Below are 56,740 nucleotides of genomic sequence, written 5' to 3' on the forward strand. Positions count from 1 at the left end.
ATCTCTCCTTCATCTTCATCGTCGCCTTCGTTTTCCTGAACATGATGATCGGCATCGTGCTGGAGACCCTGCAACGGGAGCATGAGCAGTTCGCCCGGGATACCGGCGAGGGCGAGGCCGGCGAGGTGCACAACATCGAGACGCGCACCCTGCAGATGGATGAACGGCTACAGCGGATGGAGCAGATGCTGGCACAGATCAGCGCCAGCCAGGACGCCAAAAAGAGCTGATCAGCAGACCGAACGCAGACCCGCCATCACCTCGGAGAAGTCGTGAATGGCTGGGATCTCTCCCGCCTCACGCAGCGGCCCCTTGGAGTCTGGCTTGAGGATCGCCAGCAGCCAGCGGATGCCATAGCCCCGGGCCGATGCAAGCACCGAGGGGCTGTCATCAACAAACAGGGTGCGTTCACGATCAAACGGCTCCAGTGCCTGCAGCTTATCCCAGAACGCAGGATCCTCCTTCGGCAGACCCAGATCATGGGCGGTGACGATGTGATCGAAAAAGCCCGCCAGGCGGGTCCGCTCCATCTTCAACGCCAACGCCTTCTGGTGGGCGTTGGTCACCAACACCCGGCGCTTACCGGCGCACATCAGCTGATCGAGAAAATCGACCACATGCGGATGCACCTGGATCAGATGCTCCACCTCCGCCTTCAACAGCGCAATATCGAGCCCCAGCTCGCGGCTCCAGTGGTCGACACAGTACCACTCCAGAGTCCCCTCGATGCTCTTGTAGCGAGCCATCAGCTGATCCTTGGCCTCCGCATATTCCAGACTACGGGTCTCTGCGTAACGCTGTGGCACGTACTCCAGCCAGAAGTGGTTGTCGAAGTGCAGATCAAGCAGGGTGCCATCCATGTCGAGCAACACGGTATCGATTTGCTGCCAGTCAATCATCGTCAAAAGTCGGCTCCATGTTAGGCTGTGCCACCCCAGCTGGTTGCAACGAAACGAGCTCGATCATGCCACAAAAACCAAAGATCCTCAGCCGCCGCCAAGTAGTCCAGTCCCGCATCTTCCGTGTCGAGGAGATGGAGATCGAATACGCCAACGGTGAGCGCCGCACCCACGAACGGCTGCTTGGCGGCAGCAGCGGCTCGGTGCTGATCGTACCGATGCTCGACGAGGATACGGTGCTGCTGATCCGTGAATACGCCAGCGGCACCGACAACTATCAGCTCGGTCTGCCGAAGGGGCGCATCGAGGCCGGCGAGACGCCGTTGGCGGCGGCTGGGCGGGAGATCCGCGAGGAGACCGGCTACGCGGCGCGAAACCTGGAACTACTGCGCACTGTGACCATCGTACCCTCCTACATCCAGCACAATACCCATGTTATTCTGGCGCGCGATCTCTACCCGGACCGGCTCGAAGGGGATGAACCCGAGCCCATCGAGGTGGTCCCCTGGAGACTCTCAAACTGGCAGCAACTGCTGGCCCAACCCGATTTTACCGAGGCGCGCTCGATCGCCGCGCTCTGCCTGACAAGGGAATATCTGCAATGACCACACCGATCTCCATGGACCAACTCCTCGAACTCGCCAAACAGGCCGGCGACGCAATCATGGAGGTCTACAACTCCGACGACTTTGGCATCGAGCAGAAGGCTGACGACTCCCCCCTAACCAAGGCCGACCTCGCCTCCCACCAGATCATCGTCGAGGCATTGGAACGCCTCACCCCGGAGATCCCGGTGCTCTCGGAGGAGTCCGCCAAGATCCCCTTTAGACCCGCCAGAGCTGGAACCGCTACTGGCTGATCGACCCGCTCGACGGCACCCGCGAGTTCGTCAAACGCAATGGCGAGTTCACCGTCAACATCGCCCTGGTGGAAAATCAGCAGGCGACGCTCGGCGTGATCTATGCGCCGGTGCTGGAGCGCTTCTACTACGGCGTACTTGGCGAGGGGGCGTGGAAAAAACAGGGCCCGGCAGAGGCCGAGGCGATTCAGGTGCAAGCCAAGCTGCGCAGTCCAGCGATCGTCGCCGGCAGCCGCTCCCACGCCGGCAATTCGCTGATCAAATTCCTCGAAAACATCGGCCCTCACCAGCTGACATCCATGGGCAGCTCGCTGAAGTTCTGCCTGGTGGCCGAGGGCAGCGCCGATCTCTACCCACGCCTTGGCCTCACCTCCGAGTGGGACACCGCCGCTGCGCAGGCGGTAGTGGAGGCTGCCGGCGGCAAAATCACCATGCTCGATATGCAGCCGCTGCGCTACAACACCAAAGATTCGCTGCTCAACCCCTTCTTCTTCGTGTTCGGCGACAGCAGCGTCGACTGGTCGCAATACCTCGAACGCGAAAAGGAGTAATCCGAGTCCACTCTGCATATACTTGGACAAAACGTTCCGGCCAGAGTGGTCGGAACAGAACCAGCCGCTACACCAACAACAACTACCGGCGGCAGGCAGACTGATTGTTCCGGGCGCATTGGAAAAACAAACCACCAAGAGCTGTCCGCATGAAACACCATCGATCCCTCCTGCCCCTGCTGCTGTGGGGCAGCCTGCTATTGTCCGCACTCCCGGCTCTTGCTGCCGAAGATACCAAAGATCTCTTCGCCTTCGATGACTTTCCCCTGGAGGAGCCGCTCAGCCACCCCGACTGGTTCAAACACAGCTTCCTCGACCTGCAGGAGGATCTGGCCGATGTCCAACAGAGCGGCAAGCAAGGGCTGATCCTCTACTTCGGCCAGCAGCGCTGCGCCTACTGCAAGATGCTTCTGCAGGTGAACTTCGGTCTCTCTGACATCACCGCCTACACCCGCCGCCACTTCGAGGTGGTCGCAATCAACATCTGGGGCATCGACGAGGTCACCGACCTGGCTGGCGAGCTGCTCACGGAGCGGGAACTGGCCCAGCGCGAGAACACCACTTTCACTCCCTCGCTGATCTTCTACGATGAGGAAGGCCACGAGGCACTGCGGTTGCGCGGCTACTACCCACCCTACCAGTTTCGTGCTGCACTGGAGTATGTGGCCGACCGCCACTACCAGAGAGAGAGCTTTCCCGACTACCTGGCCCGCGCCGACGAGGCGACCCACTTCGAGCCCGGCGAGCTCAACGAGGAGTCCTTCTTCCTGCCGCCACCGCACAACCTCGACCGCTCCCGCTTCCCCGGCGAGCGCCCGCTGGCGGTCTTCTTCGAGCAGGGTGAGTGCCACGCCTGTGATGTGCTGCATGGCCAGCCGCTACGCGAACCCGCCATCAACAGGCTGTTCCAGCGGTTCGACAACGTGCAGCTCGACATCAACGCCGACACCCCTATCGTCATCCCCGACGGCAGACGCTCCACGGCGAAGCAGTGGGCGAAAGAACTTGGCCTCTTCTACACCCCGTCGCTGCTGTTCTTCGACGAACAGGGCAATGAGATCATCCGGGTCGACTCGGTGGTGCGCTTCTACCGGCTGCGCAACGTGGCCAACTACATCAACAGCCGCGGCTATCTCAGCGAGCCCGACTACCAACGCTGGCGGGTCTCCAACGCTCCCTAGTGGCAGAAGCGGCTCAGATAATCCTCATACTCATCCTGGCGCTGGTGCAGACGGGCGCTGTGCGACGCCTTGTAGCCGGCCCGCAACCGGTTCTCGACCCGCTGCAGCTTCTGCTCGGTACGAAAACAGCGCTCCTGTTGGCGTTTGCGCGCCCGCTCAGCCGCCCCGGCATTCGATTTTTTACGTCGCAATTTGCGTTTCTTGGCGGCAGCGGGGCGCTGCGCCGGCGCTTCAAAACCGCGAGTCTGCTCCACCACCCGGGTCTCGCTCTGCACCCCCTGCTGGCAGGGGCGCTGGCGAAACTCCACCGCACCATCCGCCATGGTACAGCGGTAGATCGACTCATCCGCTGCTGCCGTCACCGGCACACCGATCCACCCTACACACAAGCCGACACCCAACACCAAGCCGGCGAAACATCCCTGTCGCATCGCACTCTCCCTGAGTTATCCAATCCCTGACGACCAATCAGATAGTAGTCGCCACTCTTCAAGTATCAAACAGAAGCGCCGCTAACACGCCCAGTCATAGAAAGGACGACGCGCCGACATGCGGGATATGGAACGGGAAAACCGCCACCTCAAACAACGACTCAAGGAGCTGAGCAACGAGGCGCGGCGTAATGAGACGACCCTGAATCGCTTCCATCAGCGAGAGCTGGAACTGCTCTCTGCCGGCTCCCTGGCGGAACTGCTGCAGCATCTGACAGATGGCATGCGACGCTCCATGGAGCTGGCGTCGATCTGTCTGCTGCTGGAGGATCGGAAACACCATCTGCGCGACCTACTCAACAACAACGGCATCCCGGCAGAGAGCTTCCCCGCAGTACGTCTGGTCGATGATCTACAACAGGCACACCCCCATCTCACCAGCCTGCAACGAGTCTGGCTCGGCCCCTTCCTGGTACCTGAACACGCCGGTCTGTTCGACAACCCACAACAGCTGCAGAGTGTCGCACTGCTTCCGATCCCCCGCCGCGGCAAGATTATCGGCTGGATCTGCATGGGCAGCCGGCGCCACGACCGCTTCACCCGCCACCATGCCAGCGACTTCATCGAACACCTCGCCACAGTCAGTGGTGTCTGTCTGGAAAACGCCGCCAATCGCGAGCGTCTGCTGCTGAGCGGTTTTACCGACCCGCTCACCGAACTGTACAACCGCCGATATCTCGACCGACGCCTGCCTCAGGAGCTCTCCCGCTCGCACCGCTATCACCAGCCGCTCAGCTGCCTATTTGTCGATGCCGACCACTTCAAACAGATCAATGACCAACACGGCCATTCGGCGGGGGATCAGGTACTGCAGGAGCTGGCCCGGCGCCTGCGAGAGCAGCTGAGGGCGAGTGATCTGGCGATCCGCTACGGCGGCGAAGAGTTCACCCTACTCCTGCCCCACACCACGCTGGAAGAGGCACTGCGGCTAGCGGAGCGGATTCGCCAGCGTGTGGAGCGCGAACCGGTGCGGTTGGAGAGCGGCCAGACGATCCCGATCAGGGTCTCGGTCGGCGCCGCGCAGAGCCTGCCACCACCACCCGATCTACAGCCCGACCTGGAGAGCATCGCCAAGGCCCTGCTGGAAAACGCGGATCAGGCGCTCTATCTAGCGAAATCGAACGGCCGCAACCGGGTTGAGTGCATAAATCCCCAGGCGCGGGGCTAGTTGTCATAATCAAGAATACTCTCGCCGGCCCTCAGGCCAGCCTCACCCTGCTGCCTTGGTGGCTCACCACTCAGCGCCTCGTCCACTGGACTCAATACCCGCCAGATCGCACCGCCAACCCGATCCATCTGACTCCCCAGCTCGGCCTGCACCCCCTCCAGCAGCTCATTGCTCTCTTCATCCACGCCAACGCGCCGCTCCAGCTTCTGATAGGCGCTGAGGCAGGGGTTCTCATCCCCAACCCCAACATCGCCAAACGCCACCAGCAACAGCGCGGGGTTGGAGATCCCCAGTGCCACGCCGGCGATCGCTTTCAAAACACTCAGCTTGGTCGGGTTGATCTGCGGATCATGCAGCGGTCCGCTCACCGCCACCGGATTAGCGAAGGAGATCAGGGTCAGTTGCTTGGGCCGCGGATCGAGGATCATGTCGATACGATCCCGCCTGAAGTCAATCTTGCCACTCCCGGCGATGGTCAGCTCCTGAGTATCAACCAGCAGCCCCAGACTGCGCGCCACCCCCTGCTTGAGGTACCAGCGGCTCACCAGACAATTCAGATGGGTGTCGTGCTGCTTCTCGTCCTGCAGCTGGGACAGTAGCGTGGTGACCAGATCCTGCAGCTTGTAGGGTAGCTCCTGGTTGCGCAGCTTCGCCTTACCGCCAACTATCACAAGATCCCCGCTCAGGCTCTGCAGCAGCCCCCCCCAGGTGCGTGCGCCCGCATCGAGATCAAGGGTGATGTCGCTCTTGCCATCCAGGTCCCGACTCAGATCGAGGTGGCGCAGCAACTGCCCATAATCCAATGTCTTAGCGTGGGCCAACAGCTTGAACTTTTTCTGCGGCCCACGCGGATCAGCATAGAACTTGGCCCGTAGCGTACCGCCGCCGCTGAATGCCAGCTCGATCGGCACCAAGCGCAATCGCGCTCCTTTGGTCTGCAGCCGCAGCTGCCCCTTGCCGAGGCGACTCTTGCCATAGCGAAGACTCTTGAAGTCGAGATCCAGCTCCAGATCCGCTGCGGAGACCCACTCGAGCCGGATACGACGCTCGGCCATCCGCTGCGACTTTTTTCCCCGCAGGCCCGACTGGGCAGCAAACAGCTGCCTAAGATCGAGTCGCTCCGATGTCAGCGAGCCGCTCAAGGCTGGTCGGCTACCGCCCCGGCGAAGCTCGAGCCTGCCGCCGATCTGGTTGCGCCCCAGGGTGAGCGAAAACGGCTGCAGTCGTAGCCCCCGCTTCTGCAGCAGCAGGCTCATCCTGAGCCGGTGCGGCCAGCCTTTGCCCAGGCCAATTTGCCGACTCGCCCAGGCGGGCAGAGCACGCCCCTTGGCCTCGATCTGCAGCGGCCCCTGCAAACGCCAATCACTAGCCCCCAGATCGAACTTCAGGCTCGCTCCCCCTTTGGGATAGCTCGCATCAAATGCAAACCGCAGCGGCCCAGCCGATTCGACCAGCTGAGCGAGCTGCGGACCCACAGCCTTCAATTTCAGGCTTTCCCCATCGAGCTGCCCCGAGGCGGCAAACTGCAGTGGCTTTCCCGGCGCCCCTTTCAGCTGTGTCTGTTTCAGCTCCCAGCGTAAGGGCTGTTGTTTACCAAAGCCGGCGACTTCGACCACCCCACCTTGCAGGCGCAGTTGCACTCGCCCGCTTTTCGCCACTGCCTCTCGGCTTACACCTTTAGCCGACAGCTCAAGTGACATGCCGGCGAGCTTCCCCTTAAGCCCGGATTTGGGCAACAGGGTTGCGAGAGACAGCTGCGAGCCTGCCAGCTGCAGATCCCATTCACCGCCACTCAGCTGCTGTCGACCCTGGCCGGTAAACCTCTGCTTGCGCCATCGGAAGGCGACATCCTCAAGGGCAACCTGTTCGTCGGAGAGAGTGAGACGCGCCTGCACCGCATGCAACTCGGCTGCAGGCAGCTGCAAAGATTTGGCACGCACAGCCAGGTCGAGCGCAAGCGGCAGGTGCAGCATCTCTTCTGCATCGTCTGATTGCCTGCTGGCGTCGCTCAGCAGCGGGCGCAGGTTGAGTCGCTTGAAGTCCAGCTCACCTGTCAGTGTTCGCCTCCCCTGGCGTGTCTCCAGCCGCAGATCACCGCCGAAGCGGGTTTTCCCGATCCGTCCCTCGATCTGCTGCAACCGCCACTGATCCTGCGCAATCTGCAGCTTCGCAGCAAGCCGGTAGGCCCCGATGGGAACTGACGGGATTCGTGAAGGCAGCAGTGACTCGAACCGCTCCCCCTTCCACAGCAGCGACAATTCAGTCAACCGTGGCCTTGTCTCATGCAGAGCACCATCTGCCTTCAGGCTATTTTTTTTCGAGCTCAACACGATAGTGAGTGGCCGCTTTTCACCCTTCCCTCTCTCTCCAAGGGTGGCATGCAGTGAGACGGGCTGAGCATCGGCCTCTCCCTGCAGATCGATGGTCAGGCTCTGCTCGGCGATCCGGGCACTACCCTGGGTCAGCAGCAGTCTGTTGACGCCGGCAACATTGACCGCACGACCAAAGATCTGCTGCAGCGCCATCCCTTGATCGCTGGCGCGTAGTTCACCCGCAACTTCAACCCGTGCATCAGCAGCCAGGTTGAGACCGCTCAAACGCTCCCACATGGGGCTCTGCCACGCCTCAAGCAGCCACAGCAAGCGCTCCGCCTCGGTATAACCCGCCAACCGCACCCCCTCACCGGCAAAGCTGAATGAGTAGTTGGTCGGCTCATGGGCAGGAAAATCGATAACATAACGTCCGTTCATCGGGATCGAGCGGTAGCGCACATCGCCAAACAGCTCGAAATGGCCCGTCGCCCCGAGCCGACCGCTGACCGATGTGAGCTCTAGTCGATGCAAAACGCCATCTTCCAGATAGGACAGGAGTGAGTCGTCGATCTGAATCCGAGGAATCTCCGGCAACGAAGCACCGCTTGAGCTCCCACCAGACGCCCCAAACTGCCAGTTGTTGGCGTTATCTGTAGCACGTTCGAGCCGCAGATCGGCCCCCAGCAGACGCCCCTCGGCAACCTCAATGCGCCCCGCCAGCAGCGCCATGGGAGAGAGGCTGAGCTGCAACTCGCGGGCGCTGATCATCTCCGCACGAGAGGCCCAGGCGGGGTTCATCAGCGCCACCTGCCGTGCCTGCAGGGCCGGTGGAAAGAGCGATTTGAGGCGCAACTCTCCGCGCAGCTCCAGCTTACGCCCCAAGGCATCTGAAATCAGTGCGGCCAACCGGTCCTTGTGTGGCTCAAGCCAGAGCGGCAAGCTCGCAGCCGCCAGGCCCAGCGTCAGCAACACCACGGCCAGTGCAACAATGCCAAACTTCAATCCTGGGAATCGCATTATCATCCTGATGAATTTTGCACACTATGATTTAAGTAATCAGCTTGGCTGCCGATAGAGGCTAAAGCTTGCCATCCCAATGCAGGCGGAACAACGTCACACCACGCGATTTTAGGGGAGACAACAGCAGTGCTTCAGATGCATTATTCATCCACTGCGGCAGGATGTGATCATCAAGGGACCCCCATGAAAGGGAACAGACGGCAACCAATGCTCCCAAATCAGCGCCACGCAGCGCACCGGATGCTCACGGCAATATTGCTGCTGGTGGTCGCGCTGCCTGCTGCGGCGACACCCCAACTGGATCTGCACGAAAGCCCCAACTTCACCCCCGCACCGCCGATTGGCCCCAGCGATCGCACCACCGGCGCGTTCAGGATCCCGCTCAACGCCTCGATGCGGCTGGGCGACAAAACGGGCTGGGAACTCGAGGTCACCAAGCCGTCCACCATCGGCCTCTACGATTTCAAATTCGACGACATCTCTCTACCCAACCTGCCCGACCAAGTTGAGACGGTTGGCCGCCTGCCCGGGCTGCACCTACACTTGCCCGCATCGGAGCAGTGGATACTGACCCCCTTTGTCGACATCGGCACCGGCAAGGCCCGCGACGGCAAGCAGGTTGCCTGGATCTACTCCACTGGCATGGAGAGCCGCTACGCCTTTGACTGGGGCAATCACGACCTGCTGCTCGGCAACCGGGTACGCTATTCCGGCTACGCCCTGGACGACAACAGTCAGTCCGACCGATTTCTCTCGTTCGAAACCCAGCTCGACATCCATCTCCCCAAACAGAGCAACATCTTTGGCTGGAACGCCGACCTCAACATCTACGGTCTCAACCAGCTCTACATCAACGGCTCAGAGTTCACCTCACTGCAGCAAGAGAAGCAGGAGATCACCGCTCTGTGGGAGACAGGCCTTAGTGTAGACCTCTCCAACGGCGGCAAGAGCGGCTTCTCTGGACTACCGCGTATCGGCCTGGGCTATCGTTTTGGCGAAGGTGTCAGCATGTTCCGTCTGGTGCTCGACAAAGAATTTTAAACCGCCGCGCCGATCTACACCTGCCTATTGCCTGACTCATCACTTCCGTCTAACGTTAGTCCAACTGTTTCCACGCCCCCACGCTTTTGATGTTTACCCGCTGCCCCAACTGCCACACCCTGTTCAGAATCAGCCTCGATCAACTCAAGGCCGCCAACGGCCTTGCTCGTTGTTGCGAGTGTGAGGAGATATTCAATGCACTGCAGAATCTGCAGTCGCTGCCTGGGCTGCATGCAGAGGAACAGCGCCCCCCTGACACATCCGGCCAGCCCCTGGCCGATGAGAAAACCACGCTCGAGGCTAAAACCAGCGAGGCTGATGAGCTGTTTGATGCCGATGCCGAGGGCAACGAGCAGACCAGCTCCTACATGCTGCTCGACAGCGATTCGGTGATCCTCGACAGCATCGACTTCTCACTTCCAGAGAAGGGCGCGGCGGGCGTCCCCCTCGATGATATCGAGGCAAAGCAAGAGGATGAGCTGAGCGTCGACAGGGTCAACCTCAACGACTATGACCTGGACATCGACAGCAACCCCAGCCAGGAGATTGAGAGCAAAACCACCGCCCTACTCGCTGAGGCTGAAGAAGATGTCGCCCTGGTCCCAGCGGAGGATCAGCCACAGCCGAGCGACGCAGAGCCTCCTTCCACCCCGCCAGGGGAACAGAGCCAGCCCTCCTCGGCAGACAAGGAGAAGCCACCAGCCCACACACTAGATGAGGACTCCTTCGACCTGGGAGGGATCTTCATTGAGCCCGGCTACGCCAAGCAGAGCCGCCTGTGGGGCTTCGGCGCACTGCTTCTGCTAATCGTTCTAGGCGGGCAACTGACCTGGCAGTTCCGTGACCAGATCGCCGCCCATCCGCTGGGGCGCGATCTGCTGCAGCAAGCCTGCAACCAGTTCAACTGTACTCTTCCTCAACGGCGCGACCCAAAGCGTATCGTGGTGGTCGAGCGCGACCTGCGCATCCACCCAGAACATGACGACGCCCTCTATCTGCAGCTCGACATGGTCAACCAGGCAAGCTTCGAGCAACCCTTCCCCAAGCTACAGTTGAGCCTCTTCAATGAAGCGGGCAAGGCGGTCGCCCGACGCACTTTCCTGCCTGCCGAATACCTGCCGCTAAGCCTCTCCACCGATAACCTAATGCCAGCCGGACTGCCGATCCGTATCCAGATGGAACTGGTCGACCCGGGTAGCGACGTGATTGGCTTCAAGTTTGAATTCCTCTAATCTGTTCGTGGAAATAGAATCCCGGCACGCAAACACTCTATCCCACTGATATCCATGTAAATTCCACCCCACACCGACAAAACAGGTTTTACTTCATGACCTGATTGAGGGTAAGATTCACAGTCTTTCCCTCAATAAAAACCACGTGCAGCCAGGTGATGGGACTCATGCAGATCGGCCCCTACAAGCTGGAGAACAATCTGATCCTGGCGCCAATGGCTGGCGTGACCGACCACCCGTTTCGGCAACTCTGCCGGCGCTTGGGAGCCGGCATGGCGGTTTCCGAAATGGTCTCGGCAAACTCCGCACTGTGGGGCAACCGCAAGACCATGAAGCGGCTCGACCATGAGGGGGAGAGCGGCCCGATTTCGATACAGATCGTCGGCTCGGATCCGACCATGATGGCGGAGGCGGCGCGCCTCAATGTGGCGCATGGCGCCCAGATCATCGATATCAATATGGGATGCCCGGCCAAGAAGGTCTGCAAGGTCGCGGCAGGATCAGCACTGCTACGGGACAGCGCGCTGGTGGAAAAGATTCTTCAAGCAGTGGTCGACGCGGTGGATATTCCTGTCACCCTGAAGATCCGCACCGGCTGGGATACCAACAACCGTAATGGGGTAGAGATTGCACGCATCGCCGAGAACAGCGGCATCCAAGCGCTGGCGGTGCATGGCCGCACCCGTGAATGCCGTTTTGCAGGAGAGGCCGAATACGAGACGATTCGCCAGATAAAAGAGGCTGTCGCCATCCCGGTCATCGCCAACGGCGATATCGACTCCCCGGAAAAGGCGGCTGAAGTTATAAGAGAGACAAGAGCGGACGGCGTGATGATCGGCCGGGCAGCCCAGGGCAGACCCTGGATCTTCCGCGAGATCGATCACTACCTGAAGACAGGGGAAAAACTGCCAAGCCCATCGCTGAAGTGGACACAAGCAGTACTGATGGAACACCTGCAAAGCCTCTACGCATTCTACGGAGAACACCAGGGCGTACGCATCGCACGCAAGCACATTGCGTGGTACAGCAAGACCCACCCGGGTGGAGCAGGCTTCAGAAGGGAGATCAATCAGACCGACACAATCGCAGCACAACTACAACTCATAGGTCGGTTTTTTTCGATGCAAATGCAACTGGGGGAAATAGCGGCATGAACATTGAGGCAGGACTATACAGCAAGAGTGGCGAGGGGGATCTTAGCGCCACTCCGAGGAAAAAATCAGAGCCTTTGCGACAGTGCGTCCACGACGCAATGCAGCGCTACTTCGAGCACATCGACGGCCATGGTATGAGCAATCTCTACCGACTGGTGATGAACGAAGTGGAGTCACCGCTGCTGGAGAGCGTAATGGACTATACCGGCGGCAACCAGACTCGTGCCGCCGCGGTACTCGGCATCAGCCGCAGCACCCTGCGCAAAAAGCTCGCCCAGTACGGACTGGACTGAACTCCGTCCACCGAGCATAACAACGGCCACTCCGATCGCGCCTCCCTCAGTAGCACCCTGCCCGCAAGAATGAGACGCGATCGAAGCAGTAGCCCCAACTAGAAACCATTTGATAAACAAACGGATAGAGCAACCATGTCTGCAATCACCCGCGCCCTGATCAGCGTCTCTGACAAAACCGGCATCGTCGACTTCGCCCGCACCTTGGCCGACAAGGGCGTCGAGATCCTCTCCACCGGTGGTACCGCCCGCCTACTTACCGAAAACGCGATCCCGGTGATCGAGGTCTCCGAGTACACCGGCTTCCCGGAGATGATGGACGGCCGGGTGAAGACCCTGCACCCGAAGATCCACGGTGGCATCCTCGGCCGACGCGGCACCGATGACAGCGTCATGAAAGAGAACGGCATCGGCCCCATCGACCTGATCGTGGTCAACCTCTACCCCTTTGAACAGACCGTCGCCAACCCCGACTGCGATCTGCCCACCGCCATCGAAAACATCGACATCGGCGGCCCCACCATGCTGCGCGCCGCGGCCAAGAACCACACCGACGTCGCCGTGGTGGTGGATGCTGACGACTACGGCCGGGTGCTCGACGAGATGAGCGCCCGCAACGGCGAGGTCAGTCCAGCCACCCGTTTCGACCTGGCGGTCAAGACCTTCGAACACACTGCTCGCTACGACGCCGCCATCGCCAACTACCTGGGTGCCCGAGTGGGTGACGAGGCGAGCGACTTCCCACGCACCTTCTCGATGCAGTTCAAGCAGGTGCAGACCATGCGCTATGGCGAGAACCCGCACCAAAAGGCCGCCTTCTTCGTCGAACACCAGATCGACGAGGCGAGTGTCGCCACTGCCCGCCAGATCCAGGGCAAAGAGCTCTCCTACAACAACATCGCCGACACCGATGCGGCGCTGGAGTGCGTGAAGAACTTCGACGAGGGCCCGGCCTGCGTCATCGTCAAACACGCCAACCCCTGCGGCGTCGCCCTCGGCGATAATCTGCTCGACGCCTACAACCGCGCCTACAGCACCGACCCGGAGTCGGCCTTCGGCGGCATCATCGCCTTCAACGGCGAACTCGACGGCGAGACCGCCCAGGCCATCGTCGAGCGCCAGTTCGTCGAAGTGATCATCGCTCCCAAACTCTCCGCCGCCGCCATCGAGGCTGTAACCGCGAAAAAGAATGTGCGTCTACTGGAGTGTGGCGAGTGGTCCGCCGAATCGCTGCACCGTTTGGAATTCAAACGCGTCAACGGCGGCCTGCTGGTACAGGATGCCGACCTGCAGCTGAGCAACCAGATCAAGGTGGTGACCGAACGCCAACCCACCGAAGCGGAGATGCGCGACCTGCTCTTCACCTGGCGGGTCGCCAAGTTCGTCAAGTCCAACGCCATCGTCTACGGTCGAGACGGCATGACCATCGGCGTCGGCGCCGGCCAGATGAGCCGCATCAACTCCGCGCGTATCGCCGGCATCAAGGCCGAACACGCCAGCCTAGAGGTGAAGGGCTCGGTGATGGCGAGCGACGCCTTCTTCCCCTTCCGTGACGGCATCGACAGCGCCGCCGAAGCGGGCATCGCCGCAGTGATCCAGCCTGGTGGTTCGATGCGTGACGAAGAGGTGATCGCCGCCGCCAACGAACATGGCATGGCGATGGTCTTCACCGGCATGCGGCACTTTCGTCACTGATCGGCTTTACCACGAAGAACACAAAGCACAAGAAGAAATAATGGCTAACGCCCTAGTGTTCTTTGTGCCCTTTGTGGTGAGACGCTGTTTCCATGAATAAGATCCATCCCACCGCCATCATCGAGGACGGTGCCGAGCTGCACCCATCGGTCAGCGTCGGCCCCTTCTCCATCATCGAGGGCGGCGTCTTCATCGGCGAGGGCTGCGTGATCGAGAGCGGGGTGCGCATCTTCAGCGGCACGACCCTGGGCAAAAACAACCGCGTTTACAGCGGCGCCATGCTGGGTTGCGAACCCTTGGATCTCAGCTTCACTCCGGAGAAGAGCCGCCCGTTGCTGATCGGCGACAACAACCACTTCAGAGAGGGCGTCAACTTCAGTCGCGGCGTGAAGAGCGAGGACGGCACCATCATCGGCAGCGGCAACTACTTCATGTCTAACTGCCACGTCGGCCACGACTGCCGTTTTGGCGACCACAACGTAGTCGGCTCTTACACCGCCTTTGCCGGCCATGCATCCGTCAGCAACAAGGCCTTCATCTCTGGCCTAGCGGGAATCCATCAGTTCTGCCGCATCGGCGACAACGTCATGATCGCCGGCTGCGCCAAGGTGGTTAAAGACGTCCCCCCCTTCACCACCTGCGACGGCAACCCAGCGCGCATCCTAGGGCTCAACGCAGTGGGGCTGCGCCGTAACGGCTTCGATGCAACGGCCCGCAAATCGATCAAACAGACCTACAAGATCCTCTACCACTCAGACCTCAACATCTCCCAGGCTCTGGAACAGCTGCGCGGTGAGCCCCAGGGCAGCGAGGCGCAGCGCATCATCGCCTTCTTCGAAGCCAGCGAACGTGGTGTCACCACACACAAGTAGCCGCACCACCACGCCTTATAGGGCTTTTCCGCTTTACCTTCACGCCAGCCTGGTCTATCTCTTCTACATGACCCTCACTGAGGCGACCTACTGACCTCCAGTCAACCCTAAGGTGGTGCTACCATGCCAAACACCTGTACTGATGTAGTGATCCATATCGTCGAAGAGCTAGACGACGCCAACATCAACGCCATCGAACGTGAACTGTCCAGTGTCGACGGGGTGGTCTCGGCCTGCGTCAACGAGAAGGCCCGTCATCTCATCCTGGTCGACTACGATCCTGCCGACATCCACGCCAGCGAGCTGCTGCACAAGGTCGAACACCGCGGACTGCACGCCCAGCTGGTGGGCCTGTAACACGCAGACCCGTCGCCCCACTCAACAAGGCCCTGCGGGGCCTTTTTCATGCCGCCCCTCACTCCGCAACGATACAAACCCGTCCCATGAAACGGTATCATTGCGCCAGTTTCCATAACGCCTGAAGTAGAACACCATGAAGATACTCGTCATCGGCTCCGGTGGCCGAGAACACGCCCTCGCCTGGAAGGCGGCCCAGTCTCCTTTGGCCGACAAGGTCTTCGTCGCCCCTGGCAATGCCGGCACCGCGCTGGAACCGAAGCTGGAGAATGTAGCGATCAGCGTCGAGGACATCGATGCGCTGGTCAGCTTCGCCAAAACCAACGCGATCGGCCTGACCATCGTCGGCCCCGAAGTGCCACTGGTGATCGGCCTGGTGGACGCCTTCACTGCAGCCGGCCTGAAGTGCTTCGGCCCGACCCAGGGCGCGGCCCAACTGGAGGGCTCCAAATCCTTCACCAAGGACTTCCTCGCCCGCCACCAGATCCCTAGCGCCGACTATAAAACCTTCACCGAGATCGAGCCGGCACTCGCCTATCTGCAGCAGCAGGGTGCGCCGATCGTGATCAAAGCCGACGGCCTGGCCGCCGGCAAAGGCGTCATCGTCGCGATGGATCTGCAGACCGCCGAGGCAGCGGTGAAGGATATGCTCGCCGGCAACGCTTTCGGTGAGGCGGGTCACCGGGTGGTGATCGAGGAGTTCCTCGACGGCGAGGAGGCGAGCTTCATCGTCATCGCTGACGGCGAACATGTGCTGCCAATGGCCACCAGCCAGGACCACAAGCGCGCCGGCGACGGCGACACTGGCCTCAACACCGGCGGCATGGGGGCCTACTCGCCGGCACCGGTGGTCAGCGAGGCGATCCACCAGCGCATCATGGATGAGGTGATCCTGCCCACCATCAAGGGCATGGCTGCAGAGGGGCTGCCCTACACCGGCTTCCTCTACGCCGGGCTGATGATCATGGCCGACGGCACCCCCAAGGTGATCGAATACAACTGCCGCTTCGGCGACCCGGAGACCCAGCCGATCATGCTGCGGATGCGCTCCGACCTGGTGGCCCACTGCCTCGCCGCCATCAACGGCCAGCTCGATAGTGAGACCACCGAATGGGATCCACGCGCCGCTCTCGGCGTGGTGCTCGCCGCCGGCGGCTACCCCGGCGACTACGCCAAGGGCAGGGTAATCTCCGGTCTACCTGAAAGCGAGTGCGATGGCGAGAAGGTGTTCCACGCCGGCACCGCAGAGCAGGATGGCCAGGTGCTCACCGCCGGCGGCCGGGTGCTCTGCGCCACCGCCCTGGGCGAGGACGTCGCCACGGCCCAAGCACGGGCCTACCAGCTCGCACGCAGCATCAGCTGGGAAGGGGTCTATCTGCGCAACGACATCGGCTATCGTGCGGTGGCCCGTGAGCAGAGCTGATACTGGTCAGCCGGGGAGAGGACCAATCACGCCACTCACCCTCGGCTTCCGGGCGGCTCTTATGCTGGCGCTGCTGGCGATCACCCATCTGGCCACCACCAGCATCGACTACCCGATGGTCTCCAGTGTCTGGGACAAGCTGGAGCACAGCAGTGCGTTTCTCTGCCTGGCGCTGCTGAGCGACTTCAGCTTCCCACACTCACGCTGGGACCGGCGCAAGTGGCTGCCGCTGCTCGGCTACGGTCTGCTGATCGAGCTAATCCAGCACTTTCTGCCCGACCGCCACTTCTCGCTGCTCGACCTGGGAGCCGACGCGATCGGCCTACTGGTCTATCCGCTGCTGTTACCACTACTGCTGCGACTACCCCTGCTGTCGCGCCACTGCCATACTGGGGACGATCAGCAAAAGGCGGCCGACTGAATCGCCAACAAGCCCCAGGAACGCCCATGAGTAGCAGCAACCGCTTCAAATTCGACTTTCTCGCCTCCAAGCCGAAGGCGATCCAGCGCTCGGTCTCCAACCATCTGGTCTACACCATCGGCAAGGATCCCTTCACCGCCACCGACCACGACTGGATGATGGCCTTCTGCCATGTGGTGCGAGACCGGCTGATCGAACGCTGGATGGAGACCCAGCGCAGCTACTACCGCAACGACGCCAAGCGAGTCTACTACCTGTCGATGGAGTTCCTGATCGGTCGCAGCCTGACCAACAGCCTGCTCAACATGGATATCCACGACGCCTGCAGCAGCGCCCTGCACCGGCTCGGCATCGAACTGGAGCGACTGCGCAACCTGGAGCACGACGCCGCGCTGGGCAACGGCGGCCTGGGGCGGCTGGCGGCCTGCTTTCTCGACTCAATGGCGACCCTCGACCTGCCCGGCATCGGCTACGGCATCCGCTTCGAGTACGGCATGTTCCGCCAGCGCATCGAAAACGGCCAACAGGTCGAGCACCCGGAGAACTGGCTAGCGCACGGCAACCCATGGGAGTTCCCGCGCCCAGAGGTGGCCTACAAGGTGCGCTTTGGCGGTCGGGTACTGGAGTATCAGGGGCCGAACGGACGGCGTCAGTTCGACTGGATCGAGGGTGATCTCGTGCTCGCCCAGGCCTACGATACGCCGATCCCCGGCTACAAAAACGACACCGTCAACAACCTGCGGCTGTGGAGCGCCAAAGCGCATCAGGCGTTCGACCTGAGCTGCTTCAACATGGGCGAATACAGCAGCGCAGTGGAGGAGAAGACCCTCTCGGAGAATATCTCCAAGGTGCTCTACCCCGACGACAGCAGCAGCCAGAATCGCGAGCTGCGCCTCAAGCAGCAGTACTTCTTCGTCTGCGCCTCACTCAAGGATATCCTGCGCCGCTTCTTCTCCGACCACAACGATATCCACGAGCTGCCGGAGCGGGTCGCCATCCAGCTCAACGACACCCACCCTGCCATCGCTATCCCGGAGCTGATGCGGGTGCTGATCGACAAGTACCATTTGGAGTGGCAGCTGGCCTGGGAGATCACCACCAAGATCTTCTCCTACACCAACCACACCCTGCTGCCAGAGGCCCTGGAGAGCTGGCCGGTGGAGCTGCTAGGGCGGCTGCTGCCACGCCATCTGCAGCTGATCTATGAGATCAACCGCCGCTTTCTGCTGATGGTGGCCAACCTCCACCCTGGCGACACCGAGCGGCAGCGGCGGCTCTCGGTGATCGATGAGCAGGATGGCCGGCGGGTGCGCATGGCGCATCTGGCGATCATCGGCAGCCACAAGGTCAATGGCGTCTCGGCCCTCCACTCCGGACTGCTGAAGTCATCGACCTTCCACGACTTCGATGAGTTCTATCCTAACAAGATCATCAACATCACCAATGGCATCACCCCACGCCGTTGGCTCTATCAGGCCAACCGCCCCCTCTCGGCACTGATCTGCGAGGCGATCGGCGACGCCTGGGTGCGTGACCTGAACCAGCTCGAGGCGCTGATCCCGCTGGCCGACGACAGCAGCTTTCAGGAGCGATTCGCCGCAGCCAAACTGGTCAACAAACAGCGCCTTGCAGAGCTGGTTAAGTTCCACCTGGGGCAACAGATCGACCCCCACACCCTGTTCGATGTACAGGTGAAACGGATCCATGAATACAAGCGCCAACTGCTCAACCTGATGCGGGTGATCGCCCACTACAATCGCCTGCTCGACGCCCCCGACGCCGAGGTGGTGCCACGCACCTACATCTTCGGCGGCAAGGCGGCCCCCGGCTACTTCATGGCGAAGCTGATCATCCGCCTGATCAACGATGTGGCCGACGTCATCGACAACGACCAAGCAGTTAACAAACGGCTGAAGGTGCTGTTCATCCCCAACTACGATGTCACCACCGCGGCCGACATCATCCCCGCAGCGGAGCTGTCGCAGCAGATCTCCACCGCTGGCATGGAGGCCTCTGGCACCGGCAACATGAAGCTGGCGCTCAACGGCTCACTCACCATGGGCACCCTGGACGGCGCCAATGTGGAGATCCGCGACCAGGTGGGAGCAGAGAATATCTTTATCTTCGGCCTCACCACCGACCAAGTGAAACAGCGCTGCCAGCAGGGTTACCATCCACGCTACCACTTCGAGTCCGAGCCGCTGCTGCGGCGGGTGGTAGAAATGATCGGCAACGGTTTCTTCTCGCCTGAAGAGCCGGAGCGCTACAAACCACTGGTGGAGAGCCTGCTGGATCGCGATCACTTTATGGTGATGGCCGACTTCCAGGCCTACCTTGAGTGCAGCGATCGGGCCGATGCCATCTACCGCCAGCCAGAGATCTGGAACCAGATGGCGATACTCAACACCGCGCAGATGGGCTACTTCTCCAGCGACCGCACCATCCAGGAGTATGCGCAGCAGATCTGGCAGATCGCCCCGATCCAGCGTTAATCAGCAGCGAACCGTTCAAAATCCATGACCCGACTCTTCGTCAACCGCCTGACTGTTATCGACTTCTCCTACCTGGACCCGCATCGTGGCCTTCTCGGCGAGAGCTGGCTGGTCGATGTAGAGTTGGAGGGCGGACTCGACGCCCAAGGCATGGTACTCGACTTCGCCGAGGTCAAACGCCAAGTCAAGCAGAGCCTGGACCAGCACTTCGACCACAAACTATTAGTGCCCAACGCCAACCCCGGGCTCAAGTTGACCCAGCAGGGCGAGATGTTGGAGCTGCAATTTACGCTGGACAATGGCCGCTTCATCCACCACCGCTCACCAACCGATGCCATCTGCCTGATCGATGCGCTGCGGATCGACAGCGAGGCGGTCACCCAGGCCATCGAGGCGACTCTGACACCGCTGATGCCCACCAATGTAAAGCGGCTCGGCATCCACCTCTACCCTGAACCCTGCGACGGCGCCTGCTACCAATACAGCCACGGCCTGCAACAGCACGCCGGCAACTGCCAGCGCATCGCCCACGGCCACCGCTCGCCGATCCAGATTCTGCGCAACGGCCAGCGCGACGCGACACTGGAGCAGGAGTGGGCCGCACGCTGGCGCGATATCTTCATCTGTAGCCGCAGCTACGTTCAGGGCGAGAACGTCGAAGATGGGGTGCGCTATCTACAGATCGCCTACCAAGCCGCGCAGGGGCCGTTCGAGCTGCAACTCCCGGCCAGTTGCTGCTACCTGATCGACACTGACTCCACAGTAGAGAATTTAGCGCAGCACATCGCCGAGACCCTCAAAGCGGAACACCCTTCAGAACACTTTTTGGTGCGCGCCTATGAGGGGGTGGGAAAGGGGGCAATCGGCGAAGCCTGACGTGCCCCCAAGCGGGCTAAGCCTTCAGCGCAGGCAAAACTCGCTCATCAATCAACAACGCAAGTGCCGACAGCTCAGGGTAATCCGCCGCCACCGAGACGATATAGCCCAGGGTGCGGGGGATATCCTTCAGATAGCCCGGCTTGCCGTCGCGTCGGTTGAGGCGGGCGAAGATCCCGGCCGCTTTCAGGTGGCGCTGTACCCCCATCAGATCGAACCAGCGCAGGAAGCGGTCCTCGTGCTCATCGCTCAACACCCCCGACTGCACCGCCAGTTCGTAGTAGCCCAGCGCCCAAGCCCGCACCCACGACTTCGGCCACTCGATGTAGCAGTCGCGCAGTAGCGAGACCAGATCGTAGGTGACCGGGCCAACCACTGCGTCCTGAAAGTCGATGACCCCGGGGTTGTGGCGCTCGGTGAACATCAAGTTGCGCGAATGAAAGTCACGATGCACACAGACCTGAGATTGTTCCAGCGCACTCTGTGCCAGCAGGGCGAAGCTCTCGTCGAGCATCGACTGCTCTTCTGTGCTGAGTGTCAGCCCAAGCTGTCGCCCAAGCAGCCAGTCACGGAACAGCTCCATCTCTCGCTGCAGCAGCGCCTCATCATAGGGCGGAAGCCCCTCCCGTGGACCACAGGCCTGGATCGTCATCAGCGCACCAAGGGCATCACCGTAGAGGCGCTCGACACTAGTTTCATCCAGTTCATCGAGATAGAGCCGATTGCCTAGGTCACTCAGCAACAGATAGCCGTTTTCGATGTCCCGCGCATGGATGTGTGGCACGTTCAGGCCGATCGCCTCAAACGCCTCGGCGACTTGGATGAAGGGGGCAGTGTCTTCCTGGGCAGGCGGCGCATCCATCGCGATAAAGCTGCCGTGGCTGTTTGTGATACGGAAATAGCGACGGAAGCTAGCATCGTCGGAGGCCGGCTCGAAGTGGTAGTCGCCCAGATCGGGGAGGCTGTTCAGCCAGGATTTCAGTTGTTCGATACGTTGTGACATGGTTGCGGCCCGCTGGGGCTTCAGGTGTCTGGATGTGGGAGTATATCGAACAGCGTGCTCGACTGCCCTCAACCTCTTAACTCCAATCACAGTAAACCGATAGTTCGAACAGCATCACAGACGGCAGAAAAACCATGTCGTAGTTATTGCCATACCCTCTCCATCATCCCAAAATTTCCCTGGTAAACACGCAATTCAGGCAACAGGAGCCTTGCGATGGCGATCAGCCCCTCTGACTCCGCCCGCAACAGAGGCGGCACCTTTTGTCACCGGCAACCGTTCATCGAGTTGCTGCTGTGCATTCTCACAGTCTCTGCTTTTAGCACGAACACCATCGCAGCAGGCGATGACGGCAACCGCCGTGCAGCGCTGGTTATCCGAGAAATAGAGCCTCTCTCTTTTGGCCGGATCATCACCCAGAGCAACAGAGAAACCATCATCTCGATTGAACCGCAGACAGGCCACCGGCATTTTGGGGGAAGCACTGCCGAGGCAAGCGGCTTCCACAAACCGGCCCACCTGCTGATTGAAGGGGAACCAAATGCAAAGGTACGTCTTCTGCTCCCCCATAGCAGATCGTCGGATAGCAGAAACGAAGCCGTCCTGGAAAACTTTCGCTGCTATCCGGAAGGCCCCATCGTATTGGCTCCCAATGGTCGCGCAGAGGTCTTTATCGGTGCCGATCTGCGATTGCCACCGCGCTTTGGCAGGCCGGTCAGAACCCGGATCAGCATTGATGCAGAGTATCTCGATTGACAGCCTGTCGGACTCAGATCTGACCTGGCAGCGACGCAAGGCCTGAGCAGTCGATGTACGAAGCTCACTCCTCGAACAAAGGATTTCCCCTCAAATCAGGGAGATGCCGTCATGCGCAGCTTGAAATCAATACCGCTGATCACATCACCATCAGGGGCAATCGTCAGCTTGATCTCCCGAGAGGCCTCGAACGACAGCTGGCGCGCCTGTTCCGGTGAGACCCGCACCCGATAATCCCCCGGAAAGACGCCGCTAAAGAGATAAAATCCGTCATAGGCTGTACGCTCAACCGCGACCACCTTGCCCTCTCTGTTCAGCAATTCAATATCAACGTTAGACAGCTCTTTAGTGCTCCCCCCATCAATCAGTAACACACTTCCATCAATCTCACCGGTTGGAGTAAACGGGAAATCAACCCGCGTTGCGTGTCCTGGTCTGGGAAACAGCACCACGCCTTTGTAGACGGGCATCAGGGAGGGGTCTTCAACACTGCCGAGGATCGGCATCACCTGAGTTGGCCGGTGCGGGGCAAGGCCGGTCAGCAGAAGCACTCCATATCATCGCTGAGCGCATCATCAGGCACGCCACCTCGACGAAAGCGGGTGCCGACGAGTGGGGTTTCCCCCTGATCAAACACCCCATTCATGTTTCTATCGATAAACACCGATGCCGACACAGCGCCATAACTGGCTCTTTTTTCAGGCCAGATAAACCAGCTCCCATGGCGTGGTTCCCGCCCCAGAGAGAGGCTCCAGGTCAGCCCGACGTTGAGTTTCTCGTCAGAGGAGTAGCTTGAACTCAGGGAGAGGGCAAAGTATTTGAATTTACGGTTCAGGCTCCCACCCAGACTGATCACGGAGGTATCGAAATTGTAGGAGAGATCGGCCCGTAGAGAGTAGCCATCCCCCACTCGCCAATCGAGGGTCCCGCTCAGCTGATCGAGCGAGACCCCAGGCGTCAGCAGCGCATAATCAAGCGTCCCACGCAGGCGAAAATCATTGTAACGACCGCTCGCCCGCAGGGCCCCATTCAGGCCGCTACTGTGGCCAGTTTGCTGGCCAGAATAGTAGTAGTCCAAGGTGTTCGTAAACGCTGTGTCGGCCCAGAAGAGAGACAACCGGTTGCCCACGTGGATTTCACTGTTGCCAGAACGAAAACGATCCCAGCCAAAGGTGAGTGCGTAACGCAGATTGAAGGCATCGATATCTCCATCAAGACGAAAATCAGTATTCGATAGCAGCGGATCATCGCCCTCCATAACCCCGGTCTTCCGACTGGTAAAGTTGAAAAACTGATCATGGGAAAGCGTCAGGCTGAAGAGATCCTGCTGTGTCTGCAGATCGAGGCCCAGGGCTACCCCCCCAGCCGTCAGGTCATGCACCAGATCCACCCGAGAGAAGGCCCCCAGTAAACTGCCACGGGCATTCACTCCCAGGTAGTACCTACGCTCTCCATCTGCCAGCGGCAGGGTTGTGAAGGAACTACCAAGGGTCAGGTTATTGCTAATCCCTCGCTCATACTCCAGCGCCAGCTGATAAGCGCCCCGAGCACTGTCTCCACTATCCTTGCGCTCACCAAGCTCAACAACCCCCTCATCCTTCTGGTTGATTCCAACCTGAAACTGCTGCTCCCCGGGCCTTACCTGCCCCGCTCCCACGAGCACCCGACGTACCTCCTCCCGGCGCTGTCCCTGAGGGCCGTAAAAGACCAGTTTCATGTGATTGTTGCCGGGTAGCAGAGGCACATCGAGAAACTCATAACGACCATCAGACCGTGAAATCTGGGAATCGAGCAGTTCGCCGTTACGATAGAGTTCAACCTCCCAGCCCTGAAGCAGTTCCCCGGTAAGGTGAGTCTTGCTGAACTCGGTTGGATGGTTGAGCGGCATACTCGACAGCGTCAGGCCGCGTCCTGAGCCACTGCCGGACACCAACGCCATAGAGGGCGAGTAGACATCTCCCAGCGCCACACTGGTCACTCCCAAATGCTCGCCAAACACCCTACCCTCGGGGTCCTTCCGCGAAAGTGTCAGACGCACATTCGATATGGCATCGTTCTCATTGCCTGAGACATAGAGTTTGCCATTCATCCACAGCAGATCGCCGGTTGCCAACATATTAAAGTGAGCCGCATTGCTGGCGGGCTGCCCCTTTACCCCGCGATGCGCCAACGAACCAGAGAGATCGATCAACGGCACCTCCACGGCTTCAAACACATCCGGCAGATAGGGCAGTTGCAACTCATCGCCAGCCTCCCACTTCCGCCCCAGCATCTGCCGACGCATCTGCCGCTGCGCACGTTGCTGGAAGGGCAACGCTTCATCAGGCTCCAGTTTTAGCCGCAGGGAGGCCAGATCCACTGAAAGTCGCAGCGGCAGCCACTGCTGCAGCAAACTGCTATGCACATAGATCTCATGTTGGTGCAACTCCACCAGATTGCGGTTGAGTTTGTGGACTCTTCCATCCACCCGCACCTCGCCCCGCGCATAGTCCAAATCAAACTGGTGGCGCTCATCAATAAACCAGCCAGAGGCATGTCCTTCGGCTGCGGTAACCTGGATAGGAAACTCTACCGCGTAGAAGAAGTCGGAGAGGGGCAGCAGCACACCTGACGGCACGAGATAGCCAAGCAAGCCGTCACTCAACACGGTTCGCCCCACAACCAGCTGCAGGATCAGTTCATCCTCAGCAGGGCGGCTTGTTGGCTCGAGTGAGACCTCCGCATCAGGCACAACCATCGCAGTGCTGTTCAGCTCCTGAGGCGGATGGCCCCGAGTCAGAGCCGGTTCTCCACTCACTTTCTGGGCTGAACCCGCAGCGCCAACATCCGCTCGCCGGGCAGGATGTCCGTCGTCCACACCCCCAGGCGGCCCCTGTTTGGCAGGAAGGTCAGGCTCCCACCTCCTGCCTGGCTGATCCGTAATGCGGCTGACATCTCGGCGATGGGTGAACTGATGATCTGCAAAGACATCCGGCAAGTAGGCAAATTGACGCCCGGCAGGCCCTGGCTTGGGTGAGTCTATCGGCACATTTGCCTCCACCGCCGCAGGGCTTGGAGCTGTCGAGGGTAGCACCGGTGCAGACAGAGAGCGCCCAGGCGGTAGATTATCGGCCTCTCCAGCCGGTGGGGCGTCGCTGCCTCCATCACCCAAAGGATGACTCACGGACAGGGGACGTTTCCATCATCAACCTCCGTCGGCCGGGACACAGGCCCCTCAAGCAGTGCCTCCCTGTGGCGCCTGACGGGTAACTGATTAGACACCAGTCTGACCTGCGCGGCATCTAGATCGACTGAGAGATGCAGCGAAAACCACTGCTGCAGCTGGCTAGGATGCACAAAGATGTCGTCCAGATGCAGTTCGACCCGCTCCCGTTCCAGCCTGAAACGCCGCCCATCCACCCATACCAGACCCTGACTGTAGTCAAGTTCAAAACGCTGTGGCGGTTCGCCAAACCAGCCTTCAGCACGCCCTGCGCGGGAGCTGACCTGGATCGGATAGCCCATCGCATAACTGATTCCGGAAAGCGGCAGCAGGAGTTCCCCCTGATGCAGATAGCCGATCAGGCCATCACTCAGCACTCCTTTGTCATCCACCAAGCGTAAAATCCGGGCATCACCGTCGACAGGTGCCGGCGTTTCCAGCCTGGATGGTATGTTCAGCTGGTCACTGCTTAATCCATCCTCCTCCAAGGGTGGCGTGCTGGTCGAAGAGAAGACAAACAGAAGCACAACAGCACCGGCGGCAAGCAGCACCACCCCCTCTACGAGCCCGGATCTGGTATTGAGATTGAACAAGCGGGCGGGTCAATGAATTGTCAACTCAGCGGCTGCCTTAACTCCCTGTCTGCCAGTCTCTGTAAACTCAGCCCTCAAAACCCCATCCCGCAGTCTTTCTGAGCCCATCTCCTGCAATGGCACGATGATTGACCGTTTTTGCAACGGCGTATAGACAGCCACTCCCTTGATGTAACCGACCAAACGCCTCTCCCCCTGCCGCGGTTGGTGATAGACATTGATGCTTCCGTAGAGTGAACGGTTGCCCTGCCGGTGCAGGTTCAGCGCAATTCGCGACCGCGGCTTTTTCCTGTCCGGGGGCAGGTATTTGAGCGCCTTCAGTTCGAGAGACGCATCGAGCATGCCGTGACGCGCAATCACAGGGATGGTTATTGAGTGGCGCGCCACCATCCGCACCTTCACCCCTCCCCGATTATCAGCAAGCTGCTCCACGTCGGTGCCTGCCATGGCGTCGGGAAGCTCCTCAATAGTCAGGTGCGAACGGTATTCACCCGGTTCCAGGTCACGCGGCTTGCGCAGCAACAGTCGCACCGATTGCATCTTGCCAGGCCCCAACGTCATCCTCCGTGGCGAATAGCGCAACAGCGTGGAGGAGGTTTTCTCTGCCTCAGTCGGGTCATCGACTACATCCAGGTGACCCGTGTTTGTCATCCGCATCTCCTGGAAATAGATCTTATAGGTCGCGGCACGATCCCCCCGGTTAATCACCAGCAGTTCCGCACTGCGTTTACGTCCATCGAACACCACCCGTTTGGGGTCAACAGCCATAGCCCCTGCATAAGCAGTCAAAGGCAGTACAAAACTGACCAAAGCAGTGAGTAAAACCCAATTAAGCAGCATACAAAGGGGAACCGTACGACCGGTCATGCCTGTCACCTCTTTCAATAGCATTCAGTTAAATGCTGAAGGATAACCATTCCCAGAAGAACAATACGCGAACAGTTCGAAAAAAAGTAATCAGGTGACACAAAGCGCCGCAGCATCACTTAGGGCATCTACATATAATCAGCACTGATCCTATAGTGGCAGGTGTAGCTGCCTTCAGCAGAGGGCTTCACCAGTACTGCGCCCGTGACATCAAGAGTCAATGGCAGCGTCACCTGCTGCAGATAGGGAGTGACACTCTGAAGGTTCACCGCATCGTTAGGGCCATCACACCCGTCTGTATCTATACCACTCTGGACCAGTACTACCTCTCCCTCATCCCCATCAATGCTGAAACTGCCTGGATGGGCGCCCGACAGGTAGAATCCATCACCAAAGTTGATGTCGACCCCTCCATCTCTGCTGATTTCAAACAGAGTATCACTGCTACCACGAACCACGGTGCCGAAATCCATATCCTGGGTGTTGCTGATCGTAAGCGGCAGGATTGGCTCCGCATCAACACCAAAATCACCGACTGACCAGGCCGAATCCCAGACGAACAGTGCACAGATGGGCAAGGCCATCAACAAGCCATTTTGACCGCGACTCATGACAAGCCCATCCCGTTCGGCGACCGGGACACCAGACCGGGTGGACCAGCAATTCCCTCTCACTATTCGTAGTTGGCCGTAACACTGAAGGTGCAGTTGTATACTCCCTGAGCACCAACAAGAACAGTAAGAGTGCCGCCAACCAATACATCGGCTTTGTTGGCTTCGTTAAAGACGGTCGGATTGTCTGCATCTGTCGCCAGTGACAGGGTCACCAGTGTCTGAGTGCCACAATTTGCATTCGGGTCAACAGAAAAAGCAAAGCTTTCGCCGCTGTTTCCGTAGATAGTGAAATCATGCGTGTCACTATAGACATCACCAACACCACTGCTGGGAGCTATAACGCTGCCGCCAAAATCCATATGATCAATGGTTGAAATTGTTAGCGGTTGCAACACATTGATGGAGGCGGTACCTGTCGCATCCACCGCGACAGTTTGCCCGGAGAAAACAGCTACCCAGAAGAGTGTTGCTCCAACGATAATTTTTTTCATTTTGTATCTCCTTTGAGGCCTTGGCTTCAGCCTCACTACTACTCTAGTCTCACTTGCCATTAGCAAACATCGCGCCAATCAAAAGCAGGAGGCTAACTTTCAATGACTTGCAACATCTGCAGCTAAGGTATTTTTTCCAGTTTCACGCTAGGGAATCAAATTCGTATTCATAAAACCGCTACTACGCCCTATCCTGAGCCAACTACGGCACACTCCCCCTCGAAGCACAGGGAGATATGTCAAGAAAAGGCATGACTATTCAGCCCTCTCTCAAGAGAGGCCTAAAAGTAGGAGCAGTGCCCTCGCGGCGATTGCAAACGTTTGATTTAAAGCTGTTTCACGGTAAAGGCGCCGCTCCTACGACAGGCAGGGTACTGGATAGTTATGGAAAGGCTTTGATTAGGGGCCTCTGAATGAAACTGGTCGAGTAGATCAGCCATTGTTGGCTTTCACCCTCCCAGCTTGGAAATTCTGGGATAGGGAGTTCAGCTCAACAGGCCGCTATCGCCTTCGATTCCTGACGGATCCGATGGGATCTGGTGCTTCTCCAGCAGACGATAGAGGGTACGACGGGAAGTCCCCAGCAACTTGGCAGCATGGGAAACAGTGTAACCAGTCTCAGCCAAAGCCTGGCGAATGGCGCGCTTCTCCGCTTGGGCCCGAGCCTCATCTAGGGAGTGGATCCGCCGCCCCTGCGACTCATCATCCCCCAGCCCCAGATCGAAGACAGAGATCTCCGACCCTTCAGAAAGAATCGCTGCCCGATGCACCCTATTGATAAGCTCACGGACATTTCCGGGCCAGCGATGATCGTTCATCGCCCGGATTGCCGCCTCACTGAATCCGTTCACATGACGCACCAGATCACTATCGAGCGTCGACAAGAAATGCCTGGCAAGCACCTCCACATCCCCCTTCCGCTCACGCAAGGGAGGCACAGTTACTGGTAACACGTTGATCCGGTAATAGAGATCCTCGCGGAAACGACCATCCGCCACCGCCTTCTCCAGATCCACATGGGTGGCCGCCACAACCCGCGCATCGATATGAATCTTGCTGGTGCTGCCAAGCCGCCGAATCGTCTGTTCCTGCAGGAAACGCAGCAAATGCGCTTGGATCTCTAGGGGAAGATCGCCGATCTCGTCGAGAAAAAGGGTGCCACCGTGAGCCGCCTCAATAAGCCCGATCTTGCGCTTGGCAGCACCGGTGAAGGCGCCCTTTTCGTGGCCAAACAGCTCCGACTGGATTAGTGAAGGGGGAATTGCGCCGCAGTTGACCTCGATACAGGGGCCGCTGGCGCGCACCGAGTGGGCATGGATCGCCTGCGTGGTGAGCTCTTTGCCGGTGCCACTCTCACCATTGATCAGCACTGGCAGATCAGTCTCGGAGACCTTGTAGATCAGCGCAAACAGTTTGCTGATCGCCTTGCTGCGGCCGATGATCTTGAAATCAATCTCTTCGGTGCCCGGCTCGTGGCGCATACTGCGCCGCAATTCGGCCATACCGTGGGCGTGGCCAAGCACCTCATGAAAGCGCTCGGGGTTGATCGGCAGGGTGTAGAAGTCGAAGAAGCTGCGCGCGATCAGCGAGCGTAACTCGTTATCATCCATGTCATCATGGTTGATAACCGCAATCCAGGAGACAGAGCCTGAGACCCGCGCCACATGCCCCCAAGCCTTGGCGATTTCACCCCAATCACACTGATCACAGTAGAGCAGTCCAACGGTGCAGTGATGCCTGCGCACCAGCTTCGGCAGGTCATCCAGATTATCGGCTCTAACTAGGTTCCAGCCGTAGAGCTCCAAGCCATCAAACGGCGTCCTGTCACCTACGGATACAACCAGGGCATTCCGCTCCTTCAGCATCCTTTCTGCCCCTTTAATCACTTCAGCTTCAAGTAACAACGCTTACAACCCGTCCATCCTAAAAAATAATCATGTTCCTACAAGGATTTTCCTCCCACGTCGTGAACAGGGTCACCGAACCCCCCCTACAATCTCCGCGAGGTGAATTATAGTTCTACTCAAAGCCATCTACAGGCCATTTATCGAGCTCATCACCCGCCTGGCGTGCCACTTCTGTCACAAAAACAGGGGGCAATTGCCAATTATGACACAGCAATTCCTGTTCCAACCTTGTATTCATGACAAGAACAATGATCGCTCAGCTTTTCTCCCCCAACAGAATGCTTACAGCAACACAACACATACAGACATCTGGCGCTTAATTTGCGTGGAATTTATCAAAAGTTTTTTGACAACTTCGGATAACGGAATTCAATAACGGGGAGCGGCAGGCTACAACTTTGATGGCATCACCATCCCGGTTGGCGGTATTGGCGGTGGCACCTGGGAGATCTTCATCGACCTGGCGTCAACAGCACCTGTGCCAATGCGCAGTGCCAACCGGCACCACCGACTTTGGCAACAATGGCTTCTGGTCGATGATCAACAACCGGGGCTTTTTTATGCCTGATGCAAAGCCAGCGCCTGCTCACACGACACCGTGGAAAAAGGCCAAAAGAAACGAGACACCCCTCACACTAAAACCCCGGCCGTTTCGGTTTGCGCCGAGCTTTTCTGTAGATTAGGCCAAGATCAAAACAGTCACAGGGTTAGAAGGGGGGGCTGACTTGTGAGGATACTGACTCTATTGATGATGGCGGTGATGCTGCAGGCCTGCTCCATCGCACGTACCAAGACCGCCGACCTGATGCCCGACACCACGCCAGGCATCCTCTACCCGGTCGACGGCACCATCACCATCTACGTGCCCAAGAAAGAGTACGACGAGCAGATACGTCTGCAGCTCAGCCGCTCCGCTGAGTTTATTCACCATCCGGGGCAGGATCTGAAGCAGGCTGCCGTGATCATCGCGAAAAAATATTTCCGCAAGGCGCAGGCACTCTCTCTGGAGAAGCCGACCCAGTACCTGCTAAAACTCTCGGGTGATGCCTTCATCGACCACCTCAACGTCTACCACACTACCATCGACGCCGAGCTCTACACCCAGGATGGCGAACTGGTCGACCGGCGCAAGATTGAGCAAGGCGCCATCTCGACCCTGATCACCGACGAAAACGCCTTCTACAACGCCTACTCCGAGGCGATGGTCAACTACTTCGATGAGCTGTTCCGCGAACGCGGCCAGCGTATGCTCAACTATCTCGCACAGCAGCCGCCAAAGCCGCTCAGCTTCGAAGACCTCACCAGTAAGAAGGGGCTTGAGCTGATCTCCACCGCCAGCGGCTTCTTCCTCAACCACTCGGGGCAGGTGCTGGCCAGCAACGAGCAGGTTGCCGGGTGCCTCACCATCAGCATTCTGAAGGATGGTAAGGAGCATCGCGCCAGGCTAAAGTTCAACCACAAGCTGAGCGACATCGCGGTACTGGAGACCGGCCTGAAAACCAAAAACCATGCCCGCTTCATCAATAACGACCTCTCGGTACGGCTCGGCGAGGAGATGCTCAGCGTCGGCTATCCGCTACCAGAGATCCTCCACCAGCCAATCAATCTCAACGGCGGCAGCATCAGCGCCCTGACCGGCATCCGCGGCGATGGCCGACTGTTTCAGGTCACCCTGCCGGTGCAACCCGGCAACAGCGGCAGTCCGATGCTCGACCGCAACGGTCTGGTCACCGGCATCCTGCAGAGCAATGAGATCGCGCTGCGCCAGGCCGACTACAGCGGTGCACTCGCCCCCAACGTCCACTTCGCCCTCAAGGCAAAAGAGATCAAGAAACTGTTGAAAACCAACCAAATCAAGTTTTTTACCCGCAACTCCTACGAGACCCGCTACAAAAAGCGCCCAGATATCGCCGAGTACGCAGCAAAGTTTACCGTGCAGGTGATCTGCCGCGGCTGAGCTGCCGGGGCTCCGTGTACGACACCCCGACAAATCACAACTAATCAAACCGCACGGATATAGGGTGGCCCGTGGCCGCCGAATGTCGGGCAGGGCCCGGCCTATGACGACGCATCACGACCCATCGCCCCCCGCAGATCATCCGCAATCAGGTAGAAACAGGGCAGCGTCAGCAGGATCAACCCGGTGGCGAACAGCAACCCAAACCCCAGGCTCACCGCCATCGGCGCGAGAAACGCGGTCTGCCCGGTGGCGAAAAAGATCAGCGGTGAGATGCCAAGAAAGGTGGTGATGGTGGTCAGCAGGATCGGCCGGATCCGCACCCTGCCCGCCTCTACCAGCGCCGCCTTGCGCTCCCAGCCCTTGCGCCGCAATCGCTTGGCGAAGTCGATCAGGATCAGCGAATCGTTGACCACGATGCCGGTCAACGCGAGAAAGCCGATCAACGAGAGAAACTGTAGATGGAAGCCGAACAGTTGATGCCCCACCACCACGCCGATAAAACCGAACGGGATCGCGAACATCACCACCAACGGATCGAGCAGTGATTTGAACAGCGCCGCCAGGATGAAAAAGATCACCGCCAACGCAATCACCAGCGCCCGCTTCATGCCGGCGATCGATTCCTCCGCCTTCTTCTTCTCACCGAGGAAGATCAGCTTGTAGCCTTCCGGCAACGCGGTGAACTCAGCCTTCACCTGCGCAATCACCTTATTCGGCGTGGTGATCTCTGAATCGACCTCGGCGGTGATGGTGGCCAGCCGCTGCAGGTCGCGCCGGTTGATGCTATTGAAGCCCCGCGCCTGCTCGATCTGCGCCACATCCCCCAGATAGACCGTGTGACCATCCTCCAGGGTAATCGGCAGCCGCTCCAGCGCTGCCGCATCATGACGCAGCGCATCAGGATAGATCAGCCGCACCGGGATACGCTTGTCGTTCCAACTGACGTGAAGCACCTTAAGGCCAAGAAAACCGGTGCGCACCGCATCCGCCAGCTGCTGCTGGGTCAGCCCCAGACGCCGCCCGCGCTCGTTCAACGCATAACGATACTCCAGCTTGCCCGGGTCCATATCCTGGCGCACATCGGAACTACCGGGCAGCCGCTCGATAAAGCTGCGGATCTGCTCCGCCTGCTCGCGCAGCACCGCCACCTCGCTACCCACCACACCGATCTCAATATCCGCCCCGGCCGGCCCACCCTGAGGACGCAGCACCGACATGCGGCGGATCCCCGGAATCCCTGCCAGACGTTCGCGCAGCTGATCGATCACCTCCGGCGAACTGCGCTCACGACTCCCCTCCCAGGCAAACTTCAGGCTTACTGCCGGGGCGATCCAGCGCTCGATAAAACCCTGCGGCCGCTGCTTCTTCAGATCGACGATCAGCTGAATATAACGGCTGCCGAAGCGCACCCTGTGGAAGTCGATAAACATGACGCCAACGTTGGTCAGCAGAGTATCCAGCTCATCCTCATCCAGAGTCGCGTAGATCTCCCGCTCCAGCCGCGCCGCCAGCCGTGAGGTCTCCTCGATGCTATAGGTGCTGGGGGTCTCAACATTGATAAAAAACTGCCCCACATCCACATGGCCAAACAGCAGGAACGGGATACGGGTGGCAGCGAAGGCGATGGTCAGCGCAAGAATGCCGATACTGAGCATCGCCACCGGATAGCGGTAGTCGAGGCTCCAGCGCAGCAGGCGCGTATAGCGCTGGTTCAGCGCCGCCCAATCGATACGCCCCTGGCGCCGCTCTCTGGCCCGGGTCAGCCACTCCTTGGCATGGGAGGGCAACACACCAAACGCCTCCAGCATCGAACCAACCAACGAGGCGGTTACCACCACCGGGATCACTGCAATGAAGGCCCCCATGGTGCCTCCCACCGCGAACATCGGCATGAAGGCGGCGATGGTGGTGGTGGTGGAAGCGACCACCGGCCAGAACACCTCCTTGGTGCCGATGCGCGCCGCCACCGCCGGACTCTTGCCCATCTCCAGGTGGCGATAGATATTCTCGTTGACGATGATCGCGTCGTCCACAATCAGCCCCAGGGCGATCAGGAAGGCGAACAGCGACACCATGTTGATGCTGTAGTCCAGATAGTGGAGCAGGATCACCGCCACCAGAAAGGAGACCGGGATGCCCAGCGCGGTGATAAAGGCGATACGGAAGTTGAGCATCAGATAGAGCGCCAGCAGCACCAGTGTCAGCCCCACCAGCCCGGAGGATTTGACCGTATCCAGGCGGGTCTTCACATACACCGAGAGATCGCTGAACAGCCCCAGATGCACCCCCACCGGCAGCTGCGGCTGGCGCTGCGCCACAAACTCACGCACCAGCCGCGCCACCTCGATGGTGGAACCTTCGCTGGTCTTGTTGATGGTCAGATTGACCGAGGGCTGGCCATTGAAGCGCCCCAGGGTCTGCACCTCTTCCAGGCGCAGCTCGACTTGGGCCAGATCCCCCAGCCGCAACTGGCCACCCGCCTCATTGCTGCGCAGCACCAGTGCCGCCATCTGCTGCGGATCGGGCGCCACGCCGATACCGCGCAGGCGGATGTCGCCGGTCTCGGATTTGAGCGTGCCGCCGGGCAGATCGCGCAGATTCTGTCGCAGCGCCCGGGCCAATTCGGCCAGCGCCACCCCTCGCGCCGCCAGCCGCTGCGGATCGACCACCACCCACAGCTCCCATTCCCGGTCCCCCGCCACCCCCACCGAGGCGACACCGGGGATCTCGATCAGCTCATCCTTGATCTGCTCAGCGATCTGGTAGAGCCGGCCACGGGCGATTTCGCCATACAGGCTCACCGAAATCACCGGGAAACGGGTCTCCAGCCGCGACAGCTCCGGCTCCTCCGCCTCCTCGGGCAGGTCATCCACCTGATCCAGGGCGTTCTGCGCCTTGCGCAGGAAGTCGTCCATATCGGCGCCGCTGTGCAGCTCCACCAAGATCGATGAGTTGCCCTCGTTGCTGGTGGAACTGATCACCTCGATATCCGCCAGGCCGTCGATCTCCTGCTCGATCGGCAGCGTCACCTGGCGCTCCACCTCCTCTGGCGAAGCCCCCTCGAACAGGGTGCGGATGTTGACCTTGTCCTGCTCCACCGTAGGGAACATCTCCCGCGGCATGGCATACCAGGACTGCACCCCGGCCAACAGCACCAGCGCCAGCAGCAGGTTGACGATCAGCGGGTTGCGGATGGCAAATTCAATCAAGGCGCCAACTCCAAACGCTCGGTCTCGACCGCCAGGCCGTCGCTCAGCACTTCCACATCCCGCGCCACCACCAGCTCACCGGGCTGCAGCCCTGCCTCGATCAGCTGCCAACCCTGATCAACAATCCCGGCCTCCACCGCACGCCGCTCCAGCCGCCCCTCATTCACCACAAACAGCCAGGCCTGCCCCGCCTCGCGCAGCAACGCCGAGACCGGCACCAGGATCGCGTCAGAGTAGCTCCGCAGCGGCAGCGCGACGCGCCCAAGCATGCCCGGCAGCAGCCCCGCTCCCGGCAGCTTCAGTCGAATCGGGTGGGTATGGGTGCGCGCATCGGGCACCGGCTGCAAAGCCACCAGCTCAGCCTGGCGCGGCCCATCCGGTAGCTCCACTGCCAGAGACTGCCCCAACCTCAGCACCGCTGCGATGTCGGTGCTCACCTCCAGCGACAACTCCAGATAGTCATCGCGAATCAGCTCCACCACCAGACTAGCGGGCTGCAGGTAGTCGCCCACCTCCACCTCTACCCGGTTGACCCGCCCATCAAACGGGGCGAGCAGCTGGCTGCGCTGCAGATTGCGCTCAGCCCGCGCTGCTGCCGCCTGTTGCTTGGCCAGCCGTGCCGTGCCACTGTCGATGCCAAAGCTCAGCCGCACCGCGTCACTCTCCAGCTTGAGCAGCTGCTGGCGTGCGCTGTCGCGGGTTGAGCCGGAGGCAAGGGAGTCCTGGCCCAATCGCTCCAGACGTTTGAACTCCCGCTCGGCCAGCTGCCGCTGCTGTTGCGCTAGCTTCAGCAGACGCTGATCACGTTCGATACCGGCACGAGTCTCCCGCAGCTGTGCCCGCGCCTCTGTCAGCGCATCACGGTAGTCGGCATCATCCAGGCGCAACAGCAGCTCCCCCTGTCGAACCCGCTGCCCCGGCTCGACCCGCCGCTCCAGCAGTTCGCCTTTGACCTCAAAACCGAGCCGCGCCAACTGCCAGGGCTGCAGCATGCCGGTCAGTTGCAGCTGCGGCTGCAGCGCCCGTTGCACCGCCTCGATCACCTCAACACGGCTCAGCACCACCGCGCTGAACTCGGCCTGCGGTCGGGGGCGCGTCTTCACCAAGCCAAACACCGCCACGATAGTGAGCACAAGAATCAGCAGGGTAAGAAGAAAACGGCGTCGAACAGATGCCACTTGGAACACTCTCCGCGTTGAAATCATTGAAGAATCGCCGATTCTATGCGACTTTATGCCGCCCATACTATATGTGGGGTCAGGGTGGTAAAGGATGCCTCGCCTCGGCTAGGGCTGTCAGGTTAGGCCCGAGACTCACCTGCGGAAATGACAAATCTCACTGCCCGCCATCCAATATCGAAACCACCCGGCATGAACCGACCAACCCTCCGACCACTGCTACCGTTCCTGGTTCACTGCCTATTGTGGACACCCACCATCCAGGCCGCAGGGGAGCGCATCGATCAGGGCATCGACTGGGACTACTGCGCCCACCCTGACCGAAAACAGCAGCTGCCGCCACCGCCTCTGCCAGCCGCCGCCCCCGACGCCACCCGCATCGAGGCCGATGCGCTGCAGCTCGACCAGCAGCGCAACACCACCTTGTTCCAGGGCAACGTCAAGGTGCGCCGCAACGAGGCCTACTTGGAGGCGCAGCAGGCGCTGCACCAGCGTGAGCAGAATCTGCTGGAACTGGAGGGGGATATCCTGCTCCAGCGACCCGGCCTGCGCGCCAGCGGAGAGCAGGGCCAGTTCGATCTGAACAGCGACCAGGGCTGGCTGGAGCAGGTAGAGTACCGTTTTCCCGAACGCAACGCCCGCGGCAACGCCAGCCGCGCCGAGTTCAACGGCGACAACCACTCCCGCTATGAAGACGTCAGCTACACCAGCTGCAGACCCGGACAAAGCGACTGGCAGCTGGAAGCAGAGAGTCTGGAACTCGATCGTGAGGAGGGGGTTGGCGTGGCGCGCCACGCCACGCTGAAGCTGGCCGGAGTGCCGGTTCTCTACGCCCCCTACTACTCTTTCCCCATCGACGACCGGCGTAAATCGGGCTTCCTCGCTCCTTCCCTGGGCAGCTCCAGCCGTGGCGGCACCGAGCTGACCACCCCCTACTACCTCAATCTGGCACCCGACTATGACGCCACCCTCTACCCGCGGCTAATGAGCAAACGTGGCCTGATGCTGGGCGGCGAACTGCGCTTTCTCGGCGCAGACTACAAGGGTCTGGTCGAAGCCGAATACCTCAACGACCAGGAAGACAACCGCCCCGGCCATCGCGGCGCCTTCAACCTGGAGTTCAACAATCAGTTTGCCCCTGGCTGGAGCAGCGAGATCCGCGCCAACGCGGTCAGCGACATCGACTACCTCACCGACTTCGGCAGCGGCCTGACGATCACCAGCAGCCGTCACATCGAACGCCGCGGCGAGCTCCGCTACCAGGACAGAAACTGGTCACTGCTGGCGCGCCTGCAAAACTTTCAGACAGTCGATCGCAGCATCGCCGCCACAGATCGCCCCTACGCCCGTCTGCCGCAACTGCGGGCCAACTATGCCAACGCGCTTTTTGACAACGCTAGTCTGCTCAATGTGCAGGCCGAGTATGTCTATTTCGACCACTCCGAAAAGGTGCGCGGCCACCGCCTGAGTCTATCACCCAGCATCAGTCTGCCGCTGCGTCGCAGCTGGGGACACCTGACCCCACGTTTCGCACTCAACCACGCCAGCTACCAACTGGACCAGAATAGCGGCAGCAACGACTCGCCCTCCTACACCAGCAGCAGCTTCAGCCTGGATGGCGGGCTGATCTTCGAGCGTGACAGCGACTGGTTCGGCCTGCCCGCCCAACAGACCCTGGAGCCGCGAATCCACTACCTCTACACGCCGTTCGAGGATCAAAGTGAGATCCCCAACTTCGACTCAGCCGAACTCGATCTGAGCTTCGCCAACCTGTTCCGTGACAACCGCTTCAGCGGCTCCGACCGGGTCGGTGATGCCAACCAACTCAGCCTTGGGCTCAGCTCACAGCTGCTGGAGCAGCGCAGCGGCCGCCAGCGACTGCGCGCCAGCATCGGCCAAATCTTCTACTTCCACGACCGCGAGGTGCAACTACCGGACGTCACCAGCGAAACCAACAGCGAATCGGCCATCGTCGGCGAACTCAGCGCCCAGCTCAGTAACCAGTGGAGCAGCTCCGCCACCCTGCGCTGGGATTCCAACCTGGAGGACGGGCGTTTCGACCGCGCCCGCGCCGCCATCCACTATAAGGATCGCGAACAGCACCTATTCAATCTCGGCTACAACTACCAACGCGACACCATCGAAGACGTCGACTTCTCCCTCTACTGGCCCTTCAGCTATAGGCTTACCGCCATCGCCGCCCTGAAACAGTCGCTACTCCACCGACGTAGCATGAACCAGGTGATCGGTCTGGACTACGGCGGGCGCTGCTGCTGGCGGCTGCGCGCTGTATTTCAGAGCTATGTCACCGACGCCGACGAGAAGGCAGATAAGCGCATAATGCTGCAGCTGGTACTCAACGGACTGGGTGCCTTCGGCCGTAGCGCCGAGCAGACCCTGAAAGATTCCATCTTCGGCTATCAACCAGAGTAAATACCGATGCGACCAACCCTCCACCCGCAGCACTTACTGACTGCCGTCCTGCTGATGCTGGCCAGCCTCGGCCTGCAGGCTAACGCCCTCGACGCCATCGTGGCGCTGGTCAATGACGACATCATCACCCGCAGCGAACTCAACAGCAGCGTTAGGGAGACCGCCGCGCAACTGACCCAGCAGGGTACCCAGCTGCCAAGCCAGGCGATCCTCGAACAGCAGGTGCTGGAGCGCATGATCACCAATCAACTGCAGCTGCAGACCGCCACCCGCCTCGGCATCACGGTCGACGACGCCACTCTGTCGCGAACCATCGCCAGCATCGCGCGTAACAACAACATCAGCCTCAACCGGCTGCGTGAGACCCTAGAGAGCGACGGCATCAACTTCACTCACTTCCGCGAGAAGCTGCGTCGCGAGATCATCATCAACCGTTTGCGCCAGAAAGAGGTGGTCAACCGCATCGTCATCACCGAACAGGATGTGCGGAGCCATATGGCGCGCGAGGCGGGTTCCAGCCGCCAACGCGCCGCCTTTCACATACAGCACATCCTTATCGCCACCCCCGAGGGGGCTGCGCCCGAGGATGTGCAGGCGGCACGCGGCAAGGCCGAACAGCTGGTCCTGGAACTGCGTGAAGGCGCCGACTTCAGCAGCACCGCGATCCGTGAGTCGGATGGCCGCCAGGCCCTTGAGGGGGGCGACCTGGGTTGGATAGAGGCAGCCCGGGTGCCCTCTATCTTCACCCACTTGATGGACCAGCTCGAACCCGGCGATATCAGCGACCCGGTGCGTAACGCTTCCGGCTTCCACATCATCAAGCTGGTCGAGGTCAGAGGCGCCAAGCGTCACCTGGTCAGCCAGACCCATGCCCGCCACATCCTGATCAACACCAACGAGATCGTCTCTGACTCCGAGGCAAAACGCCGTCTGCAGGGCCTGCGGGAGCGCATTCTTAACGGCGAGCCCTTTGAGCCGCTGGCGCGCGCCCATTCCGACGACAAGGCCTCGGCAATCAAGGGTGGCGACCTGGGCTGGCTCAATCCCGGCGACACGGTGCCAGCATTCGAGCAACAGATGGATACGCTGGCCGCCGGCGAGATCAGCGAACCCTTCAAATCCCCCTTCGGCTGGCACATCGTGCAACTGTTGGAGCGACGCAACCACGACAACACCGAGCAGATCGCCCGCGACAATGCACGCAAGTCGATCCGCAAGCAGAAGTCGGATGAGGCGATCGAGCTGTGGCTGCGCCGGCTGCGCGACGAGGCCTATGTGGAGATCCACCTGGAGCCACTCCCATGATGCTACCGCGCATCGCGCTCACCCCCGGCGAGCCCGCCGGCATCGGCCCCGATCTCTGCGTGATGCTGGCGCAGCAACCGATGGCGGGGCAGTTGGTGGCGGTGGCCGACCCGCAGCTGCTGCAGCGCCGCGCCGCGCTGCTCGGTCTGCCACTACAGATCACGCGCTTCGATCCACACACACCCGCCACCCCCAACCCCCCCGGCAGCCTACCGGTGCTGTCGGTGGCGCTGGCTCGGGAGGAGCAGTGCGGCCGGCTCGACAGCGCCAACTCGGGTTATGTTCTGGAGACTCTGCGGGTCGCCACCCAGCAGGCTCTCGATGGCCACTTTCAGGCACTGGTCACCGGCCCGGTACATAAAGGGGTGATCAACGAAGCGGGCCATCCATTTACTGGCCATACCGAATATCTGGCGCAGCTCTGCCAGAGCGAGGCGGTGATGATGCTTGCCACCGAGGGGCTGCGAGTGGCCCTGGCAACCACGCATCTGCCGCTCAGCCAGGTCAGCGCACAGATCACCCGCGAGCGTCTGGAGCGGGTAATCCGCACCCTGGTGCGGGATCTGAGCGGCAGCTGCGGTATCGCCCGACCACGCATCCTGGTCTGCGGCCTCAACCCCCACGCTGGCGAGGATGGCCATCTAGGGCGCGAGGAGATCGAGGTCATCGAACCGGTGCTTGAATCACTTCGAGCCGAGGGCATCAGGCTCACCGGCCCGCTGCCTGCAGACACTCTGTTCACCCAGAAGTATCTACGACGCGCCGATGTGGTGCTGGCGATGTATCACGACCAGGGTCTGCCGGTGCTCAAGCACATGGGGTTTGGTCAGGCGGTCAACATCACCCTGGGGCTACCGGTGGTGCGGGTCTCGGTCGATCACGGCACCGCCCTCGATCTGGCCGGTAGTGGCGATGCCAACCCCGGCAGTCTGCAGCAGGCGGTGGCGATGGCGATCCGCATGGCGGAGAACCGCATCCTCAGCATCAACTAAATAGACTCAACAGCCGGTTAACTGTTGAGTATCTTCTCCTTCACCTGCATCGCCACTTCCAGCGCCTTCTGCCCAACACGCCCGTCGACCAGTGGCGGCGTACCGTCACGCACACTATCGATAAAGGCGCGCAGCTCCGCATCCAGCGGCTTCACCGGCTCCACCTGGATACGCTGTTTGACGATCTCCGGCCAGGCCTCACCCAACTTTGGCTGCGGGTAGGCGGTATCGATGGTCTGACCGACAAAGTCGAGGGATTCGTAACGGTTCTCCGCAAACACCCGGATGCGCCGCATGGTCTGCTCGGAGACGCGACTGGCGATGACGTTGGCGACGGTACCGTCGACAAACTCCAGCCGGGCATTGGCGATATCGATGTGCGAGGTCAACACCCGGGTGCCAACCGCGGCGATCGAGCTGATCTCCGAGTCCACCAGAGAGAGGATGATGTCGATGTCGTGGATCATCAGGTCGGAGACCACGTCCACGTCGGTGGCGCGGGCGACAAACTCACCCATGCGGTGGGCCTCGATGAAGCGCGGCTTGCTGATGCGCTCTGCCAGCGCCATCACCCCGGCATTGAAGCGCTCCAGATGGCCGATCTGCAGCAGCGCCCCGGAGGCTTCAGCAAGACGCACAATCTCGGCGCCCTGTTCTACCGTGGAGGCGATCGGTTTCTCCAGCAGCATCGCGACACCACGCTCGAGAAATGGCCGGGCGATCTCAAGATGCAGGCTGGTGGGCACCACCACACTCACCGCATCGACCCGTTCGAGCAGATCACGGGGGGCACGCAACGCATCGCAGCCGGCCTCTTCAGCCACCTGCTGCGCCCGCTCCCAGTCGTTGTCCACCACCCCAACCAGCTCCACGTCAGGCATACGCGAATAGATAAGGGCATGAAAACGGCCCAGATATCCGACACCGACCACACCGACACGTCGCTTTTCACTCATAGCCTGCCACCTGATGATTGAAAAGGCGGCAATCTATCATATCAGCCGGGATGATTGGGAATCGGGACACTGTATCGCACCGGCGACGCCGGCAGGTATTGAGGATGACCTGAGAAACTCGCCACCCGCGCCCAGTGCCTACGGCACTCCCCCCTGGGTGGGCGTTACGACTTGTCTCTCAGGCCATTTTCAGATCAGCGGTCCTGATGGCCGCCGCATTAGAACTGGAATGAGATAGTGACCAGCACCCCGATCAACACCACTGCCACCAGGGTAATCAGGAAATCGGGCTTGCGACTTATTGTTGAGTCTCTCTGCATATCTTAAACCCTCCTCGTTATTGTTGGATACCAGTGTACGGTGTCACCATTTTTAGGAACCACGACTCAGTTCACAGCTGACCGGTTAACGGTCAGCTCAGGAAGTTTAATCCCTAAAAAATGCAGGGTATAAGGTTCAGAACAAGTCAAAATGGCCACGACTATTTCTTTTTGTCCGCCTTACCCTGCTCTGCCATGTCTGCCTCACCCTCGGCCCCCTCCTCCGGAGCAGCCTCTTCCACCGCCCCCGCCGCCATGAGCAGCTCGGCCACCCGACTGTGTCCGCCCTTTTTCGCCAGACTCAGGGCCGAGTTGCCGGTATTGTCCTTGGCATTCACATCCACCCCAGCCTGGATCAGCAACCCCACAACCTTGGGGTGAGCAAACGCCGCCGCATCCATCAGTGGTGTAATGCCACGGGCATCAGCCAGGGCGGGATCGGCACCGGCGGCAAGCAGGGATCGCACCGTCTTGATGTTGCCGTTGAATGCCGCCAGCTGAATCGCGCTGCGCCCGGTCGAATACTTGCTGTTGGCATCGACCCCCTGGGAAAGCAGATCCCGCACCTTCTCCACCCGACCCGCAGCGGCGGCGGCCACCAACTCCTGGCCCGGCTCCAAGGCGGCCAGCGGCATCGCCAACACCAAACTTATCAAGGCTACACAGCAGCGCATCACATATCTCCAGATTTCTGTTCCCATTGAGACCTAATCGGCCATACGATGTGTTTCTTGACCCCAGGAGCATTGCGCTCAAGGGCCGTGCTCAGTAATCTTGGGTGCCCCCTTTTTGAATACCAAATTGATGAAACCAGGCACTAACTTGATCGACATCGAGGTTGAAACCCGTTACGTAGAGTCGCAGTCGAACCCCGAGTCGCGCCGCTATGTCTTCTCCTACACCATCACCATCCGCAACGATGGGCTGCAGGCCGCCCGCCTGATGAAGCGCCACTGGATCATCACCGATGCCAACGGCAAGATTCAGGAGGTCAAGGGGGATGGCGTGGTAGGCGAACAACCTCATCTCAACCCGGGAGAGGCATTCCGCTACACTAGCGGCACCGTGCTCGACACCCCGGTCGGCAGCATGGAAGGGAGCTACGAGATGGTCGATCCGGAGGGCAACCCCTTCGAGGCGAGCATCCCGCTGTTTGTGCTGCAGCGCCCCGGCAGCCTCCATTGAGCCTCAGATACAGCTACACCCTATGGGCGCCGATCTACGATCTGTTTGTCGATCGCGCGTTTCACGATAAACGCTGCGAGAGCCTGCTGGCGCTGCGCGGGGCGGGGCACGAATCGATCCTGATCCCTGGCATCGGCAGCGGCCTTGATATCCCCCATCTCCCAGCCGGCCCGAGCTACACCGGCATCGACCTGACTCCAGCGATGCTCAAGCGGGCACGCAGCCGCGCTGAGCAACATCGGGTGGAGATCAAACTGGAACAAGGCAACGCGATGCAGCTGCCTTACGCCGACGCCAGCTTTGACCGGGTGGTGATGCACCTGATCCTGGCGGTGGTGCCCAAACCTGAGCTGGCGCTGCAGGAGGCCTGTCGGGTGCTGCGCCCGGGCGGGCAGATCCACATCTTCGACAAATTCCTGCGCCCCAGCCAGCTGGCACCACTGCGGCGCGCCATCAGTCCACTGTTGGGGCTAGTCGCCACCCGTACCAACGTGGTATTCGAGCAGTTACTGTCGCGCTGCCCCGAACTGGAAGTCGTGCGCAACCGCGAGGCCGGCAGCAACGGTTGGTTTCGCTTTATCGACCTGCGCAAACGCATCCCCTCCCAGCCTGGCAGAGAAACGGTATAATCGAACGCCTTTTCCACAAGCATCAGGAAGGCTATGGCGGTCTGGGCAATCGGCGATATTCAGGGGTGTTACGACGAGTTACAGCGGCTGCTCGAGCAGATCCGCTTTGATCCTGCCAAAGACCGTCTCTGGTTTGCCGGCGACCTAGTCAACCGCGGCCCTCAATCCCTCGAGGTACTGCGTTTTGTCAAATCACTTGGGCGCAGCGCAGTCACCGTGCTCGGCAATCACGACCTGCACCTGCTAGCCCTATCCCAAGGCAACAAGCGCCACTACAAACACGGCAGCCTAGAGCCAATTCTGCTCGCGAAAGACCGCGAGGAGTTGTTGCACTGGCTGCGCCATCAGCGAGTGATGTACCACAACAAAAAACGTGGCTACAGCATCATCCATGCCGGACTGCCACCGCAGTGGGATATCCCTACCGCAATGCAGCGCGCGCGGGAGCTGGAGGCCGCGTTGCAGGGGCCTCGCTTCCATGAATTCTGTCACGCCATGTATGGCAACGAACCGGACCGCTGGTCAGACGATCTCAGGGGCCTCGACCGGCTGCGCTTCATCGCCAACTGCTTCACCCGGTTGCGCTTCTGCACCCCGGATGGCCAACTGGCGCTGCGTGAGAAGGGCGCACCAGGCTCCGCAGACCCGTCACTGCTCCCTTGGTTCAAAGTGCCGGGGCGCGCCAGCCGCAACGATCAAATCATCTTTGGTCACTGGTCGACCCTGGGCTACCAGCATACAGATAACACCTGGTGCGTCGACAGCGGCTGCCTTTGGGGCGGCACACTCACCGCACTGCGGCCGCACAAGAAGAAACCGCCAACCGTGCAGCAGAGCGACTGCACACCCAGCTTAACCCCAGGCGACGAATAGCGGGCGGAACACCCCTCCAGCCGACAAACAACAATTGGGAGAATCGAGATGCGAGCCCATGACATTGATTACCAGATCCTTGGCCATGACCTGCAACTGGTGGAGGTGGAGCTCGACCCGGGCGAGACCGTTATCGCCGAGGCGGGCGCCATGACCTACCTGGAGCAGGAGATCAGCTTCGAGACCAAGATGGGAGATGGCTCCAACCCGGACCAGGGCATCTTCGGTAAGCTATTCAGCGCCGGCAAGCGCATGATCACCGGCGAGTCGCTGTTCACCACCCATTTCACCCACTCAGGCTCCGCCGGCAAGCGCAAGGTCGCCTTCTCCGCCCCCTTTCCCGGCAGTGTGATACCGCTCAACCTGGCTGCCCTCGGCGGTAAGGTGATCTGCCAGAAAGATGCCTTCCTCTGCGCCGCCCTCGGCACCAAGCTCGGCATCGCCTTTACAAAAAAGCTCGGCAGCGGCCTGTTCGGTGGCGAGGGCTTCATCCTGCAGAGCCTGGAGGGGGACGGCACCGCCTTCATCCAGGCCGGCGGCACGGTAGTGGAGAAGCAGCTGAACGGCGAAACCTTACGGGTCGATACCGGCTGTCTGGTTGGTTTCACCGAGGGCATCGACTACAGCATCGAGATGTCAGGCGGACTCAAGTCGATGTTGTTTGGCGGCGAGGGGATCTTTCTCGCCACCCTCAGCGGCAGCGGCACGGTGTGGATCCAGAGCCTGCCCTTCTCACGCATGGCCGACCGGATCCTGGAGCATGCGCCCCAAGGCGGCGGCAGCGAGCAGGGCGAGGATTAAAGCCGAAACAACGGAAGGAGCGCTGCTCGCAGCGCGAATAGGCGGGTTTCGCGCCGCAAAGCGGCGCTCCTACCCAACAGTGATCATTTCCGCTCGAGGACGATGAAACTGTAGGGATAGGTGTTCTTCTCATCCGCGGGATGACGCTCACGCGAGCATTCGACCCACTCAGCCATATCGAGGTCGGGGAACAGGGTATCACCCTCGATCTCGGCATCCACCAGGGTCAGATAGATCCGCCCCACCCGCGGCAGAATCTCCGCATAAAATGCCCCGCCACCGACGACCATAATCTCCTCCACCTCACCGGCGGCCGCTATCGCCTCGTCGATGGAGTGCACCAGGGTGCAACCTTCGGCGTAGTAGCTTGGGTTGTGGGTAACCACGATGTGCGGACGATCGGGCAGCAGGCCAGGCAAGGATTCCCAAGTCTTGCGTCCCATCACGATCGGCTTGCCGATAGTCAGCGCCTTGAAGTGCCTGAGATCCGCCGGCAAATGCCAGGGCATCCGATTGTGACGGCCGATAACCCGGTTCCGCGCCATCGCAGCGATGATGGAGATTTTCGGGGCGGCGGCTTGCATGCCGCCGCATCTTACAGGCGCGCCGCTTAAACTGCTACCGGCGCCTTGATGTGCGGATGTGGATCATAGTCGAGCAGCTCGAAATCTTCATACCGGAAGGCGAACAGGTCTCTCACCTCAGGATTGATGCGCATGGTCGGCAAGGGGCGCGGCTCACGGCCAAGCTGCAACTCCACCTGTTCCAGATGATTCGAGTAGAGGTGGGCATCGCCAAAGGTGTGGATAAACTCCCCCGGCTGTAGTCCACTGACCTGCGCCATCATCATGGTCAGCAGCGCATAGGAGGCGATATTGAAGGGCACCCCGAGGAAGATATCCGCACTGCGCTGATAGAGCTGGCAGGAGAGCCGCCCCTCCGCCACATAGAACTGGAACAGGCAATGGCAGGGTGGTAGCGCCATCTGCTCCACATCGGCCGGATTCCAGGCGGTAATGATGTGGCGGCGGGAGTCGGGGTTACTCTTCAGCTGCTCCAGCAGCAGGCTGATCTGGTCGATACTTCCGCCGTCAGGTACGGGCCAGGAACGCCACTGGTAACCGTAAACCGGCCCCAGATCGCCGTTTTCGTCCGCCCACTCGTCCCAGATTCTGACTCCGTTTTCCTTCAGGTAACGGATATTGGTGTCGCCCTGCAGGAACCAGAGCAGTTCGTGGATAATCGAGCGCAGGTGGAGCTTCTTGGTGGTCAGTGCCGGAAAGCCTTCAGCGAGATCAAAACGCATCTGATAACCGAACACGCTGCGGGTGCCGGTGCCGGTGCGATCGCCCTTGGTGACGCCTTGGTCACGCACATGCCGCATCAGATCAAGATATTGTTTCATTTCAGCCTTCCAGATTTCCACGATTGCGATAGGCCAACAGAATAAGGATGGCCCCTGCAATAATCATCGGCAATGACAGCAACTGCCCCATGGTTAGCCAGTCAAACGCCAGATATCCGATATGCGCATCCGGCATCCGCACCAGCTCGATCAGAGAGCGGAAGATGCCATAACTGAGCAGGAACAAGCCAGAGGCTGCCATGCGCGGCCGGGGCCGCAGAGAGAAGAGCCAGAGAACCAGAAACAGCAACACCCCCTCCAGCAGGAATTCATAGAGCTGGTTCGGATGCACCGGAACTGAATAGAGCCCCTCCGCCAAGCTCCCCACCCGGCTACAAAGGTCGGGCGCCACCTGGCAGGAGACCTGCATCCCCCAAGGCTGACTTGTGGGCGCTCCCCACAGCTCCGCATTAATAAAATTACCAATCCGTCCCGCTGCCAACCCAGTCGGCACCAGCGGCGCCAGGAAATCGGTCGCCTCAAAGAAAGGCTTGTTGTGCTTCCTGGCAAACAGCCACATCGCTGTAATCACCCCCAGCAGGCCGCCGTGGAAGGCCATCCCTCCCTCCCAGACCCGCAGCAGCATCAGCGGATCTTCGATCAGGCGGGGCCAACCATAAAAGAGCATGTAACCAAGCCGCCCCCCTAACACCACACCCAGGACGATATAAAAAACCAGATCATCGACCTGCTCCAGGGTCCAGCCACTATTTTTTCGCGCGGCACGCAGCCGCCCCAGCCACCATCCAAACCAAAAGGCAATGAGATACATGACCCCATACCAGTGCACTTTGAGCGGGCCCAAGGCGAACACAACAGGATCGATTTCGGGGTAGGTCAACATCTTGTCAGATCCTTAAGGAATAAAAATTCTCAAACCACCTAAACGACTAGCGAAAACGTTATCAGCTACTATCCATGTGATAGTATTTTGTGAACCAGTTCTCATTATTTTGGTCTACTGGAATGAGCTTCACAAAGAACGCGTCAACGATTTGCAGAGTGTCAAGATTTTGATTCTCAGGTCGTTATCTAGGTCAGAACGAATTGCTCAACTGACCTCGACCACGACAGGGAACCAATATGGCATACGCACATGCACAATACTTTGAAACCTACATTCCTCGCTCTATGGACACACTAGGCTCAAGACTTCGCAGGAAACGCCGGGAACGCGGCTGGACGCAGGAAGAACTCGCCCTCCGGGCCGGCACCAACCAGGCCGTGATCCAGAAGATCGAAAACGGCAAGAGTCTGCGCCCACGCAAGATCGATCAAATCGCCGCCGTGCTGGACGTCAACCCCGCTTGGCTCATGTTTGGCGAGAAGTCCAGCTCTGAACTGGACCCAGAGAGCGTGGAGGTAGCCAAGACCTGGAACAGCTTGCCTGAACCGATTCGCAGCCGGATCAAACGCAGCATCTTCGAACAGGCGATGCTTCACAGCCAAAAATAGATCTACAGGCCGGGGTGGAGCAACCCCGGCCTCCCTGCCCCCCCATCCTGGGCAGTCCTCCCAGGCGAATCGCAAGCCGCCAAGCTTGCATGATTCCACCATATCCATCCACGACTCCACCGACAATCAGACACTCCATCCAGCCGCATCACAGAGATCAGCCCCAATACCTTACTATGAAGCGATTCCACTTCGTTCGCTCTCCGATGAAAATCGGAGAGAAGGCGCCTGCAAATAGAATAATTAAAACTTTCTAATATAATTATATAATAGAGAAGCCAATGCGCTTTTGCCTTCACAACAACAACCGGGAGGTGCAGCATGAAATCCCGTTATCTCACCTTCGCCGGCGGCCTTTTTACAGGGATACTGCTCACCGCTGGCACCCTCTGGATCACATTACCACAGGCGATGATCCGCGTTCACAACAGCCCGCTCGGTTTTGAGCAGACCGTAACCACCATCCGTGACTCAATCACCGCCCACGGCTGGGTCCAGCCCAAGGTCTACAACATCCAGAAATCACTCGACAAGGAGGGCTACAAGGGCATCAACCGGATCAAGGTGCTGTCACTCTGCCAGCCGGGATACGCCTACGAAATCCTCAGCGACGATAGCAACAAGCACGTCTCGGCCCTGATGCCCTGCCGCATCAGCATCTACGAGACATCTCAGGGTGAGGTGCGGGTAGCTGAGGTAAATACCGGGCTGATGTCACGGCTGTTTGGCGGCAAGATCGAAGAGGTAATGGCCAAGGCAAGCAGTGAGACTCGTCAGATCCTCGCCGAAAGCCTGGCAAATTGAAGCAAAATCCACAGGCGCTGGGAGCGTTCACCCCTTCCAGCGCGCCTCCGCGTGATCGTCACTCTCCCGCGCATCGACCCAGCGAGCACCCTCAACGCTCTCCTCACGCTTCCAGAAGGGAGCGCGGGTCTTCAGATAGTCGATGATGAATTCACAGGCCTGGAAGGCCTCGCCACGATGCGAGCTGGCCACCGCCACCAACACAATCGGATCCTTTGGCAACATCCGCCCGACCCGATGCACCACCCGCACCCCCATCAACTCCCAGCGCGCATTGGCCTCATCGACGATCGCGGCCAACGCCTTCTCGGTCATGCCCGGGTAGTGCTCCAGGGTCATCGCCAGCACCATATCGTCGTCGTTGAAATCGCGCACCTGACCGATAAAACTGACCACACCACCGATCGAGGGGCTATGGTTACGCAGTAGGTCGACCTCGACATTGGGGTCAAACGGCTCGCTCTGCACCCGGATCTCGTTCATCGCCACGCCTCAGCCGCCGTAACCGGCGGAAAGAAGGCTACCTCGTCGCCATCGGCGACCGCACTCTCAGCCGAGGCCATCTCTTGATTTAGCGCCATCATCACCGTATTGCCACCACCGAAGGCCTGCTGCCAGACACCTCCGCGCTGCTGTAGCTGCTCCACCACATCTGCGATGGTCGCCATGCCCGCCAACTCCATCTGCTCCGACTCCACCTCCAGCATTTCGCGCAGCCGGGCAAAAAAACGTATCTGGATCATGACATCAACTCAGTATAAGGAATGAAGCGGACTGGCTCACCACGACTGAAGGTACGCCCCTCCGGGATCACCACTAGCCCATCGGCCCAGGCGACAGAGCTGAGCACCCCTGAGGAGCGACTTGGATAGAGCTCCACCTGCAACTCCCCCGCCGCACCCGAGACCAGTCGGGCACGGGCATACTCGCGACGTTTCTCCGCCTTTTTCCAGTCGAAGGCCGCCGCCGCACTCACCTCTTTCGGCTGCAGATCTCCCGCCACCCCCTGGGATCGGAGAATGTAGGGACGGGCGAAGACACAGAAGGTAACAAACAGCGACACTGGATTGCCGGGCGTGCCGATGAACGGAGTCTCGCCGATATGACCAAAGGCGAGCGGTTTACCGGGGCGGATCGCAATCTTCCACAGATCGAGAGAGCCGAGCTTCTCCACCGCTGGCTTGACGTGATCCTCCTCGCCCACCGAGACCCCGCCGGAGGCGACCACCAGATCAGCCATCTCCGCACCACGGGACAGCGCCTCGCAGGTGGCATCGAAGGTATCTTCGACGATGCCGAGCTGCACCACCTCACAGCCCAGCGCCTGCAGCAGTCCCCCCAGGGTGAACTGATTGGAGTTGTAGATCTGCCCCGGACCGAGCTCGCCGCCCGGCATCACCAGCTCATCACCGCTGGAGAACACCGCCACCTTGAGGCGGCGATAGACCTGTAGCTCGGCCACGCCGACCGAGGCGGCCAGCCCCAGATGTTGCGGCGCCAGGCGGGTACCGGCGGCAACCACCTCGGCGCCCTGCTCGATATCCTCACCGGCGAGACGGATGTTGGCACCCGGCTTGGGGCACTCAGTGATGATTACATCCTCGCCATCGACCTCGCAGACCTCCTGTATCACCACCGCATCGGCACCCGGCGGTACTGGCGCGCCGGTGAAGATGCGTGCCGCGGTACCCGGCTCCAGCTCACTGCCGCAGGCACCGGCGGGGATACGCTGTGAGACCGGCAGCCGTGGCCGCTCGCCATCAAGATCAGCAACCCGCACCGCGTAGCCATCCATCGCGCTGTTATTCCAAGGCGGCACCGTCACCTGACTGACTACCGGAGCGGCTAATACCCGACCCAATGCCTCACCGGTGGGGACGCTCTCGATATCGCTGATCGGCTTGGCGCGCTGCAGCAGAAACTCAAGCGCCTCTTCGATGGGCTTCAGCTTTGGCCCTGCGGCGTGATGGTCACAGTCACAACTACTCATGGCAATGCAATCTCCGGAAAGGATCGATCTAAGTATGCCTCAGCTCTCCAGCAGGCGAGGGAACATCTGGGCAAAATTACAGGGACGGGTGCGGTGGTCGAGCTGCTCCTTGAGGATTTTGTCCCAGCCGGTACGGCAGGCACCAGTGGAGCCAGGCAGACAGAAGATCAGGGTGCCGTTGGCCAGCCCCGAGATCGCCCGAGACTGAATCGCCGAGGCGCCGATCTCCTCTAGGGAGATGGTGCGGAACAGCTCACCAAAGCCCTCGATCGACTTATCGAACAGCGGCTGCAGCGCTTCCGGGGTGCTGTCGCGCCGGTGATGCCGGTGCCGCCGGTGCTGATAATGATGTGCACATCGTCGTCGGCGATCCAGCGCGAGACGATCGCCCGCATCTGATAGACATCGTCCGGCACGATCGCCTTCTCCACCACCCGGTGGCCCGCCTCCAGGGCGCGCTCCTTGAGGATCAGCCCCGACTTGTCGGTCTCCTCTGTGCGTGAATCCGACAGGGTCAGCACCGCGATGTTGAGCGGCACGAAACCGCTGTCGTTGAAGTGTCCGCTCATCTTGTTCCTGATTAGCTATTCGAAGGAGTAGTCGAACGCTTGCTTGAAGCGGGCGGCAAACTCCTCCCGGGTAAAGACGTGGTTCTGGGTCCCCGCCTGCTCGATCTTGTAGGCCCCCATCAGCGAGGCAATGCGTCCGGTGGTCTCCCAGTCCATGCCGTTCATCAGGCCGTAGACTAACCCGGCACGGAAGGCATCGCCACAACCGGTGGGATCGAGCAGCGCCTTGGCGCTGGCCACCGGGATATCGAAACAGCGATCCTTGGTGTAGATATGGGAACCCTCGCCACCGCGGGTGACGATCACCGCCTCGACCATCTCCGCCAGCTGCTCCGGCGTCTTGCCGGTGCGCTCCTCCATCAGGCGCGCCTCGTAGTCGTTGAAGGCGAGCCAGCTGGCCTGCTCGGCGAACTCAAGCAGATTATTGCCATCGAACATCGGCATACCTTGACCCGGGTCAAAGATGAAAGGAATGCCCGCTTCGGCAAACTGCCGGGCATGATCAATCATCCCCTGACGGCCATCTGGCGAGACCATGCCAAGGGTCACCCCATCCACCTTGCCCACGTCGATCTCATGGGCATGGTTCATCGCACCGGGGTGGAAGGCAGTGATCTGATTATCGTCATTATCGGTGGTGATGTAGGCCTGGGCAGTGTAGGCGTCGTCGATCACCTTGATCTGATCACGGCTGATGCCGTTGCCATCCATCCACTCCGCGTAGGGACCAAAGTCGGTCCCTACAGTACCGGCCGGACGGCCGTCACCGCCCAGCAGCTTCAGGTTGTAGGCGATGTTGCCGGCACAGCCACCAAACTCACGGCGCATATCGGGCACCAGAAAGGAGACATTGAGGATGTGTACCTGCTCCGGCAGGATGTGGTTCTTGAAGTGGTCATGGAAGACCATGATGGTGTCGAAGGCGAACGAGCCGCAGATCAGTGCAGACATAGAATTTCCTGTTTGGTGGGGGGCGGCCTGCCGACGACCGCCGACAAAAGACTGTGAGTTACGGAGATAGGGCGGCCCACGGCCGCCATCTGGAGTCGATTAAAATCACGGATAGTGTCGGGCACGGCCCGACCTATGCGTCTGCCATATTTAAATGCCGGATAATCCATAGCAGCAGAGGGGGCCCCGTTTCACACCCCGCCCGGACGCCAAGCCAGATCCAGCTCGCGGGCCGCGCGCACATCATCGAGGCGTCGCACCGGCAGCGAATAGGGGGCCTGCTTGAGCCGCTGCGCATCCGTCTCCGCCTCCTGCTGAATCTGCTTCAGCACCTCGACGAAGTGATCCAGCTCCTCGCGGGTCTCGGTCTCGGTGGGCTCGATCAGCAGACACTCGGGCACCAGCAGCGGGAAGTAGGTGGTGGGGGCATGCACACCAAAGTCGAGCATGCGCTTGGCAAAATCCATTGCATTCACGCCCTGCTCTTTCGCCTGGCGCCTGAGAGTGAGGATAAACTCATGGCTGGCGCGCCGCTGCGGATAGGCAGCATCAAAACCTGCCTCGGTGAGGCGTTTCATCAGGTAGTTGGCGTTGAGCGTGGAGAACTCTGCCACCCGATGCATGCCCTCGCGCCCCAGCATGCGGGCGTAGATGTAGGCACGCAGCAGGATGCCGGCGTTGCCGGCAAAGGCGGAGAGACGGCCGATCGAATCGGGGCGCTGCGCCTCGCTCAGCCAGACGTAGTCCTGACCATCTTGCGCCACCATCGGCACCGGCAGATAGGGCTCCAGCCGCTCGCTCACCCCCACCGGCCCGGCACCGGGACCACCGCCACCGTGGGGGGTGGAGAAGGTCTTGTGCAGGTTCATGTGGATCACATCGAAACCCATGTCGCCGGGACGCACCTTGCCGAGAATCGCATTCAGATTGGCACCGTCGTAGTAGAGTAGACCACCCGCCTGATGCACCAGCGCGGCAATCTCCTCGATGCGCCGCTCAAACACGCCCAGGGTGGAGGGATTAGTGAGCATGATGCCGGCAGTCTGCGGCCCCAGCACCTGTTTCAGTGCTTCCAGATCGATATCGCCGTTGGCCCCAGTCGGGATCTCGCGCACCTTGTAACCACACATCACCGCCGAGGCGGGATTGGTGCCATGCGCTGCGTCGGGGACCAGGATCTCGCACCGCTCGCGGTCGCCACGGGCATCATGGTAGGCGCGGATCATCGCCACCCCGGCGAACTCACCCTGGGCGCCGGCTGCCGGCGAGAGCGACACCGCATACATACCGGTGACCTCCTTGAGCAACTCCTGCAGATCGAACAGGCAGGCCATAAAACCCTGGCTGTGGCTCTCCGGCGCATAGGGGTGGCGGGCGAGGAAGCCCGGCAACATCGCCTGCTCGTTACAGCCACGCGGGTTGTATTTCATGGTGCAGGAACCGAGCGGATAGAACTGGGTGTCGATGGAGAAGTTCTTCTGCGACAGCCGCGTATAGTGGCGCACCGTCTGCATCTCCGAGACTTGCGGTAGGACGGCCGATTTTTTGCGCCGAAACTCTGCAGGAATGGTCTGCAGAGAGGCCCGCTGAAGAGGCGCTTGGGCCACCGCCCGGCGACCATCGGATGACTGTTCGTAGATCAACATCGGTTTCGCTCTGCTCTATCTCTTCCGTAGGAGCGCCGCTCGCGGCGCGAAGTATCTGTCATTCTGTTCGCGCCGTCAGCGGCGCTACCAATCCTTCGGCTGCAGTTTACAGCCCGGCTTGGTCTGGGCCTGGATCACCCGCTGTAGTTTGTTCTGGTACTGCGCGATCTCTTCTTCCGTGTGCTTCTCGGTGGCACAGACCAACAGCGCCTCGCCCAGTTCGGGGTAGTCGTCGCCGAGGTCGAAGCCGCCCAGCAGATTGTGGGCCGCGAGGGAGCGCAGTGCGTTTTTCACCGGCAGTGGCAAACGTAGCGCCCGCTCATGGAATATCGGACCAGAGAAGATCGGTTCCACCCCCGGCAGCTGACAGAGCGCCTGACTCAGCGCCTGGGTATTCTGATGACTGGCGGCGGCAACCCGCTCCAGCCCTTCAGCTCCCAGCAGCGCCATGTGGATGGTCGCCGCAGTGATCATCAAACCCTGGTTGGTACAGATGTTGGAGGTCGCCTTGGAGCGGCGGATATGCTGCTCCCGCGCCTGCAAGGTCAGCGTGTAGCCAGGCTTGCCATCCAGATCGACGGTGCGGCCGATGATGCGCCCCGGCATCTGCCGCACCAGCTTCTGACTGCAGCAGAGGAAGCCAAAATAGGGGCCGCCGGAAGCGAGCGGGACGCCCAATGGCTGACCCTCGCCACAGCAGATATCGCCCCCCGACTCACCCCACTCACCGGGCGGCTGCAGCACCGAGATCGCCAGCGGGTTGACCACCGCGATGGCAAGCATGCCGTTGGCATGGGCCCAGTCGACCAGCGCATCTACCGGCTCGAGCACGCCGAAGAAGTTGGGCTGGGGGATCACCAGCGCAGCGAAGTCCTCACCGGCATGGACCTCCAGCGCCGCCTGGTCGATCTGCCCGGTATTGCCGTCGAAACCAACCTCGACCAGCTCGATACCCTGATTGCGCACGATATTGTCGGTCACCCGGCGATAGGCGGGGTGCAGACTGCGTGGCATCAGAATGCGCTTCGATTTGGACTTGCGATTCCCCCGCACCGCCATCAACACCGCCTCAGCCAGACCGGAGGCGCCATCGTAGAGTGAGGCATTGGAGACATCCATGCCGGTCAGCGCGCTCATCATCGACTGATACTCGTAGAGCAGCTGCAGGGTGCCCTGGCTCGCCTCCGCCTGGTAAGGGGTATAAGCGCTGTAAAATTCGCCGCGAGAGACCAGCTGCCAGACCGCCGCCGGAATGTGGTGATCGTAGGCACCGGCGCCAATGAAGCAGAGCGGCTGACCATCCTGGCGGGCGCGACTGCCCATCAGCTGACCCACCTGCATTTCCGACAGCCCCTCCGGGATCTGCTCCAGCTCGCCGCAACGCAGGCTTGCAGGGATCTCATCGAACAGGGCATCGAGATCACTGACGCCGATGACGGCGAGCATCTCGCGAGTCTCGGCTTCGCTATGGGGAATAAACGGCATATCCGCTCCAGTGTTACTCTTCTTCGGCGACCTGCGCCTGGTAGGCCTCGGCATCCATCAGCGCATCCAGCTGGGCCGCATCCGCCAGCTTCACCTTGTAGATCCAGCCATCGCCGTAGGGATCTTCATTGATGGCCTCCGGCGTATCGTTGAGCGCCTCATTGACCGCAATCACCTCACCGGCCACCGGACTGTAAACATCAGACGCCGCCTTGACCGACTCGACCACCGCCACTTCATCCTCAATATCGAGGCTATCGCCCACCTCAGGCAGCTCGACAAACACCATGTCGCCCAGCAGCTCCTGGGCATGCTCGGTGATGCCGATCGTAACGCTACCGTCACCCTCGTTGCGCACCCATTCGTGAGACTTGCTGTAGCGCAGATCGCTCGGTGTGTTGCTCATGTTTGTTTCCTTCTTTATCTGGATAGAGTTTGGAGACTAGATTCTATACTGATACGAGGACCTTGCCATTACGCACGAAGGGCGGTTTAACCACCTCAACGGCAACCCGCTTGCCACGGATCTCCACCTCGCAATGTTCGCCGATCCCTGCGCTCACCCGTGCCAGGGCGATGGCGCGCTGCAGGGTCGGGGAGAAGCCACCAGAGGTGATCTCGCCGATCTGCCGCTCACCGTCGAACAGCTTGAGGTGATTGCGCAGCACACCGCGGCCGCGCAGCAGCAGCCCGATAAAACGCTGCTTGTGTGCGTCATCGCGCTGCGCCTCGATCGCCTCGCGGCCGATAAATTGGCGCTCGGCAGGCTCCCAGACAACGGTCCAGCCGAGACCGGATTCAAGCGGCGACTGCACCTCGTCCAT

Annotated in this window: 51 protein-coding genes and 3 pseudogenes (1 of these 54 cut by a window edge); 27 read left to right on the forward strand and 27 right to left on the reverse strand. The window is 60.3% G+C overall.

Going from position 1 to position 56,740, the window contains the following annotated elements; genetic code table 11:
* Positions 1–230: pseudogene (locus RIFP1SYM_RS00780) on the forward strand (ion transporter); the annotation flags it as partial.
* On the opposite strand, the gene yrfG reads toward RIFP1SYM_RS00780, so the two are convergent.
* Positions 231–899, reverse strand: a complete 669-nt coding sequence (gene yrfG, locus RIFP1SYM_RS00785) for a GMP/IMP nucleotidase (protein ID WP_006474892.1) — start codon at positions 897–899, stop codon at positions 231–233.
* Between the two features lie 65 nt (positions 900–964).
* On the opposite strand from yrfG, the gene nudE reads away from it, so the two are divergent.
* From nudE to RIFP1SYM_RS00800, 3 genes and pseudogenes are all read left to right on the forward strand, one after another.
* Complete coding sequence (gene nudE / locus RIFP1SYM_RS00790; protein WP_006474891.1) at positions 965–1,504, forward strand: ADP compounds hydrolase NudE; 540 nt, start codon at positions 965–967, stop codon at positions 1,502–1,504.
* Positions 1,501–2,309: pseudogene (cysQ, locus tag RIFP1SYM_RS00795) on the forward strand (3'(2'),5'-bisphosphate nucleotidase CysQ). Before nudE ends, cysQ begins: the two are co-directional and overlap by 4 nt.
* A 149-nt stretch (positions 2,310–2,458) precedes the next feature.
* Positions 2,459–3,490 (forward strand): thioredoxin family protein, encoded by a 1,032-nt coding sequence (locus tag RIFP1SYM_RS00800; RefSeq protein WP_006474889.1) that lies wholly within the window; start codon positions 2,459–2,461, stop codon positions 3,488–3,490.
* Here RIFP1SYM_RS00800 and RIFP1SYM_RS00805 read toward each other — a convergent pair.
* A complete protein-coding gene (locus RIFP1SYM_RS00805; RefSeq protein ID WP_005958611.1) occupies positions 3,487–3,921 on the reverse strand; it encodes a hypothetical protein in 435 nt (144 codons plus the stop codon). The genes RIFP1SYM_RS00800 and RIFP1SYM_RS00805 overlap by 4 nt on opposite strands.
* 118 nt (positions 3,922–4,039) lie before the next feature.
* Between RIFP1SYM_RS00805 and RIFP1SYM_RS00810 the strand changes: the two genes are divergently transcribed.
* On the forward strand, positions 4,040–5,149 hold the full coding sequence (locus tag RIFP1SYM_RS00810) for a GGDEF domain-containing protein (RefSeq protein WP_005958612.1): 1,110 nt from the start codon (positions 4,040–4,042) through the stop codon (positions 5,147–5,149).
* Here RIFP1SYM_RS00810 and RIFP1SYM_RS00815 read toward each other — a convergent pair.
* The gene (locus RIFP1SYM_RS00815; RefSeq protein WP_240991982.1) at positions 5,146–8,478 is read right to left on the reverse strand and encodes an AsmA family protein; all 3,333 of its coding nucleotides are present in this window, start codon (positions 8,476–8,478) and stop codon (positions 5,146–5,148) included. The two genes, RIFP1SYM_RS00810 and RIFP1SYM_RS00815, sit on opposite strands and share 4 nt — an antisense overlap.
* A gap of 243 nt (positions 8,479–8,721) precedes the next feature.
* Here RIFP1SYM_RS00815 and RIFP1SYM_RS00820 point away from each other — a divergent pair, with 243 nt between their 5' ends.
* From RIFP1SYM_RS00820 to RIFP1SYM_RS00870, 11 genes are all read left to right on the forward strand, one after another.
* The gene (locus RIFP1SYM_RS00820) at positions 8,722–9,522 is read left to right on the forward strand and encodes a hypothetical protein (RefSeq protein WP_006474886.1); all 801 of its coding nucleotides are present in this window, start codon (positions 8,722–8,724) and stop codon (positions 9,520–9,522) included.
* Between the two features lie 89 nt (positions 9,523–9,611).
* Positions 9,612–10,754, forward strand: coding sequence for a zinc-ribbon and DUF3426 domain-containing protein (locus tag RIFP1SYM_RS00825; RefSeq protein WP_006474885.1), 1,143 nt, complete (start codon positions 9,612–9,614; stop codon positions 10,752–10,754).
* Between the two features lie 158 nt (positions 10,755–10,912).
* Entirely contained in the window at positions 10,913–11,908 is a 996-nt protein-coding gene (gene dusB, locus RIFP1SYM_RS00830; protein ID WP_240991983.1) for a tRNA dihydrouridine synthase DusB, read from the forward strand.
* The gene (gene fis / locus RIFP1SYM_RS00835; protein ID WP_010086430.1) at positions 11,905–12,201 is read left to right on the forward strand and encodes a DNA-binding transcriptional regulator Fis; all 297 of its coding nucleotides are present in this window, start codon (positions 11,905–11,907) and stop codon (positions 12,199–12,201) included. Before dusB ends, fis begins: the two co-directional genes overlap by 4 nt.
* A gap of 135 nt (positions 12,202–12,336) precedes the next feature.
* The gene (gene purH, locus RIFP1SYM_RS00840) at positions 12,337–13,896 is read left to right on the forward strand and encodes a bifunctional phosphoribosylaminoimidazolecarboxamide formyltransferase/IMP cyclohydrolase (protein ID WP_005958617.1); all 1,560 of its coding nucleotides are present in this window, start codon (positions 12,337–12,339) and stop codon (positions 13,894–13,896) included.
* A 92-nt stretch (positions 13,897–13,988) separates the two neighbouring features.
* Entirely contained in the window at positions 13,989–14,768 is a 780-nt protein-coding gene (gene lpxA, locus RIFP1SYM_RS00845) for an acyl-ACP--UDP-N-acetylglucosamine O-acyltransferase (RefSeq protein WP_005958618.1), read from the forward strand.
* Positions 14,769–14,891: 123 nt separating this feature from the next.
* The gene (locus RIFP1SYM_RS00850; RefSeq protein ID WP_005958619.1) at positions 14,892–15,125 is read left to right on the forward strand and encodes a heavy metal-associated domain-containing protein; all 234 of its coding nucleotides are present in this window, start codon (positions 14,892–14,894) and stop codon (positions 15,123–15,125) included.
* 136 nt (positions 15,126–15,261) lie between these two features.
* Positions 15,262–16,548 carry a phosphoribosylamine--glycine ligase gene (gene purD / locus RIFP1SYM_RS00855; RefSeq protein WP_005958620.1) on the forward strand — a complete coding sequence of 429 codons (1,287 nt, stop codon included), beginning with the start codon at positions 15,262–15,264 and terminating at the stop codon, positions 16,546–16,548.
* Positions 16,535–16,969: a VanZ family protein gene (locus RIFP1SYM_RS00860; protein WP_240991655.1), complete on the forward strand. Its 435-nt coding sequence runs from the start codon at positions 16,535–16,537 to the stop codon at positions 16,967–16,969. The genes purD and RIFP1SYM_RS00860 overlap by 14 nt, the downstream gene beginning before the upstream one ends.
* Positions 16,970–16,995: 26 nt before the next feature.
* Positions 16,996–19,461: a glycogen/starch/alpha-glucan phosphorylase gene (locus RIFP1SYM_RS00865; protein WP_005958622.1), complete on the forward strand. Its 2,466-nt coding sequence runs from the start codon at positions 16,996–16,998 to the stop codon at positions 19,459–19,461.
* Between the two features lie 24 nt (positions 19,462–19,485).
* Entirely contained in the window at positions 19,486–20,337 is an 852-nt protein-coding gene (locus tag RIFP1SYM_RS00870; RefSeq protein ID WP_005958623.1) for a 6-carboxytetrahydropterin synthase, read from the forward strand.
* 16 nt (positions 20,338–20,353) lie between these two features.
* Here the strand turns inward: RIFP1SYM_RS00870 and RIFP1SYM_RS00875 are convergent, their stop codons facing one another.
* The gene (locus RIFP1SYM_RS00875; protein WP_039959475.1) at positions 20,354–21,340 is read right to left on the reverse strand and encodes an aminoglycoside phosphotransferase family protein; all 987 of its coding nucleotides are present in this window, start codon (positions 21,338–21,340) and stop codon (positions 20,354–20,356) included.
* 216 nt (positions 21,341–21,556) lie between these two features.
* Here RIFP1SYM_RS00875 and RIFP1SYM_RS00880 point away from each other — a divergent pair, with 216 nt between their 5' ends.
* The gene (locus RIFP1SYM_RS00880) at positions 21,557–22,096 is read left to right on the forward strand and encodes a DUF4402 domain-containing protein (RefSeq protein WP_039959480.1); all 540 of its coding nucleotides are present in this window, start codon (positions 21,557–21,559) and stop codon (positions 22,094–22,096) included.
* A gap of 95 nt (positions 22,097–22,191) precedes the next feature.
* Here RIFP1SYM_RS00880 and RIFP1SYM_RS00885 read toward each other — a convergent pair whose 3' ends face one another.
* From RIFP1SYM_RS00885 to RIFP1SYM_RS00915, 7 genes are all read right to left on the reverse strand, one after another.
* Entirely contained in the window at positions 22,192–22,647 is a 456-nt protein-coding gene (locus RIFP1SYM_RS00885; RefSeq protein WP_005958626.1) for an MSCRAMM family protein, read from the reverse strand.
* Complete coding sequence (locus RIFP1SYM_RS00890; protein ID WP_139042021.1) at positions 22,635–24,833, reverse strand: hypothetical protein; 2,199 nt, start codon at positions 24,831–24,833, stop codon at positions 22,635–22,637. The genes RIFP1SYM_RS00885 and RIFP1SYM_RS00890 overlap by 13 nt, the downstream gene beginning before the upstream one ends.
* A gap of 422 nt (positions 24,834–25,255) precedes the next feature.
* On the reverse strand, positions 25,256–25,849 hold the full coding sequence (locus RIFP1SYM_RS00895; protein WP_139042022.1) for a hypothetical protein: 594 nt from the start codon (positions 25,847–25,849) through the stop codon (positions 25,256–25,258).
* 51 nt (positions 25,850–25,900) lie between these two features.
* Positions 25,901–26,659 carry a fimbrial biogenesis chaperone gene (locus tag RIFP1SYM_RS00900; RefSeq protein WP_006474869.1) on the reverse strand — a complete coding sequence of 253 codons (759 nt, stop codon included), beginning with the start codon at positions 26,657–26,659 and terminating at the stop codon, positions 25,901–25,903.
* A gap of 227 nt (positions 26,660–26,886) precedes the next feature.
* Positions 26,887–27,369 (reverse strand): DUF4402 domain-containing protein, encoded by a 483-nt coding sequence (locus tag RIFP1SYM_RS00905; protein ID WP_139042023.1) that lies wholly within the window; start codon positions 27,367–27,369, stop codon positions 26,887–26,889.
* Between the two features lie 62 nt (positions 27,370–27,431).
* Positions 27,432–27,863, reverse strand: a complete 432-nt coding sequence (locus tag RIFP1SYM_RS00910; RefSeq protein WP_039959482.1) for a DUF4402 domain-containing protein — start codon at positions 27,861–27,863, stop codon at positions 27,432–27,434.
* A 485-nt stretch (positions 27,864–28,348) separates the two neighbouring features.
* The gene (locus RIFP1SYM_RS00915; RefSeq protein ID WP_050798678.1) at positions 28,349–29,728 is read right to left on the reverse strand and encodes a sigma-54 dependent transcriptional regulator; all 1,380 of its coding nucleotides are present in this window, start codon (positions 29,726–29,728) and stop codon (positions 28,349–28,351) included.
* A gap of 769 nt (positions 29,729–30,497) precedes the next feature.
* Between RIFP1SYM_RS00915 and RIFP1SYM_RS00920 the strand changes: the two genes are divergently transcribed.
* Entirely contained in the window at positions 30,498–31,727 is a 1,230-nt protein-coding gene (locus RIFP1SYM_RS00920; protein ID WP_005958632.1) for a S1 family peptidase, read from the forward strand.
* A 101-nt stretch (positions 31,728–31,828) separates the two neighbouring features.
* Here the strand turns inward: RIFP1SYM_RS00920 and RIFP1SYM_RS00925 are convergent, their stop codons facing one another.
* On the reverse strand, positions 31,829–34,939 hold the full coding sequence (locus tag RIFP1SYM_RS00925) for an efflux RND transporter permease subunit (RefSeq protein WP_005958633.1): 3,111 nt from the start codon (positions 34,937–34,939) through the stop codon (positions 31,829–31,831).
* A complete protein-coding gene (locus tag RIFP1SYM_RS00930; RefSeq protein ID WP_039959484.1) occupies positions 34,936–36,117 on the reverse strand; it encodes an efflux RND transporter periplasmic adaptor subunit in 1,182 nt (393 codons plus the stop codon). Before RIFP1SYM_RS00930 ends, RIFP1SYM_RS00925 begins: the two co-directional genes overlap by 4 nt.
* 192 nt (positions 36,118–36,309) lie before the next feature.
* Between RIFP1SYM_RS00930 and RIFP1SYM_RS00935 the strand changes: the two genes are divergently transcribed.
* From RIFP1SYM_RS00935 to pdxA, 3 genes are read left to right on the forward strand one after another with little or no spacing between them, the layout of a single operon-like run.
* Positions 36,310–38,550: an LPS-assembly protein LptD gene (locus RIFP1SYM_RS00935; RefSeq protein ID WP_240991984.1), complete on the forward strand. Its 2,241-nt coding sequence runs from the start codon at positions 36,310–36,312 to the stop codon at positions 38,548–38,550.
* 6 nt (positions 38,551–38,556) lie between these two features.
* Positions 38,557–39,855 carry a peptidylprolyl isomerase gene (locus RIFP1SYM_RS00940; protein ID WP_005958636.1) on the forward strand — a complete coding sequence of 433 codons (1,299 nt, stop codon included), beginning with the start codon at positions 38,557–38,559 and terminating at the stop codon, positions 39,853–39,855.
* The gene (gene pdxA / locus RIFP1SYM_RS00945) at positions 39,852–40,847 is read left to right on the forward strand and encodes a 4-hydroxythreonine-4-phosphate dehydrogenase PdxA (protein WP_039959489.1); all 996 of its coding nucleotides are present in this window, start codon (positions 39,852–39,854) and stop codon (positions 40,845–40,847) included. Before RIFP1SYM_RS00940 ends, pdxA begins: the two co-directional genes overlap by 4 nt.
* 17 nt (positions 40,848–40,864) lie before the next feature.
* Here pdxA and RIFP1SYM_RS00950 read toward each other — a convergent pair whose 3' ends face one another.
* Entirely contained in the window at positions 40,865–41,803 is a 939-nt protein-coding gene (locus RIFP1SYM_RS00950; protein WP_005958638.1) for a Gfo/Idh/MocA family protein, read from the reverse strand.
* A gap of 481 nt (positions 41,804–42,284) precedes the next feature.
* Positions 42,285–42,797: an ankyrin repeat domain-containing protein gene (locus RIFP1SYM_RS00955; protein ID WP_039959492.1), complete on the reverse strand. Its 513-nt coding sequence runs from the start codon at positions 42,795–42,797 to the stop codon at positions 42,285–42,287.
* A 130-nt stretch (positions 42,798–42,927) separates the two neighbouring features.
* Here RIFP1SYM_RS00955 and apaG point away from each other — a divergent pair, with 130 nt between their 5' ends.
* The 4 genes from apaG to RIFP1SYM_RS00975 are packed head-to-tail and all read left to right on the forward strand — an operon-like array spanning position 42,928 to position 45,611.
* Positions 42,928–43,308 carry a Co2+/Mg2+ efflux protein ApaG gene (apaG, locus tag RIFP1SYM_RS00960; protein ID WP_006474858.1) on the forward strand — a complete coding sequence of 127 codons (381 nt, stop codon included), beginning with the start codon at positions 42,928–42,930 and terminating at the stop codon, positions 43,306–43,308.
* Positions 43,305–43,937 carry a class I SAM-dependent methyltransferase gene (locus tag RIFP1SYM_RS00965; RefSeq protein ID WP_005958642.1) on the forward strand — a complete coding sequence of 211 codons (633 nt, stop codon included), beginning with the start codon at positions 43,305–43,307 and terminating at the stop codon, positions 43,935–43,937. The genes apaG and RIFP1SYM_RS00965 overlap by 4 nt, the downstream gene beginning before the upstream one ends.
* Before the next feature lie 33 nt (positions 43,938–43,970).
* Positions 43,971–44,810: a symmetrical bis(5'-nucleosyl)-tetraphosphatase gene (locus tag RIFP1SYM_RS00970; protein WP_005958643.1), complete on the forward strand. Its 840-nt coding sequence runs from the start codon at positions 43,971–43,973 to the stop codon at positions 44,808–44,810.
* Positions 44,811–44,858: 48 nt separating this feature from the next.
* Entirely contained in the window at positions 44,859–45,611 is a 753-nt protein-coding gene (locus RIFP1SYM_RS00975; protein ID WP_006474857.1) for a TIGR00266 family protein, read from the forward strand.
* An 83-nt stretch (positions 45,612–45,694) separates the two neighbouring features.
* Here RIFP1SYM_RS00975 and folA read toward each other — a convergent pair whose 3' ends face one another.
* The 3 genes from folA to lgt are packed head-to-tail and all read right to left on the reverse strand — an operon-like array spanning position 45,695 to position 47,860.
* Entirely contained in the window at positions 45,695–46,195 is a 501-nt protein-coding gene (folA, locus tag RIFP1SYM_RS00980; RefSeq protein ID WP_005958646.1) for a type 3 dihydrofolate reductase, read from the reverse strand.
* A 26-nt stretch (positions 46,196–46,221) separates the two neighbouring features.
* Entirely contained in the window at positions 46,222–47,016 is a 795-nt protein-coding gene (locus RIFP1SYM_RS00985; protein WP_005958647.1) for a thymidylate synthase, read from the reverse strand.
* Position 47,017: 1 nt separating this feature from the next.
* Positions 47,018–47,860 (reverse strand): prolipoprotein diacylglyceryl transferase, encoded by an 843-nt coding sequence (gene lgt / locus RIFP1SYM_RS00990; RefSeq protein WP_005958648.1) that lies wholly within the window; start codon positions 47,858–47,860, stop codon positions 47,018–47,020.
* A gap of 239 nt (positions 47,861–48,099) precedes the next feature.
* Here lgt and RIFP1SYM_RS16705 point away from each other — a divergent pair, with 239 nt between their 5' ends.
* Entirely contained in the window at positions 48,100–48,471 is a 372-nt protein-coding gene (locus tag RIFP1SYM_RS16705) for a helix-turn-helix domain-containing protein (protein WP_005958649.1), read from the forward strand.
* A 321-nt stretch (positions 48,472–48,792) separates the two neighbouring features.
* On the forward strand, positions 48,793–49,275 hold the full coding sequence (locus tag RIFP1SYM_RS01000; RefSeq protein ID WP_005958650.1) for a DUF302 domain-containing protein: 483 nt from the start codon (positions 48,793–48,795) through the stop codon (positions 49,273–49,275).
* A 27-nt stretch (positions 49,276–49,302) separates the two neighbouring features.
* On the opposite strand, the gene moaE is transcribed toward RIFP1SYM_RS01000, so the two are convergent.
* The 9 genes and pseudogenes from moaE to gcvT all read right to left on the reverse strand — a co-directional run.
* A complete protein-coding gene (gene moaE, locus RIFP1SYM_RS01005; RefSeq protein WP_039959496.1) occupies positions 49,303–49,758 on the reverse strand; it encodes a molybdopterin synthase catalytic subunit MoaE in 456 nt (151 codons plus the stop codon).
* Positions 49,755–50,018 carry a molybdopterin converting factor subunit 1 gene (gene moaD, locus RIFP1SYM_RS01010; protein ID WP_005958652.1) on the reverse strand — a complete coding sequence of 88 codons (264 nt, stop codon included), beginning with the start codon at positions 50,016–50,018 and terminating at the stop codon, positions 49,755–49,757. The genes moaE and moaD overlap by 4 nt, the downstream gene beginning before the upstream one ends.
* Complete coding sequence (locus RIFP1SYM_RS01015; protein ID WP_005958653.1) at positions 50,015–51,265, reverse strand: molybdopterin molybdotransferase MoeA; 1,251 nt, start codon at positions 51,263–51,265, stop codon at positions 50,015–50,017. Before RIFP1SYM_RS01015 ends, moaD begins: the two co-directional genes overlap by 4 nt.
* A 39-nt stretch (positions 51,266–51,304) precedes the next feature.
* A pseudogene (gene moaB / locus RIFP1SYM_RS01020) lies at positions 51,305–51,834 on the reverse strand (molybdenum cofactor biosynthesis protein B).
* A gap of 15 nt (positions 51,835–51,849) precedes the next feature.
* Positions 51,850–52,785, reverse strand: coding sequence for a carbohydrate kinase family protein (locus RIFP1SYM_RS01025; protein ID WP_005958655.1), 936 nt, complete (start codon positions 52,783–52,785; stop codon positions 51,850–51,852).
* Between the two features lie 191 nt (positions 52,786–52,976).
* Positions 52,977–54,431: an aminomethyl-transferring glycine dehydrogenase subunit GcvPB gene (gene gcvPB, locus RIFP1SYM_RS01030; RefSeq protein WP_005958656.1), complete on the reverse strand. Its 1,455-nt coding sequence runs from the start codon at positions 54,429–54,431 to the stop codon at positions 52,977–52,979.
* An 84-nt stretch (positions 54,432–54,515) separates the two neighbouring features.
* Positions 54,516–55,916 carry an aminomethyl-transferring glycine dehydrogenase subunit GcvPA gene (gcvPA, locus tag RIFP1SYM_RS01035; RefSeq protein ID WP_039959498.1) on the reverse strand — a complete coding sequence of 467 codons (1,401 nt, stop codon included), beginning with the start codon at positions 55,914–55,916 and terminating at the stop codon, positions 54,516–54,518.
* Positions 55,917–55,929: 13 nt separating this feature from the next.
* The gene (gcvH, locus tag RIFP1SYM_RS01040; protein ID WP_005958658.1) at positions 55,930–56,322 is read right to left on the reverse strand and encodes a glycine cleavage system protein GcvH; all 393 of its coding nucleotides are present in this window, start codon (positions 56,320–56,322) and stop codon (positions 55,930–55,932) included.
* A gap of 43 nt (positions 56,323–56,365) precedes the next feature.
* A protein-coding gene (gcvT, locus tag RIFP1SYM_RS01045; protein WP_006474850.1) for a glycine cleavage system aminomethyltransferase GcvT crosses the window boundary here: on the reverse strand, positions 56,366–56,740 show its end. The gene runs 717 nt beyond the window's last position; only the last 375 of its 1,092 coding nucleotides appear in the window; its start codon lies beyond the right edge, outside the window; it ends in the stop codon at positions 56,366–56,368.

It is taken from the genome of endosymbiont of Riftia pachyptila (vent Ph05) (assembly GCF_000224455.1).
GTDB lineage: Bacteria > Pseudomonadota > Gammaproteobacteria > Chromatiales > Chromatiaceae > Endoriftia > Endoriftia persephonae.

Bases quoted from the DNA above. Each gene is read 5' to 3' on its own strand.
- yrfG (WP_006474892.1), bottom strand. From the start codon at position 899: ATGATTGACTGGCAGCAAATCGATACCGTGTTGCTCGACATGGATGGC.
- nudE (WP_006474891.1), top strand. From the start codon at position 965: ATGCCACAAAAACCAAAGATCCTCAGCCGCCGCCAAGTAGTCCAGTCC.
- RIFP1SYM_RS00800 (WP_006474889.1), top strand. From the start codon at position 2,459: ATGAAACACCATCGATCCCTCCTGCCCCTGCTGCTGTGGGGCAGCCTG.
- RIFP1SYM_RS00805 (WP_005958611.1), bottom strand. From the start codon at position 3,921: ATGCGACAGGGATGTTTCGCCGGCTTGGTGTTGGGTGTCGGCTTGTGT.
- RIFP1SYM_RS00810 (WP_005958612.1), top strand. From the start codon at position 4,040: ATGCGGGATATGGAACGGGAAAACCGCCACCTCAAACAACGACTCAAG.
- RIFP1SYM_RS00815 (WP_240991982.1), bottom strand. From the start codon at position 8,478: ATGCGATTCCCAGGATTGAAGTTTGGCATTGTTGCACTGGCCGTGGTG.
- RIFP1SYM_RS00820 (WP_006474886.1), top strand. From the start codon at position 8,722: ATGCTCACGGCAATATTGCTGCTGGTGGTCGCGCTGCCTGCTGCGGCG.
- RIFP1SYM_RS00825 (WP_006474885.1), top strand. From the start codon at position 9,612: ATGTTTACCCGCTGCCCCAACTGCCACACCCTGTTCAGAATCAGCCTC.
- dusB (WP_240991983.1), top strand. From the start codon at position 10,913: ATGGGACTCATGCAGATCGGCCCCTACAAGCTGGAGAACAATCTGATC.
- fis (WP_010086430.1), top strand. From the start codon at position 11,905: ATGAACATTGAGGCAGGACTATACAGCAAGAGTGGCGAGGGGGATCTT.
- purH (WP_005958617.1), top strand. From the start codon at position 12,337: ATGTCTGCAATCACCCGCGCCCTGATCAGCGTCTCTGACAAAACCGGC.
- lpxA (WP_005958618.1), top strand. From the start codon at position 13,989: ATGAATAAGATCCATCCCACCGCCATCATCGAGGACGGTGCCGAGCTG.
- RIFP1SYM_RS00850 (WP_005958619.1), top strand. From the start codon at position 14,892: ATGCCAAACACCTGTACTGATGTAGTGATCCATATCGTCGAAGAGCTA.
- purD (WP_005958620.1), top strand. From the start codon at position 15,262: ATGAAGATACTCGTCATCGGCTCCGGTGGCCGAGAACACGCCCTCGCC.
- RIFP1SYM_RS00865 (WP_005958622.1), top strand. From the start codon at position 16,996: ATGAGTAGCAGCAACCGCTTCAAATTCGACTTTCTCGCCTCCAAGCCG.
- RIFP1SYM_RS00870 (WP_005958623.1), top strand. From the start codon at position 19,486: ATGACCCGACTCTTCGTCAACCGCCTGACTGTTATCGACTTCTCCTAC.
- RIFP1SYM_RS00875 (WP_039959475.1), bottom strand. From the start codon at position 21,340: ATGTCACAACGTATCGAACAACTGAAATCCTGGCTGAACAGCCTCCCC.
- RIFP1SYM_RS00880 (WP_039959480.1), top strand. From the start codon at position 21,557: ATGGCGATCAGCCCCTCTGACTCCGCCCGCAACAGAGGCGGCACCTTT.
- RIFP1SYM_RS00890 (WP_139042021.1), bottom strand. From the start codon at position 24,833: ATGGTTGTGCCTGATGCGGAGGTCTCACTCGAGCCAACAAGCCGCCCT.
- RIFP1SYM_RS00900 (WP_006474869.1), bottom strand. From the start codon at position 26,659: ATGGCTGTTGACCCCAAACGGGTGGTGTTCGATGGACGTAAACGCAGT.
- RIFP1SYM_RS00905 (WP_139042023.1), bottom strand. From the start codon at position 27,369: ATGAGTCGCGGTCAAAATGGCTTGTTGATGGCCTTGCCCATCTGTGCA.
- RIFP1SYM_RS00910 (WP_039959482.1), bottom strand. From the start codon at position 27,863: ATGAAAAAAATTATCGTTGGAGCAACACTCTTCTGGGTAGCTGTTTTC.
- RIFP1SYM_RS00915 (WP_050798678.1), bottom strand. From the start codon at position 29,728: ATGCTGAAGGAGCGGAATGCCCTGGTTGTATCCGTAGGTGACAGGACG.
- RIFP1SYM_RS00935 (WP_240991984.1), top strand. From the start codon at position 36,310: ATGAACCGACCAACCCTCCGACCACTGCTACCGTTCCTGGTTCACTGC.
- RIFP1SYM_RS00940 (WP_005958636.1), top strand. From the start codon at position 38,557: ATGCGACCAACCCTCCACCCGCAGCACTTACTGACTGCCGTCCTGCTG.
- pdxA (WP_039959489.1), top strand. From the start codon at position 39,852: ATGATGCTACCGCGCATCGCGCTCACCCCCGGCGAGCCCGCCGGCATC.
- RIFP1SYM_RS00950 (WP_005958638.1), bottom strand. From the start codon at position 41,803: ATGAGTGAAAAGCGACGTGTCGGTGTGGTCGGTGTCGGATATCTGGGC.
- RIFP1SYM_RS00955 (WP_039959492.1), bottom strand. From the start codon at position 42,797: ATGCGCTGCTGTGTAGCCTTGATAAGTTTGGTGTTGGCGATGCCGCTG.
- apaG (WP_006474858.1), top strand. From the start codon at position 42,928: ATGAAACCAGGCACTAACTTGATCGACATCGAGGTTGAAACCCGTTAC.
- RIFP1SYM_RS00970 (WP_005958643.1), top strand. From the start codon at position 43,971: ATGGCGGTCTGGGCAATCGGCGATATTCAGGGGTGTTACGACGAGTTA.
- RIFP1SYM_RS00975 (WP_006474857.1), top strand. From the start codon at position 44,859: ATGCGAGCCCATGACATTGATTACCAGATCCTTGGCCATGACCTGCAA.
- folA (WP_005958646.1), bottom strand. From the start codon at position 46,195: ATGCAAGCCGCCGCCCCGAAAATCTCCATCATCGCTGCGATGGCGCGG.
- RIFP1SYM_RS00985 (WP_005958647.1), bottom strand. From the start codon at position 47,016: ATGAAACAATATCTTGATCTGATGCGGCATGTGCGTGACCAAGGCGTC.
- lgt (WP_005958648.1), bottom strand. From the start codon at position 47,860: ATGTTGACCTACCCCGAAATCGATCCTGTTGTGTTCGCCTTGGGCCCG.
- RIFP1SYM_RS16705 (WP_005958649.1), top strand. From the start codon at position 48,100: ATGGCATACGCACATGCACAATACTTTGAAACCTACATTCCTCGCTCT.
- RIFP1SYM_RS01000 (WP_005958650.1), top strand. From the start codon at position 48,793: ATGAAATCCCGTTATCTCACCTTCGCCGGCGGCCTTTTTACAGGGATA.
- moaE (WP_039959496.1), bottom strand. From the start codon at position 49,758: ATGAACGAGATCCGGGTGCAGAGCGAGCCGTTTGACCCCAATGTCGAG.
- moaD (WP_005958652.1), bottom strand. From the start codon at position 50,018: ATGATCCAGATACGTTTTTTTGCCCGGCTGCGCGAAATGCTGGAGGTG.
- RIFP1SYM_RS01015 (WP_005958653.1), bottom strand. From the start codon at position 51,265: ATGAGTAGTTGTGACTGTGACCATCACGCCGCAGGGCCAAAGCTGAAG.
- RIFP1SYM_RS01025 (WP_005958655.1), bottom strand. From the start codon at position 52,785: ATGTCTGCACTGATCTGCGGCTCGTTCGCCTTCGACACCATCATGGTC.
- gcvPB (WP_005958656.1), bottom strand. From the start codon at position 54,431: ATGTTGATCTACGAACAGTCATCCGATGGTCGCCGGGCGGTGGCCCAA.
- gcvPA (WP_039959498.1), bottom strand. From the start codon at position 55,916: ATGCCGTTTATTCCCCATAGCGAAGCCGAGACTCGCGAGATGCTCGCC.
- gcvH (WP_005958658.1), bottom strand. From the start codon at position 56,322: ATGAGCAACACACCGAGCGATCTGCGCTACAGCAAGTCTCACGAATGG.